The sequence below is a fragment of the Allobosea sp. TAF32 genome (assembly GCF_052113585.1).
Lineage (GTDB): Bacteria > Pseudomonadota > Alphaproteobacteria > Rhizobiales > Beijerinckiaceae > Allobosea.
The window spans coordinates 679,950-734,674 of the sequence record NZ_JBFRDM010000001.1; the positions used below are offsets into that span (position 1 = coordinate 679,950).

Annotated in this window: 56 protein-coding genes and 1 riboswitch (1 of these 57 only partly in view); of the genes, 24 read left to right on the forward strand and 32 right to left on the reverse strand. The window is 66.5% G+C overall.

What is annotated here, in order from left to right:
- Positions 1–17: 17 nt before the first annotated feature.
- The 9 genes from AB4Z16_RS03060 to AB4Z16_RS03100 form a co-directional block, all read right to left on the reverse strand.
- On the reverse strand, positions 18–776 hold the full coding sequence (locus tag AB4Z16_RS03060; protein WP_441509837.1) for a hydroxyethylthiazole kinase: 759 nt from the start codon (positions 774–776) through the stop codon (positions 18–20).
- Positions 777–781: 5 nt separating this feature from the next.
- The gene (gene thiC, locus AB4Z16_RS03065) at positions 782–2,659 is read right to left on the reverse strand and encodes a phosphomethylpyrimidine synthase ThiC (protein ID WP_441509838.1); all 1,878 of its coding nucleotides are present in this window, start codon (positions 2,657–2,659) and stop codon (positions 782–784) included.
- A 78-nt stretch (positions 2,660–2,737) separates the two neighbouring features.
- A riboswitch (TPP riboswitch) is annotated at positions 2,738–2,842 on the reverse strand.
- A gap of 71 nt (positions 2,843–2,913) precedes the next feature.
- Complete coding sequence (locus tag AB4Z16_RS03070) at positions 2,914–3,111, reverse strand: hypothetical protein (protein ID WP_441509839.1); 198 nt, start codon at positions 3,109–3,111, stop codon at positions 2,914–2,916.
- 441 nt (positions 3,112–3,552) lie between these two features.
- Positions 3,553–4,506 carry an OmpA family protein gene (locus tag AB4Z16_RS03075; protein WP_441509840.1) on the reverse strand — a complete coding sequence of 318 codons (954 nt, stop codon included), beginning with the start codon at positions 4,504–4,506 and terminating at the stop codon, positions 3,553–3,555.
- Positions 4,507–5,838: 1,332 nt separating this feature from the next.
- On the reverse strand, positions 5,839–6,747 hold the full coding sequence (locus AB4Z16_RS03080) for a polysaccharide deacetylase family protein (RefSeq protein ID WP_441509841.1): 909 nt from the start codon (positions 6,745–6,747) through the stop codon (positions 5,839–5,841).
- An 11-nt stretch (positions 6,748–6,758) separates the two neighbouring features.
- Complete coding sequence (locus AB4Z16_RS03085) at positions 6,759–8,471, reverse strand: dipeptide ABC transporter ATP-binding protein (protein WP_441509842.1); 1,713 nt, start codon at positions 8,469–8,471, stop codon at positions 6,759–6,761.
- 130 nt (positions 8,472–8,601) lie between these two features.
- The gene (locus tag AB4Z16_RS03090) at positions 8,602–9,480 is read right to left on the reverse strand and encodes an ABC transporter permease (protein ID WP_441509843.1); all 879 of its coding nucleotides are present in this window, start codon (positions 9,478–9,480) and stop codon (positions 8,602–8,604) included.
- Positions 9,477–10,451: an ABC transporter permease gene (locus tag AB4Z16_RS03095; RefSeq protein ID WP_441509844.1), complete on the reverse strand. Its 975-nt coding sequence runs from the start codon at positions 10,449–10,451 to the stop codon at positions 9,477–9,479. The genes AB4Z16_RS03090 and AB4Z16_RS03095 overlap by 4 nt, the downstream gene beginning before the upstream one ends.
- Before the next feature lie 22 nt (positions 10,452–10,473).
- Positions 10,474–11,226 carry a creatininase family protein gene (locus AB4Z16_RS03100; protein WP_441509845.1) on the reverse strand — a complete coding sequence of 251 codons (753 nt, stop codon included), beginning with the start codon at positions 11,224–11,226 and terminating at the stop codon, positions 10,474–10,476.
- A 77-nt stretch (positions 11,227–11,303) separates the two neighbouring features.
- Here AB4Z16_RS03100 and AB4Z16_RS03105 point away from each other — a divergent pair, with 77 nt between their 5' ends.
- The 5 genes from AB4Z16_RS03105 (at position 11,304) to AB4Z16_RS03125 (ending at position 16,258) form a co-directional block, all read left to right on the forward strand.
- Positions 11,304–11,858, forward strand: a complete 555-nt coding sequence (locus AB4Z16_RS03105; protein ID WP_441509846.1) for a MarR family winged helix-turn-helix transcriptional regulator — start codon at positions 11,304–11,306, stop codon at positions 11,856–11,858.
- Positions 11,855–13,447 carry an ABC transporter substrate-binding protein gene (locus tag AB4Z16_RS03110; RefSeq protein ID WP_441509847.1) on the forward strand — a complete coding sequence of 531 codons (1,593 nt, stop codon included), beginning with the start codon at positions 11,855–11,857 and terminating at the stop codon, positions 13,445–13,447. Before AB4Z16_RS03105 ends, AB4Z16_RS03110 begins: the two co-directional genes overlap by 4 nt.
- A gap of 87 nt (positions 13,448–13,534) precedes the next feature.
- Positions 13,535–14,482 carry an isoaspartyl peptidase/L-asparaginase family protein gene (locus AB4Z16_RS03115; protein ID WP_441509848.1) on the forward strand — a complete coding sequence of 316 codons (948 nt, stop codon included), beginning with the start codon at positions 13,535–13,537 and terminating at the stop codon, positions 14,480–14,482.
- A gap of 10 nt (positions 14,483–14,492) precedes the next feature.
- A complete protein-coding gene (locus AB4Z16_RS03120; protein WP_441509849.1) occupies positions 14,493–15,530 on the forward strand; it encodes a ketopantoate reductase family protein in 1,038 nt (345 codons plus the stop codon).
- Positions 15,503–16,258, forward strand: coding sequence for an SDR family NAD(P)-dependent oxidoreductase (locus tag AB4Z16_RS03125; RefSeq protein ID WP_441509850.1), 756 nt, complete (start codon positions 15,503–15,505; stop codon positions 16,256–16,258). Before AB4Z16_RS03120 ends, AB4Z16_RS03125 begins: the two co-directional genes overlap by 28 nt.
- Before the next feature lie 115 nt (positions 16,259–16,373).
- On the opposite strand, the gene AB4Z16_RS03130 is transcribed toward AB4Z16_RS03125, so the two are convergent.
- Genes AB4Z16_RS03130 through AB4Z16_RS03145 form a run of 4 tightly spaced genes read right to left on the reverse strand, consistent with a single transcriptional unit; the run spans position 16,374 to position 18,310 of the window.
- Entirely contained in the window at positions 16,374–16,808 is a 435-nt protein-coding gene (locus AB4Z16_RS03130) for a VOC family protein (RefSeq protein WP_441509851.1), read from the reverse strand.
- A 29-nt stretch (positions 16,809–16,837) separates the two neighbouring features.
- A complete protein-coding gene (locus tag AB4Z16_RS03135; protein WP_441509852.1) occupies positions 16,838–17,320 on the reverse strand; it encodes a DUF1579 domain-containing protein in 483 nt (160 codons plus the stop codon).
- A 56-nt stretch (positions 17,321–17,376) separates the two neighbouring features.
- Positions 17,377–17,922 carry an SRPBCC family protein gene (locus AB4Z16_RS03140; protein WP_441509853.1) on the reverse strand — a complete coding sequence of 182 codons (546 nt, stop codon included), beginning with the start codon at positions 17,920–17,922 and terminating at the stop codon, positions 17,377–17,379.
- 40 nt (positions 17,923–17,962) lie between these two features.
- Complete coding sequence (locus AB4Z16_RS03145; RefSeq protein WP_441510114.1) at positions 17,963–18,310, reverse strand: ArsR/SmtB family transcription factor; 348 nt, start codon at positions 18,308–18,310, stop codon at positions 17,963–17,965.
- 225 nt (positions 18,311–18,535) lie between these two features.
- Here AB4Z16_RS03145 and AB4Z16_RS03150 point away from each other — a divergent pair, with 225 nt between their 5' ends.
- A complete protein-coding gene (locus tag AB4Z16_RS03150) occupies positions 18,536–19,990 on the forward strand; it encodes an AMP nucleosidase (RefSeq protein WP_441509854.1) in 1,455 nt (484 codons plus the stop codon).
- Positions 19,991–20,118: 128 nt separating this feature from the next.
- Here the strand turns inward: AB4Z16_RS03150 and ubiB are convergent, their stop codons facing one another.
- The gene (gene ubiB, locus AB4Z16_RS03155) at positions 20,119–21,675 is read right to left on the reverse strand and encodes a 2-polyprenylphenol 6-hydroxylase (protein WP_441509855.1); all 1,557 of its coding nucleotides are present in this window, start codon (positions 21,673–21,675) and stop codon (positions 20,119–20,121) included.
- A gap of 184 nt (positions 21,676–21,859) precedes the next feature.
- Positions 21,860–22,621, reverse strand: a complete 762-nt coding sequence (ubiE, locus tag AB4Z16_RS03160) for a bifunctional demethylmenaquinone methyltransferase/2-methoxy-6-polyprenyl-1,4-benzoquinol methylase UbiE (RefSeq protein ID WP_441509856.1) — start codon at positions 22,619–22,621, stop codon at positions 21,860–21,862.
- A 114-nt stretch (positions 22,622–22,735) separates the two neighbouring features.
- Here ubiE and mutM point away from each other — a divergent pair, with 114 nt between their 5' ends.
- The 11 genes from mutM to gyrB all read left to right on the forward strand — a co-directional run bounded on the left by mutM (position 22,736) and on the right by gyrB (position 36,683).
- A complete protein-coding gene (gene mutM / locus AB4Z16_RS03165; RefSeq protein WP_441509857.1) occupies positions 22,736–23,626 on the forward strand; it encodes a bifunctional DNA-formamidopyrimidine glycosylase/DNA-(apurinic or apyrimidinic site) lyase in 891 nt (296 codons plus the stop codon).
- A 206-nt stretch (positions 23,627–23,832) separates the two neighbouring features.
- On the forward strand, positions 23,833–24,606 hold the full coding sequence (locus AB4Z16_RS03170) for an enoyl-CoA hydratase (RefSeq protein ID WP_441509858.1): 774 nt from the start codon (positions 23,833–23,835) through the stop codon (positions 24,604–24,606).
- A gap of 135 nt (positions 24,607–24,741) precedes the next feature.
- Positions 24,742–25,743, forward strand: coding sequence for a threo-3-hydroxy-L-aspartate ammonia-lyase (locus tag AB4Z16_RS03175; protein ID WP_441509859.1), 1,002 nt, complete (start codon positions 24,742–24,744; stop codon positions 25,741–25,743).
- Positions 25,744–25,922: 179 nt separating this feature from the next.
- Positions 25,923–26,189: a 30S ribosomal protein S20 gene (gene rpsT / locus AB4Z16_RS03180; protein WP_149131629.1), complete on the forward strand. Its 267-nt coding sequence runs from the start codon at positions 25,923–25,925 to the stop codon at positions 26,187–26,189.
- Positions 26,190–26,970: 781 nt separating this feature from the next.
- Complete coding sequence (dnaA, locus tag AB4Z16_RS03185) at positions 26,971–28,494, forward strand: chromosomal replication initiator protein DnaA (protein ID WP_441509860.1); 1,524 nt, start codon at positions 26,971–26,973, stop codon at positions 28,492–28,494.
- A gap of 255 nt (positions 28,495–28,749) precedes the next feature.
- Positions 28,750–29,865, forward strand: coding sequence for a DNA polymerase III subunit beta (gene dnaN / locus AB4Z16_RS03190; RefSeq protein WP_441509861.1), 1,116 nt, complete (start codon positions 28,750–28,752; stop codon positions 29,863–29,865).
- Positions 29,866–29,876: 11 nt separating this feature from the next.
- Positions 29,877–31,004 carry a DNA replication/repair protein RecF gene (gene recF / locus AB4Z16_RS03195; protein ID WP_441509862.1) on the forward strand — a complete coding sequence of 376 codons (1,128 nt, stop codon included), beginning with the start codon at positions 29,877–29,879 and terminating at the stop codon, positions 31,002–31,004.
- A 74-nt stretch (positions 31,005–31,078) separates the two neighbouring features.
- Entirely contained in the window at positions 31,079–31,693 is a 615-nt protein-coding gene (locus AB4Z16_RS03200; RefSeq protein WP_441509863.1) for a LysE family translocator, read from the forward strand.
- Positions 31,694–31,699: 6 nt separating this feature from the next.
- The gene (locus AB4Z16_RS03205; RefSeq protein ID WP_441509864.1) at positions 31,700–32,053 is read left to right on the forward strand and encodes a hypothetical protein; all 354 of its coding nucleotides are present in this window, start codon (positions 31,700–31,702) and stop codon (positions 32,051–32,053) included.
- A gap of 50 nt (positions 32,054–32,103) precedes the next feature.
- Positions 32,104–33,942, forward strand: a complete 1,839-nt coding sequence (recQ, locus tag AB4Z16_RS03210) for a DNA helicase RecQ (protein ID WP_441509865.1) — start codon at positions 32,104–32,106, stop codon at positions 33,940–33,942.
- 302 nt (positions 33,943–34,244) lie between these two features.
- Positions 34,245–36,683, forward strand: coding sequence for a DNA topoisomerase (ATP-hydrolyzing) subunit B (gene gyrB / locus AB4Z16_RS03215; RefSeq protein ID WP_441509866.1), 2,439 nt, complete (start codon positions 34,245–34,247; stop codon positions 36,681–36,683).
- Between the two features lie 107 nt (positions 36,684–36,790).
- On the opposite strand, the gene AB4Z16_RS03220 is transcribed toward gyrB, so the two are convergent.
- From AB4Z16_RS03220 to soxY, 9 genes are all read right to left on the reverse strand, one after another.
- On the reverse strand, positions 36,791–37,177 hold the full coding sequence (locus AB4Z16_RS03220) for a c-type cytochrome (RefSeq protein WP_441509867.1): 387 nt from the start codon (positions 37,175–37,177) through the stop codon (positions 36,791–36,793).
- A 39-nt stretch (positions 37,178–37,216) separates the two neighbouring features.
- Positions 37,217–38,488 (reverse strand): FCSD flavin-binding domain-containing protein, encoded by a 1,272-nt coding sequence (locus tag AB4Z16_RS03225; RefSeq protein ID WP_441509868.1) that lies wholly within the window; start codon positions 38,486–38,488, stop codon positions 37,217–37,219.
- Positions 38,489–38,492: 4 nt separating this feature from the next.
- Positions 38,493–39,017, reverse strand: coding sequence for a DsrE family protein (locus tag AB4Z16_RS03230; RefSeq protein WP_441509869.1), 525 nt, complete (start codon positions 39,015–39,017; stop codon positions 38,493–38,495).
- Positions 39,018–39,052: 35 nt separating this feature from the next.
- Complete coding sequence (locus AB4Z16_RS03235) at positions 39,053–39,373, reverse strand: c-type cytochrome (protein ID WP_441509870.1); 321 nt, start codon at positions 39,371–39,373, stop codon at positions 39,053–39,055.
- Between the two features lie 5 nt (positions 39,374–39,378).
- On the reverse strand, positions 39,379–40,128 hold the full coding sequence (locus AB4Z16_RS03240; protein WP_441509871.1) for a c-type cytochrome: 750 nt from the start codon (positions 40,126–40,128) through the stop codon (positions 39,379–39,381).
- Entirely contained in the window at positions 40,112–41,386 is a 1,275-nt protein-coding gene (gene soxC / locus AB4Z16_RS03245) for a sulfite dehydrogenase (protein WP_441509872.1), read from the reverse strand. Before soxC ends, AB4Z16_RS03240 begins: the two co-directional genes overlap by 17 nt.
- 46 nt (positions 41,387–41,432) lie before the next feature.
- A complete protein-coding gene (gene soxB / locus AB4Z16_RS03250) occupies positions 41,433–43,130 on the reverse strand; it encodes a thiosulfohydrolase SoxB (protein ID WP_441509873.1) in 1,698 nt (565 codons plus the stop codon).
- Positions 43,131–43,229: 99 nt separating this feature from the next.
- Entirely contained in the window at positions 43,230–43,559 is a 330-nt protein-coding gene (gene soxZ / locus AB4Z16_RS03255) for a thiosulfate oxidation carrier complex protein SoxZ (protein ID WP_441509874.1), read from the reverse strand.
- A gap of 41 nt (positions 43,560–43,600) precedes the next feature.
- Positions 43,601–44,065, reverse strand: coding sequence for a thiosulfate oxidation carrier protein SoxY (soxY, locus tag AB4Z16_RS03260; RefSeq protein ID WP_441509875.1), 465 nt, complete (start codon positions 44,063–44,065; stop codon positions 43,601–43,603).
- A gap of 167 nt (positions 44,066–44,232) precedes the next feature.
- Here soxY and soxA point away from each other — a divergent pair, with 167 nt between their 5' ends.
- Genes soxA through AB4Z16_RS03275 form a run of 3 tightly spaced genes read left to right on the forward strand, consistent with a single transcriptional unit; the run spans position 44,233 to position 46,578 of the window.
- Positions 44,233–45,063: a sulfur oxidation c-type cytochrome SoxA gene (gene soxA / locus AB4Z16_RS03265; RefSeq protein ID WP_441509876.1), complete on the forward strand. Its 831-nt coding sequence runs from the start codon at positions 44,233–44,235 to the stop codon at positions 45,061–45,063.
- Between the two features lie 10 nt (positions 45,064–45,073).
- On the forward strand, positions 45,074–45,682 hold the full coding sequence (gene soxX, locus AB4Z16_RS03270) for a sulfur oxidation c-type cytochrome SoxX (RefSeq protein ID WP_441509877.1): 609 nt from the start codon (positions 45,074–45,076) through the stop codon (positions 45,680–45,682).
- An 8-nt stretch (positions 45,683–45,690) separates the two neighbouring features.
- Positions 45,691–46,578: an MBL fold metallo-hydrolase gene (locus AB4Z16_RS03275; RefSeq protein WP_441509878.1), complete on the forward strand. Its 888-nt coding sequence runs from the start codon at positions 45,691–45,693 to the stop codon at positions 46,576–46,578.
- A gap of 7 nt (positions 46,579–46,585) precedes the next feature.
- Here AB4Z16_RS03275 and AB4Z16_RS03280 read toward each other — a convergent pair whose 3' ends face one another.
- From AB4Z16_RS03280 to AB4Z16_RS03300, 5 genes are all read right to left on the reverse strand, one after another.
- Positions 46,586–47,392, reverse strand: coding sequence for a sulfite exporter TauE/SafE family protein (locus tag AB4Z16_RS03280; RefSeq protein ID WP_441509879.1), 807 nt, complete (start codon positions 47,390–47,392; stop codon positions 46,586–46,588).
- Between the two features lie 170 nt (positions 47,393–47,562).
- Positions 47,563–48,456 carry an MBL fold metallo-hydrolase gene (locus AB4Z16_RS03285; protein WP_441509880.1) on the reverse strand — a complete coding sequence of 298 codons (894 nt, stop codon included), beginning with the start codon at positions 48,454–48,456 and terminating at the stop codon, positions 47,563–47,565.
- Positions 48,457–48,467: 11 nt separating this feature from the next.
- Positions 48,468–48,926 carry a DUF6691 family protein gene (locus AB4Z16_RS03290; protein WP_441509881.1) on the reverse strand — a complete coding sequence of 153 codons (459 nt, stop codon included), beginning with the start codon at positions 48,924–48,926 and terminating at the stop codon, positions 48,468–48,470.
- Between the two features lie 7 nt (positions 48,927–48,933).
- A complete protein-coding gene (locus AB4Z16_RS03295; protein ID WP_441509882.1) occupies positions 48,934–49,362 on the reverse strand; it encodes a YeeE/YedE family protein in 429 nt (142 codons plus the stop codon).
- On the reverse strand, positions 49,359–49,586 hold the full coding sequence (locus tag AB4Z16_RS03300) for a YgaP family membrane protein (protein ID WP_441509883.1): 228 nt from the start codon (positions 49,584–49,586) through the stop codon (positions 49,359–49,361). The genes AB4Z16_RS03295 and AB4Z16_RS03300 overlap by 4 nt, the downstream gene beginning before the upstream one ends.
- Positions 49,587–49,641: 55 nt before the next feature.
- Between AB4Z16_RS03300 and AB4Z16_RS03305 the strand changes: the two genes are divergently transcribed.
- Positions 49,642–49,989, forward strand: a complete 348-nt coding sequence (locus AB4Z16_RS03305; protein ID WP_441509884.1) for an ArsR/SmtB family transcription factor — start codon at positions 49,642–49,644, stop codon at positions 49,987–49,989.
- Here AB4Z16_RS03305 and AB4Z16_RS03310 read toward each other — a convergent pair.
- From AB4Z16_RS03310 to AB4Z16_RS03320, 3 genes are read right to left on the reverse strand one after another with little or no spacing between them, the layout of a single operon-like run.
- Entirely contained in the window at positions 49,964–51,037 is a 1,074-nt protein-coding gene (locus AB4Z16_RS03310; protein WP_441509885.1) for a YeeE/YedE family protein, read from the reverse strand. The genes AB4Z16_RS03305 and AB4Z16_RS03310 overlap by 26 nt on opposite strands.
- A gap of 31 nt (positions 51,038–51,068) precedes the next feature.
- Positions 51,069–51,449, reverse strand: a complete 381-nt coding sequence (locus tag AB4Z16_RS03315) for an ArsR/SmtB family transcription factor (protein WP_441509886.1) — start codon at positions 51,447–51,449, stop codon at positions 51,069–51,071.
- Positions 51,450–51,461: 12 nt separating this feature from the next.
- Entirely contained in the window at positions 51,462–51,854 is a 393-nt protein-coding gene (locus AB4Z16_RS03320; protein WP_441509887.1) for a thioredoxin fold domain-containing protein, read from the reverse strand.
- Between the two features lie 161 nt (positions 51,855–52,015).
- Here AB4Z16_RS03320 and AB4Z16_RS03325 point away from each other — a divergent pair, with 161 nt between their 5' ends.
- From AB4Z16_RS03325 to AB4Z16_RS03335, 3 genes are all read left to right on the forward strand, one after another.
- On the forward strand, positions 52,016–52,405 hold the full coding sequence (locus tag AB4Z16_RS03325; RefSeq protein WP_441510115.1) for a thioredoxin family protein: 390 nt from the start codon (positions 52,016–52,018) through the stop codon (positions 52,403–52,405).
- Positions 52,406–52,713: 308 nt separating this feature from the next.
- Positions 52,714–53,898: a trans-sulfuration enzyme family protein gene (locus AB4Z16_RS03330; RefSeq protein ID WP_441509888.1), complete on the forward strand. Its 1,185-nt coding sequence runs from the start codon at positions 52,714–52,716 to the stop codon at positions 53,896–53,898.
- Positions 53,899–54,011: 113 nt separating this feature from the next.
- Positions 54,012–54,725, forward strand: the 5' portion of a protein-coding gene (locus AB4Z16_RS03335; RefSeq protein ID WP_441509889.1) for an amino acid ABC transporter substrate-binding protein. Its footprint extends 309 nt past the window's final position; only the first 714 of its 1,023 coding nucleotides appear in the window; its start codon is at positions 54,012–54,014; its stop codon lies beyond the right edge, outside the window.

A 54,725-nucleotide genomic window follows, 5' to 3' on the forward strand; every position in this document is an offset into this window, starting at 1 on the left:
GCGGCGGTGAATCCCGGCTACATCATGTCTTTCATGTGTGACATTCGCGCCATACGTGCTTGCAGCATTCCGGCATCGAGGCCAGCGACCGCATCGATCAGTTCGACTGCGAAGCTGCCGGGGCCATGGCAACGCTCGGCTGCGATTTCGCCCGCGATGCCGTAGGCCGTCAGCGCCGCAGCCGCTGCAATCACGGGATCGGGCTCGACCGCGAGGCAGGCAGCCACCAGCGCGCTCGAAGCGCAGCCCAGTCCGGTCACCCGGCTCATCAGCGGATGCCCGAAGGCCACGGAGAGCTTGCCGGAAGGACCGTCGATCGCGTCGACAGCCCCTGTCGTCGCGCGCGTGACGCCGGGGGAGCGCTCCAGCAGCCAGGCCAAGGCCGCCATCTCGGCGGCGTTGCCACGCACGACGACGCCCGGCAGCCGCAAAACGTCCTCGGCCAGCCCCAGCCGCAGGGGCGACAGCTCGACGAAGACCGGGTCGAGCACCAGCGGAATGCCGCGTTCGCGCGCCACAGCGACGAGCTTCGGGATCGCGCGCTCGCCCTCAGGGCTGATCGTGCCGAGATTGATCAGGATCGCGCTTGCCCCGACCGCGACCGCCGCAACCTCCTCGGGATGACCAGCCATCGAGGGCACGGCCCCGAAGGCGAGCAGCATGTTGGCGGTGACGTTCTGCGCTACGGTATTGGTCAGGCAATGGATGCGCGGGCGGCGCTCGGACACCCGCGCGAGGATCGACGCGACCTTGGCCGCGTCGAGGCTGTCGTTCATGCCGCTCATTCGGCCGCAGGTAGATAGATGCTGCCACCCTTGTCGAGGAATTCCTTCGATTTGGCAGCCATCCCCTCAGCAGCCATGGCCTCGAGACTTGCCCTCTCATTGTCGCTCATCGCGAGAACCTCGGCGCGCAGGTCCTGCGTGATCTTCATCGAGCAGAATTTCGGCCCGCACATCGAGCAGAAATGCGCGACCTTGTGGGCATCCTTCGGCAGCGTCTCGTCGTGGAACTCGCGCGCCGTGTCGGGGTCGAGCGCCAGGTTGAACTGGTCCTCCCAGCGGAAGTCGAAGCGGGCGCGGGAGACCGCGTCGTCCCTGATCTTCGCCGCCGGGTGGCCCTTGGCGAGATCGGCGGCATGGGCGGCGATGCGGTAGGTGATGACGCCGGTCTTGACGTCGTCCCGGTTCGGGAGACCCAGATGCTCCTTCGGCGTGACGTAGCAGAGCATGGCGCAGCCATACCAGCCGATCATCGCCGCGCCGATGCCAGAGGTGATGTGGTCATAACCCGGCGCGATGTCGGTGGTCAGCGGTCCGAGCGTGTAGAAGGGCGCCTCGCCGCATTCGCGCAGCTGCTTGTCCATGTTCTCCTTGATCTTGTGCATCGGCACATGGCCGGGGCCCTCGATCATGACCTGGCAGCCCTTCTTCCAGGCGACCTGGGTCAGCTCGCCCAGCGTCTCCAGCTCAGCGAACTGGGCGCGGTCGTTGGCGTCGGCGATCGAGCCCGGACGCAGGCCGTCACCGAGCGAGAACGAGACGTCGTATTTGCGCATGATGTCGCAGATCTCGTCGAAGCGCTCGTAGAGGAAGCTCTCCCTGTGATGCGCCAGGCACCAGCGCGCCATGATCGAGCCGCCGCGCGAGACGATGCCGGTCACACGACTGGCCGTCAGCGGGACGTAAGGCAGGCGAACGCCGGCATGGATGGTGAAGTAGTCGACGCCCTGCTCCGCCTGCTCGATGAGGGTGTCCTTGAACACCTCCCAGTCGAGCTTGATAGGATCGCCGCCGACCTTCTCCAACGCCTGATAGATCGGCACCGTGCCGATCGGCACCGGCGAATTTCTGAGTATCCAGGAGCGGATGTTGTGGATGTTGCGGCCGGTGGAGAGGTCCATCACCGTGTCGGCGCCCCAGCGGATCGCCCAGACGAGCTTCTCGACCTCCTCGGCTGCGCCTGAGGTCACGGCAGAATTGCCGATATTGGCGTTGATCTTGACCAGGAAGTTGCGGCCGATCGCCATCGGCTCCAGCTCGGGGTGGTTGATGTTGGCCGGGATAATGGCCCGGCCGCGCGCAATCTCCTCGCGGACGAATTCGGGCGTGACGAATTCCGGAACGACGGCGCCTAAGCTCTCGCCGTCGGCATGGCGCTCCCTGGCGCCTTCCATCATGGCGGCGCGGCCAAGATTCTCGCGATGTGCGACATAGATCATCTCGGGCGTGATGATGCCGGCCTTGGCGAATTCGTATTGCGTCGCCATCTGGCCGGGCTTCGCCTCGAGGATCGGGCGCTCGGCCGGGCAGGCCGGCACGAGCTGCGCTTCGCTGATATGGCCGTTGTCGGCGGCGGTGACGGCGCGGCCGGGCACGGTCTGGAAGCCGCGGGCATCGAGCCAGGCGCGGCGCGGCTGCGTCAGGCCGGCATTCAGGTCGATCCTGGCGTCGGTCTCGGTATAGGGGCCGGAGGGATCGTAGATGCGCACCGGCGGCTCGGCATCCGTCGTCAGCACGACCTCGCGGAAGGGCACGCGCATTTCGGGATGCTCGGGCGCGGCGACATAGATTTTGCGCGAGCCGATGATCGGGCCGGTCGTCACGCTTTGCGGCGCGGTCTTGACGCTGTTCTTCTGGGGTTTTGCGTGGGCATTCATGAGGATCTCCTCCTTGCGACAGGTCAGGAGATCCGGGTTTGAAAGCGGTACAGTCGCTGTCTGCGGACAAGGCTCGGCCCTGTGCACGCGTTCCAGTCCCTCCGCCGGTATGACCCGGATCAGGTTCGACGGGTTCGGCTTCGGAAGCCATCTCAGCCCTTGCGGGCACCCCTCGGAACAGAGGCGAGGTTAGGCGCAGAGAAGTCGCTTGGCAACGGCCTCAGCGACAAACGATCGAAGCTGGGGAAAGGAGATCAGGCGGTGCGGTCGACGAGACCGCCCTGACCGGCCGGGAGCGTCGCCTTGGCTGCATCAGCGCTCTGCTGGAGCATGGTGACGAGGCTTTGGTCAGCCTGCGCGTTCTGCTTGAGCATCTCGACCGACAGCGCCTGCTGCGTCGAGGCGGCCTGCATCGTGACGATGCTGCGGGAAACGGAGGCTGCGTCGCTCATGCCGGCGACGCTAATGCGCCCGCCTTGCCAAATCCTGAACGACCTTCAGGGCCTGATGATCGACGGCACCGAGCGCGGCATCGGCGGGTCGCGACTCGGCTGCGGCGGACCAGCCTGCGCCCTGTCATAGCGCTGCTCACGCCTGTCGGCGCGAGGCCGCATACCGCGTTCCCCTGCCGGCGGCCGCACGGCCTCATCCGCACGCGGCGCCACCGGCACACCTGGAGCAGGCTGTTTCTCGGCAGGGGGAACATTCTGAGCCCATGTCGGAAACGGCGCGAACGAACCGGCAAGCACCAGACCTGCCATCGCCAGAGCGGACATCTTCATGGCTGCATCTCCCATCAGCGACTCCTCCGGAAGAGAAACCGCTGTGGACGTGCGGGGTTCCCCGCACGCCGCGGCGCACGGGGCCGCCCGTTGAGCAGCCCCGCCCGAGGATCAGCGGTTCTGGCCGGTCAGCAGTGGCGTGATGCGCCGCAACGTCACGCGCCGGTTTTCGCGGGATGCCCCTTGCGTCTGCACCTTCAGATACTGCTCGCCATAGCCCTGGGTGGTCAGGTTTTCCGGCGGGATCTGGAAGTCGCGCGTCAGGATCTCCCCGACCGACTGGGCCCTGCGATCCGAGAGCGAGAGATTGTCGACATCGGCACCAACCGCGTCGGTGTGGCCCTCGACGAGGAAGACCTCGTTCGGCGAGCCTTGCAGCACGCGCCGGATCGAATCCGCAATCACTGCGAGGCGCTGCGCCTGGTCGGGCGTGACCTGCCAGGAGCCGGTCTCGAAGTTGATCGTGTCGATATCGACGCTGCGCATGCGGGCGCGCAGATCCGGCGAATAGCGGACCTCGTCCAGCGTGTAACGGCGCGGGATCGCGGCGATCGGCGGCGCCATGATCGTCTCGTAGATCAACGCCTCGTCGGCCTGGTCGGCATCGACGATATAGCGCTCGCGCGGGATCGGCAGCGGCGGCGGCGGCAGCACGACGATATCGTCGGCGAAGCGCCCCGGGCGATCGCGCAAGGTATTGTCGATGATCACCACCTCGCGGTCGTCGCGATCGATGCGGGTGCGGCGGATCAGCCGGCCCTCCTCGTCGGTGACGGTGACGATGCGCGTGCCGTCAGGCCGCTCGAAGACGGTCCGCATCTCGCCGTCGCGGCGCTCGGAACGGCCTTGCCAGCCGAGATCGCGAAAGCGCTGGTCCTCATCGCGGCGGATGATGGCCCGGCCGTCATCGTCGCGAATGATGGTGCGGCCGGGCTCGCGGATGACGGTAACGTCACCCTCGCGACGCTCTTCGCGCCGCGCCCGAATGTCGTCGAAGCGCTGCGCTCCCTGAACGGCCATGATGCCGCCGATCGCGCCCACGCCGAGACCAATCGCACCCGCCACGCCCGGCGAGATGCCGCCGCGACGGCCTTCGCGCTGCGGCGGCTGGCTGGGGAAGGCCCCGCCGGACGGCGGCTGCGCCGGAGCCGCGCCGGGCTGGGCCGGTGCGACACCGGGTTGCGCCGGGGGCGGGGCGCCAGGAGCGGCTGCCGGAGGCCCGCCCGGAGCGGGGCGTGCAGGCTGAGCGGGCGCCAGTCCCGCGGGCGGCGTGCCCGGGGGCGAGGTCGGAGACGCGGCGCCGGGTTGGGTCGGAGCCGGAGCGATCGGAGCCGTGGCCGGAGGTATTGCCGGGCGCAACGGCTGTGCCGGAACTGCGCCGGCCGGTGGAGTCGGAGCTGTAACGCTCGGCTGCGCGGGAGCGGCGCCCGGCTGCGGCGCTGCGCCCAGCGGGCGCTGGGACGGAGCCGCAGACGGCGGAACAGCCGGCCCCCCGCGCGGAACCGCGGAGGGCGGCGCGCCGGCGCCGGGCTGAGCGGGTGTGCCGGGAGCAGCGGAAGGCGGAGCTCCGGGCGGACGCGGCTGCCCTGCCGGAGCCGAGGGAACCGCACCTGACTGCGGAGCAGCCGCCGGAGGACGCGCTTGAGGCGGAGCAGCCGAAGGCGGAATGGCCGGGCCGCCGCGCGGCACGGCCGAAGGCGGCGCACCGGGCTGGGCCGGAGCGGATGGCGGAGCTGCTTGCGGGCGCAGGCCGGGTTGCACGCCGGGCGCGGCAGCCGGCGGTGCAGGCGGCTGAGGCGCTGCGCGCGGCGGTGTCGGCAAAGTGGGTTCCGCGGGCGGACGTGGCGGCGTCGGCCGGGCCGCGGGCGGCTGCTGAGGTATAGGCGCCATGTTCGGGGCGGGGCGCGGAGCGGGAGGCGCCTCACGCTGCGGCATTGGCGGGCGCTCGGGCTGCGGACGCGCAGCAGGCGGCTCGGCACGCGGTTGCGGCGCGGGCATCGCGGGAGGCTGCGGCCGCGGAACAGCCGGGCCGGGCTGCATCTGCGGCGGGCGCGGAGCCTGGGGGGAGCCCGGCGCGACGGGCCGCTCGGGACCGCGCTGGCCCGGCTGCCCACCCGGCGGACGGTGCTGCTCCTGTGGCCGCTGGCGTGGTCCCCGTCCCGGCTCCTCGTCGCCGGCTGCGGGGGCCTGGGCCAGCCGGTATCCGGCTTCGGCAAAGGCTTGCCCGGCCTGCGAAATGACGAGGGCCGGCAGGACGGTCCCGACCAGCAACCAGCGTTTCGTGCGCATTGCAATTCCCGTTGTTCGTTTCAACGCGCGGGTATCAGGCCGGTCAGGGCCTGAACCCGCGATGAAGCGAAAACGGCAGGAATCGGGCAGCGGTTCCCATCGGACGGGTCAGAGCCCGGCTTCGGCCTTCACATAGGCTGCGATCTCGGCATGGGTCGCGAACCAGCAATCGCCCTTGGCCTTGGCAAGCCGGACCAGCTCTTCGAGGATCCAGAAGCGCGAGCGGTAGGTGATGACATGGGGATGCATGGTCAGCAGGAAGAGGCCGCCTTCGGCATAAGCTCCCTCGAACTCGCGGCGGAAGATGTCGAAGACCGCCTCCGGCGGTGTGTAGGGCCGCAGTGCCTGGAAGCGGTTCATGCTGAGATAGGCCGCGTCGTCGCGAATCCATTCGACCGGCAGCTCGACCATGCCGGTCGCCTCGCCCTTCTCGACGATCTCGTAAGGATCGTCATCGGCGAAGAGCGAGGAATCGTAGAGCAGCCCGAGTTCGCGCTCGACGGCGAGCGTCACCTCGGAGAAATCCCAGGACGGGGTGCGCATGCCGACCGGGCGGATGCCGGTGATCTTCTCCAGCGTATCGGCCGAGCGCAGATGCAGTTCACGCTCATCGGCCGGCGGGACGGCCGTGTTGACCTCATGGATCCAGCCGTGAAGGCCGACCTCGTGCCCCTCGCCGACGATCCGGCGCTGCTCGTCGGGATAGAGCAGTGCTGTCACAGCCGGTACGAAGAAGCTCGCCTTGATGTCTTCCTTCTCGAGGAGATTCAGGATGCGCGGGATGCCGACGCGATTGCCGTACTGGCCCCAGGACAAGCGCCCGACCGATTTGCCGCCGTCTCTCAGCTCATTGGTCTCATGGTCGACGTCGAAGGAGAGCGCGATCGCGCAGCGGGCACCGTTCTTCCACTTGGCCGGCTTCAGGTTGCGGCCGGCGCGCACCTGCTCGACCTTGCCGCGCCAGATCTCTTCCGGCCATTGCCAGGGCAAGAGTTCCACGAGTTCGGCGTCGCTCATCGGCTGTCTCCTCAGATCGTCGCAGCGCCCGGCAACACCGGCACGGCGGCGAGCAGTCGCTTGGTGTAGTCGTGCTGCGGATGGTCGTAGACCTCGCCGGCCGGGCCGCTCTCGACGATACGGCCGCGATACATGATCGCGACGCGGTCGCAGAGATGGCGGACGACCGAGAGGTCGTGCGAGATGAAGATCAGCGTCAGGTCGAGTTCCTGCCGCAGCCGGATCAGCAGGTTGATGATCTGCGCCTGGATGGAGACGTCGAGCGAAGCGACCGGCTCGTCGCAGACCACGACATCGGGCTGCATCGCGAGCGCCCGCGCTATGGCGACGCGCTGGCGCTGGCCGCCCGAGAACTGATGCGGATAGCGGGCAGCAAAGGCGGGATCGAGCCCGACCGCCGCCAGCCATTGCCGGACATAGTCCTTCGCCTCGCCGCTCTTGATGAGCGCATGCGCCAGCGGCCCTTCGGCGATGCTGTCGCCCACGGTCATGCGCGGATTGAGCGAAGCGAAGGGATCCTGGAAGATCGTCTGGACGCGGGTCGTGAGCTTGCGGGGCCGTTCGCCGGCGCTCATCGCCGGCGCGCCGTCGATGCGGACGAGGCCATGGTCCGGCGCGTAGATGCCGGCCGCCACGCGTCCCAGCGTCGACTTGCCGGAGCCGGATTCGCCGACAAGGCCGAGCGCCTCACCACGCTTCAGCACCAGCGTGACGTCGTCGACAGCCTGCACGGCGGCCGGCGCCTTCGACAGACCGGCCTTCTGGGCGAGTTTGCGGAACAGACCGGGCGTCCCTGCGAAGCGCTTGGCGACGTGTTCGATGCGGACGTAATGCGCCGCATCGGCAGCTACCGGTTCGGCCTGCCTGACCACGCGCGGCGGCGGAGCAACGTCTGAGCCTACGCCACCGGCGAGCAGTGTGCCGGGTTCGGCGCGCGAAGGCAGCGCGTCGAGCAGGGACTGCGTGTACGGGTGCTTCGGATGGGTCAGCACCGAGAGCGTCGGCCCGGCCTCGACGATCTTGCCATGGCGCATGACGCAGACATGGTCGGCGAGCTCGGCGACGACGGCGAGATCATGGCTGATCCAGATCAGCGCCGTGCCGAGTTCGGCGACCAGTTCCTTCATCTCGGCGAGGATCTCGGCCTGCACGGACACGTCGAGCGCGGTGGTCGGCTCGTCACAGATGATCAGCTTGGGACGATGCAGCAGAGCGATTGCGATGGCGACGCGCTGGCGCATGCCGCCGGAGAACTGGTGCGGGTAGAAATCGACCTTGCCCTCGGGGTCGGGAATGCGGACCTGCGCCAATGCCGCGACGGCGCGCCGGCGCGCCTCGGCGCCCGAGACCGTCTCATGCGCTTCCAGAGCCAAGCGGATTTGCGTCCCGATGGTCAGCATCGGGTTCAGCGTCATCATCGGGTCCTGGAAGACCATCGAGATCTGCTTGCCGCGGATCTTGCGCAAGTCGGAGGCAGGCAAACCGACGAGTTCGCGGCCCTCGAGCTTCACCGATGAGCCGGGCTCGACGCGGCCGGGCGGGTCGATCAGCCCGATGATCGAGAAGCCGGTGATGCTCTTACCCGAGCCGGACTCGCCGACGAGGCCCATCACTTCGCCGCGCTTCAGCGCGAAGGAAACGCCGTCGACCGCCTTCACCAAGCCGGCACGCGTGTGGAAATGGGTGGCGAGATTCGTGACTTCGAGGAGAGGGGTCTCGGTCATCGGCGTTGACCCCCGCCGTCATGCTCGCCCTCGTGGCGAGCATCCACGTCTTGAACACAGTCCTCAAAGAACAAAGACGTGGATGGTCGGGACAAGCCCGACCATGACGGGTATGGCGTGCCCCGCGCGCTCATCGCTTGAGCCTCGGATTGACCTGATCGCGGACGCGGTCCCCAACAAGATTGATGGCGACGATCAGGATGATCAGGGCGAGGCCGGGATAGATCGAGATCCAGTAGCGGCCCGAGAGCATGTACTGGAAGCCGTTCGCGATCAGCATGCCCAGCGAAGGCTCGGTGACGGGCAGGCCGACACCGAGAAAGGACAGCGTCGCCTCCAGCGCGATGGCGTTCGCCACCTGCACGGTCGCAACGACGATCAGAGGCGGCAGGCAGTTCGGGAAGATGTGGCGCAGCACCACGCGCCAGCCGGGCAGCGGCGTCGACAGCACCGCCTCGACATAGTCCTTGCCGCGCTCGGCCGAGGCCGCGCCATGGGCGGTACGGGCGAAATAGGCGTATTGCGCGGCGGCGAGCGCGGCGATGAGCTGGAGCTTGCCCTGCCCCAGCAAGGCGGAAAGCACGAGCGCGAGCAGAATCGCCGGGAAGGCGAGTTGCAGGTCGATGACGCGCATGATGAAGGCTTCCCAGCGCCCCCCGGCATAGGCGGCGCCGATGCCGAGCGAGACGCCGAGCGCGAAGGCCAGCGCGCCCGCCACCAGCCCCATCTGCAAGGAGATGCGCAGGCCATAGAGGATAGCCGAGAACAGGTCGCGCCCCTGCGCATCTGTGCCGAGCCAATGCGTATAGCCGCCCTCGCCGACATATCCCGGCGGGCGGCGCGCATCGGAGAGCGAGAGATTGGCGAGGTCGTAGGGGTCCTGCGGCGCGACGAGCGGCGCCAGCAGCGCGATGCCGATCATCAGCACGACCACGGCGAGCGCCACGACCGCGGTCCTGCTTTCGCGGAACTCGGCCCAGAAACGGGCGGCGGGAGAAGCGTCCTTCATCGGGCGCCTCCCTTCCTGAGGCGCGGATCAAGCCCGACATAGGCGAGGTCGACGAGGAAGTTGATGGTGATGAAGACGAAGGCGACGAGCATGAGATAGGCGACCATCACCGGCCGGTCGAGCGACTGGATGGAGTCGATGATCAGCTTGCCGATGCCGGGCCAGGAGAAGATCGTCTCTGTGACCACGGCGAAGGCGAGCGTCGAGCCGAATTCCAGGCCGAAGACGGTGACCAGAGGGATCGAGATCAGCCGCAGCACATGCCGGCGCAGCACGGTCCATTCCGAGAGGCCGGCAGCGCGGGCGAACTTCACCGTATCCGACAGCATGGCCTCGCGCGTCCCGGCCCGGGCCAGACGCGTCATCAGGGCGAGCTTGAAAAAGGCGAGGTTCAGCGCGGGCAACAGGAGATGCGTGAGCCCGTCCAGAGTCAGGAAGCTCCATCCGACACCGAAGACGGAAACGGTCTCGCCGCGCCCGCCAGCCGGCAGCCATTGCAGTTCGACGGCGAAGGCCATGATCAGCACGAGGCCGATCCAGAAGGTCGGGACGGAGAAGCCGAGGATCGAGACCGTCATGATGAGCTTGGAGGCGATGCCATCCGGCCTGTAGCCTGCATAGATGCCGGCGGGGATGCCGACCAGAGCAGCGCCGCAGACGGCAGCCAGCGTCAGCTCAAGCGTCGCGGGCAGCCGCGACAGAATGAGCTGCATCACCGGCATGCCGAAGACGAAGGAGCGGCCGAAATCGCCGTGCAGAACGCGGCCGAGGAAGGTGAGGTACTGCTCCCAGAGCGGCCGGTCGAGCCCGTAATGCGCAATGGTCTGGAGCCGGAGTTCCTGGCTGACATCGGGGCCGATCAGCACGTCGATCGGGTTGCCGATCGCATAGACGCCGACGAAGACCAGCACCGACATGACGAGCATGACGACGAGCGCCTGCAGCAGACGGAGGGCGACATGCCCTAGCATGCGGCCGGCCTCCGAGATGGCGTCACGGCCAGTTCTCCACCATCGCCGCGCGGGTCTCCTCGACACCCACTTGCCAGACCTTCAGCATCTCGTCGTCAGGCCGCTGATAGAGGCCGTGGAAATTGCCATCTCCAATGATCTCGCGCCGCCTCACGGGGCTCGCCGCCTGGTACTGCGCCGTATTGAAGGGCGGCTTCGGCGTATCGGGCATCGTCACGCCCGCAAGCCGCGTCCAGGGGAAGTTCTCCATCCAGGAGGCGTGCGAGGCGGCGGGGTCGATGGCCTTTACCGCGGCCTGGAATAACGGCGCCGCCCACCAATTGTGCAGCCGGATGCTCGCATCCGGATGGCGGCCCAGCCATTCGGTCGCGAAATTCAGCGCCGGCGAATTGCCGCCATGACCGTTGACCAGCACGATCCGGCGGAAGCCCGAGCGATAGAAGCCATCGAAGATGTCGCCCAGCAGCGCCGTGTAGGTGTCGAGCTTGAGCGAAATGCTGCCCGGAAAATCGAGGAAGCCCGGCGTCATGCCATAGGCCAGCACCGGGAAGACGGGGATGCCGAGCGGCGCGGCCGCCTCCTTCGCCACCCGCTCGGAAAGGATCACGTCGGTGGCAAGGCTCAGATAGGCGTGCTGCTCGACGCTGCCGAGCGGCAGGACGCAGCGGTCGTCCCGCTTCGCCTGGGCTTCGATCTGCATCCAGTTCATCTCTGCGACCAGCACGGCGCGTTCCTTGCTTTGCTTCCGCAGGCAGTAGACAGTTCGCCCAGCCACCCGCCAAAACCATCCTTGACTCTGGCATTCCGGAGCGTCAAGTTCCATTTGGAACTAAATTGGCAGGGAACCCTCGCATGCGGCGCTCGCCAACCTCTCTTTCGCCCGTCGATCCGGAACGGGAGGCCGCGCTGGCGACGCTCGATCCGCTCACCGTCACGAAGCTCTGGGACAATCCCTGCTGGCTGTCATTTCGGCTGAACTTCCTCGCCTTCCGCTTCAACGATCCGGTCTATCGCTGGATCGAGACCCGCTACGGCCTGGTGCGGCCCGAATTCGTCGCGCTCTATGCCGTGGGGTTGCGGGAGGGAGTCGCCGCCAAGAACATCGTCGCCTCGTCAGGCCTGCCGAAGAACACGCTGTCACGCGCCGTGCAGAAGCTGCTGCAGAGGCGGCTGCTCAAGCGCGAGACCGATCCCGGCGACCTGCGCAGCTATGTGCTGCATCTGACGACGGCAGGCCGCAAGATCTATGACGAAACCATGCCGCTGATGCTGCGGCACCAAAACACCATGCTCTCCCGCCTCAACGAGGACGAGCAGCATCAGCTCTGCGTGCTGCTCGACAAGCTCGTCATCGCTTCGCCCGTCTGGCCCAACGAACTCGAAAACGAGGGGAACTTATCATCATGAAACCGGCCCGCACCTTCCGCATAGCGGCCTTTGCCAGCCTGCTCGCCGCTGCCGTCTCGACCGGCGCGCTGGCCCAGACCCTGACGATCGGCGTGCGCGCCGGGCCTGAATCGATCGACCCCCATTTCACCGCCACCGGCACCCATGCCGAGGCGCTGAAGCACGTCTTCGACACGCTGACCTGGTCCGGCGACAAACTGCAGATCGAGCCGCGGCTGGCGCTGAGCTGGAAGACGCTCGAGCCGACCGTCTGGGAGTTCAAGCTGCGCCCTGGCGTGAAATTCCATGACGGCTCGGACTTCACCGCCGAAGATGTGAAGTTCTCGATCGAACGCATCCCGGTCGTCGCCGGCCCCAACCCGACGACGATCTATGTCCGGCGCGTCAAGGAGGTGAAGATCATCGACCCGCTGACGGTGCATATCGTTACGGACGGGCCGGCCCCGAACCTGCCGAACGACTTCATTCGCCTGTTCATCGTCTCGCACAAGGCAGCTGCCGGCCTGAACAAGGACAACGCCAACGAGGCCTTCAACTCCGGCAAGGCAGCTGTTGGCACCGGCCCCTACAAGTTCGTTTCCTGGACGCCGAAAGACCAGATGGTGCTGGATCGCTTCGATGGCTATTGGGGCCCGAAGGAGCCCTGGGCCAAGGTCGTGCGCAAGGAATTGCCGAACGATGCCGCCCGCGTCGCGCAGCTTAAAGCCGGCCAGGCCGACATCATCGTACGCGCGCCGGCCTCCGACGTGCCGACGCTGAAGCGCGACGCCAAACTCAACGTCGCCACGGTCGAGAGCGTCTATCTGTTCAACATGGAGCTCGACATGCGGGACAAGACCCCGCAGGTCACCGCCAAGGACGGCTCGGCCCTGCCGAAGAACCCGCTGCAGGACGTCCGCGTGCGCGAGGCGATCGATCTCGCGATCGATCGGCCGGCGCTGGCGGAGATCGCGATGGAGGGCCTCGGCGCCCCGGCCAACCAGCTGGTGACGCCGACCATCGCCGGCTTCAACAAGAGCCTGCCGGCGCTCAAGCCCGACACCGCCAAGGCCAAGAAGCTGATGGAGGAGGCCGGCTATCCCAACGGCTTCAAGATCAGCTTCTCCTTCACCAATGACCGCCTGCCCGGCGATCGGCAGGTCGGCACCTCGATCGCGCAGATGCTGGCGCGCATCGGCATCGACGTGAACGCCAACGCCCAGCCGGGCGCCGTGTTCTTCCCCGCCCGCCTGCGCGGCGACTTCTCGATGTCGATGTCGGGCTGGGGCACGCTGACGGGCGAGGCCAACTACACCCTGTCCTCACTGGTGCATTCGAACGACCCGGCCAAGAAGCTCGGCGCCTTCAACGTCCAGAACTACGCGAATCCCCAGGTCGACAAGCTGATCGAAGATGCTGCGGTGGAGATGGACGAGGCCAAGCGCAACCAGATGCTGGCCGATGTCGCGGCGATCGTCGCCAAGGACCGGCCGCGCCTGCCGATCACCGCCGTGGGCTCGGCCTGGGCGATGCAGAAGGACAAGGTGACGATCAGCCCGCGCGTCGACGAGGACACGCTGGCCATGGACATCAAGCCCGCCAAGAAGTAACGCCGCGGCCCTCAGGCGTCATGATCGGCCCGCCCGGCCATGACGCCGTTCGACCAGACCGCTTCAGTTACCTGACAGGAAATCGACATGACCCTCGCGCTTGCCATCCATGGCGGCTGCGGCACGTTGCCCAAGGCCGAGATGACCGAGGCCGAATGGGCGCAGGCCCGCGCCGACCTCGCCGCCGCGCTGAGGGCCGGCTGGACGATCCTGACCAAGGGTGGCAAGGCGGTGGATGCCGTCGAGGCCGCCGTGCGGGTGATGGAGGATTCGCCGCATTTCAACGCCGGCCATGGCGCGGCCTTCAACACCGATGGCGAGCACGAGCTCGATGCCTCGATCATGGATGGATCGACACTGGCGGCCGGCGCGATCTGCGCAGCCCAGCGCATCCGCAACCCGATTACCGCCGCTAAGGCGCTGATGCTGCGCGGCGACCCGCTGCTGCTCGCGGGCCCGGCCGCCGACGCTTTCGCCGAGAATGAGGGGGTCGACACCGTCGACAACGAGCATTTCTCGACCGAGCGTCGGCGCAAAAGCCTGGCCTCGATGAAGATCCGGGAGATCGTCGGCACCGCCGCCGAGGCGAGCGAGGCCGAGAAGCACGGCACGGTCGGCGCCGTCGCCTGCGACGTGCAGGGCCATCTCGCCGCCGCGACCTCGACCGGCGGCTACACCAACAAACCGGCCGGCCGCGTCGGCGACACCCCGATCATCGGCGCCGGCACCTATGCCCGCGACGGGCGCTGCGCCGTCTCCGGCACCGGCAAGGGCGAGTATTTCATCCGCTACTGCGTCGGCCATGAGATCGCATCGCTGATCGCCTATAAGGGCCTTTCGCTGGAGGCCGCGACGCAGGCCGTCATGGCGGAGCTCTCCGAGCACAAGATTGGGGCCGGGCTCGTGGCAGTCGGCGCGGATGGCACGGTCGTCGCTCCCTTCAACACCGACGGCATGTATCGCGGCTGGGTGACGGCCGACGGCCTGCTTCATGTCGCCACCCACAGCAGCGTCGAGATGGCCGGCCAGGCGTGAGGCAGCACCGATGAGCGAGCCGATCCTGATCTGGGGTGCGGGAGCCATCGGCGGCACGCTCGGCGCCTATTGGGCGCGGGCGGGCGTGCCGGTTCTGCTGGTCGACATCGTCGCCGAGCATGTCGAGGCCTGCCGGACCCGCGGCCTCGCCATCTCGGGGCCGGTCGAGGAGTTCACACAGGTGATACCCGCCGCGACACCTGCTGAGCTCAGCGGCCGCTATAGCCGCATCGTGCTCGCCGTGAAGGCGGGCGCGACCGAAGCGGCGCTCGCGGCGCTCAAGCCACATCTGGCCGAGGACGGCTTCGTGCTCTCCGCCCAGAACGGGCTCAACGAACTCGCCATCGCCAGGGCCGTCGGCGAACGGCGCACCATGGGCTCCTTCGTCAATTTCGGAGCCGACTGGCTCGGGCCGGGCGAGATTCTCTACGGCAACCACGGCGCGGTCGTGGTCGGTGAGCTCGACGGGTCGATCAGCGAACGTGCCGCCGAGATGCGTCGCCTGCTCGGGCTGTTCGAGCCCGATGCGATCCTGACCGACAATGTCTTCGGCTATCTCTGGGGTAAGCTCGCCTATGGCGCGATGCTGTTCGCGACGGCGCTCACCGACGATTCTATGTCGGCGAATTTCGCCGATCCCACCCGCTTGCCGGTCTGGCTCGCGCTCGGCCGCGAGGTCGGTGCGGTCGCAGCCAAGCGCGGCGTGATCTCGCTAGGCTTCGGGGAGTTCGACCCGATGGTCTTCGCCCCGGGCCGGCCGGAGGGCCCGCAGATCGAGGCCATCCGCTGGCTCGCCCACTACACCGCGCAGACGGCCAAGACCCATTCCGGCATCTGGCGTGACCTTGCCGTGCGCAAGCGCAGGACCGAGGTCGATCCGCAGATCGGCATCATCGCGACTGTTGGCCGCGAGGTCGGCGTGGCGACGCCCGCGCTGGAAACGCTGGTCGCGCTGATCCACGACATCGAGGAAGGCCGCCGCCCGATGGCCTTCGAAACGCTGAAAGTGCTGATCGACCGATGCAGATCCGCTTCGACGGCCGCGTAGCCCTCGTCACCGGCGCGGCCCAGGGCATCGGGCGTGCTATCGCTGCCGTGCTCGCCCAAGCCGGAGCCTGCGTCCACATCGCCGACATCGACGCAGGCGGCGTGCTGGCGGCTGCTCGGGAGATCGGCGCGACCGGGCATGGGGTCGATCTCGGCTCGCCCGAGGCCGCGCAGGCGCTGGTCCGCGACATCGTCGCGACGGAAGGCCGGCTCGAACTCCTTGTCCATGCCGCCGGCGGCGTGCGCGGACAGGTCGGCCGCGCGATCGAGGAGATTTCGGAGGAAGACTGGCGGGTGATCTTCGCCGCCAATGTCGATGCCGCCTTCTTCCTCGCGCAGGCGGCGGCGCCGGCGATGAAGCAGGGAGGCTACGGCCGGATCGTCACCATCTCATCGGGCGCTGGCCAGCGGCCGAGCCTCACCGGCATCCAGGCCTATGCCAGCGCCAAGCACGCGCTGGTGGGGCTGACGAAGCAACTCGCCTGGGAATTCGGCCCGCATGGCGTCACGGTAAACTCGGTCGCGCCGGGCTTCGTGCGCTCGAACCCCGCGACCGAGCGGCAATGGCAGAGCTATGGGCCGGAAGGGCAGAAGCGCCTCGTCGAGAGCATCCACACAAGGCGCCTCGGCACGCCGCAGGACATTGCCAACGCCACGCTGTTCTTCCTGAGCGAACAGGCCGGCTGGATCACCGGCCAAATCCTCTCGGTGGATGGCGGGCGGTCCTAGGCCTTCAGCCGTCATTCTCGGGCGACCGAAGGTCGACCCGAGAATCTCGTTCCGAAAAAGTGCATCGGGCAGGAGATGCTCGGGCCCAGCCCGAGCATGACGAGCGTTTGTGGCGTCAGCCGCAGTTCGCTTTGTCGGCGGGCTGCTCGGCGCCGACCATCCAGCTGGTGCCGAACCGATCGACCAGCATGCCGAAGCGCGGCGACCAGAAGGTCTCGGCCATCGGCATGGTGATCTTGGCGCCGCCTTCGGAGAGCCCCGCGAAGATGCGCTCGGCCTCCTCGGGGGTCTTCACGCCGACGCTGACGAAGACCGAACGCATCGGTCCGTCCGAGCGATCGGGCGGCGCATCGGACGCCATCAGCATCTGCCCGTCGACCTCGAGGCAAGCATGCATGATCTTGTCGTGCCACTCGGGTGCGATATGCGCTTCGGCCGGCGTGCCCTTGTGGTCCATCATGGCCAGCATCTTGCCGCCCAGTACCTTCTCGTAATGGGTGAAGGCCTCGCGGCAATTGCCCTCGAACATCAGATAGGTCGAGAGTTTCATCGTCTTTCCTCCTCGCTATGTTGAAACGTTCAGGCGATGCGGCGGTAGTGAGTCGCCATGAACTCGGTCCACTGGCCGTCGGCGCCGAGAGCGCGCGAGGTCAGCGTACGGTGATCGGGCGACAGGAAGGTGATGATATCCTGATACTTGGCCGTGGAGCCGTCGCCCGCCATGCTCGGCCCTTCGGTATCGAGGACCAGCGACTTGTCGTCGGCCGAAAGCGCGCCGTAATAGCGCCAGATCATCGTCATCATCGAGGCGACGAAGGTGCCGACGAAGCGGCCCCTGGCCGGGTCGAAGCCGAGCGTCATCAGGCTGGTGACCGGCGTGCCGTCCGGACAGGTGCCTTCGCCTTCGCCGAGCGTCCAGAGCCCGCCGAGGGAGCGGACGGTCTCCGCGCCCGTCGATGTCGTGGGCGGCTGGCCCGGCCCCATCGAGCACGTCATCTCCGCGGTCCACGCGCCGACGAGCTGATGAAGCCACTCATGTTCCTTCTGCGGTTCACCCATCATGCGCATGATCCTCAATGATTGCCGTCGGCCAGCTGATCGCGGTTGCCGAGGGCGGCTCAGGCGGGGCGCTCGGCCGCCGTCTTCATCGCCGTCAGGCCGGATTCGAAATCGCCGCCGACCATGCGATCCATGTCCATGAAGACGTGCATGATCTTGCCGACGAACGGGGTCGGACCGATCATGGTCCAGGTCACGAGCGTCGCCGGACCTTGCGGCGTCAGCGTGAAGGCCACGTCGTTATGGGCCTCGAACGGCCTGACGAAATCGAGCTTGAGCGCGACCCGGCTCGGCGTGTTGGCTTCCATGATGCGCATGCTGCCTTCGCCGACGTTCTTATCGCCTGCCCAGGCATAGGTCGCGCCGACGCCGGTCTCGGGGCCGCCATAGCTGCGCTTCATCGCCGGGTCCTTCTTCTCCCAGGGCGACCAGGCGCCCCAGGCCTTGAAATCGGCGATCAGCGGGTAGACCCGCTCGGGTGGCGCATTGATCGTGGCGGTGCGGGTCACCTGAAAGGTGTCGGGCTTGCGGGCGGCGAGGATCAGCACGACGGCGATCCCGACCACGACGATGCTGAGCAGGCTGAGAAGAACGGTCTTGAGCATGGTAGTCACCTGCAAAAAGGCTGAGGGGAATGGTCGAGCGTCACACGCTCGTTTCATCGGGTGGTTTCGCCCTGATCTCACGCAGAACCTCGTCCAACCGGCCCAGGCTTTGGTCCCAGAAACGGCTGTAGTGTTCCAGCCATTCCGAGACGTCCTGCAAGGGCCCGGGGTCGAGCCGGCAGGGTCGCCACTGGGCTTCCCGCCCCCGCGTGATCAGCCCCGCGCGCTCCAGCACCTTCAGGTGCTTCGAGACCGCGGGGAGGCTCATCGCGAAGGGCTCGGCCAGTTCCTTCACCGAACTCTCGCCTTGCGACAGCCTGGCCAGAATGGCGCGGCGCGTCGGATCGGCGAGGGCGGCAAAAGTCAGGCTGAGCGGGTCCGTCGACATCATATGAAACCGATCAGTTAATTAACTGATCGGTTTTGTAATGCTGCCCTTCCCACCTGTCAACCGCCTTCAGAAGCAGATTGTCGTAGGCCACCGCCGGTTGTTGTCAGGAGCAAGGACACGCAAACAAGGCTCTTCGTCCTGGCGCATTTTCTTCACGCGCACCGGTGTCCACTTCGCTCGAAAATGCTCTAGAACCGACATACGAGGAGGACGGACCCGCTCATGAGCTTCGAGACCGCAGCGACACCCGAAGCCGCCATCGACCGGCTCGAGCAGCTCTATGACGAAGCCCGCTCGGCGTTGCGCGGCGACCTGCAGCACTTCTTCGATACCGGAAAGGCCCCGACCACGGAGGATCGGGAGCGCTACCGCTACCCCATGCTGCGGGTGACCTACGAACCGTCGAAGCTCCCGGAGGCCACGCGGCGCGGTTATGCCAAGTTCGCTGCACCCGGCATCTATTCGACGACGGTAACGCAGCCCGCCGAATTCCGGGCCTATCTGCTGGATCAGCTCAAGCCGCTCGTCGCCGAATACGGCGCGACGATCGAGACCGGCATCAGCACGCAGGAAATCCCCTACCCCTATGCGCTCGAAGGCGGCGACGAGCTCGGACGCGGGAAGACCACGCCCGCCGAACTCGCACGGCATTTCCCGACTCCGCTGCTGGCGCTGGTCGGCGACGAGATCGCCGACGGGACCTACGAGCTGATCGAAGGCGAGCCGCGTCCGCTCTCCCTGTTCGACGCGGTGAGGGTCGATTATTCACTGCGGCGCCTCGTGCACTACACCGGCACGGACTGGCGGGCGGTGCAGCCCTGGGTTCTGCTGACGAACTATCACCGCTATGTCGACCAGTTCGTGCGGCTTGGGCTGGCCGAGATCGAAGCCGGAACGGCCGAGGCGCTGGTCGCGCCGGGCGGCATCCGCATCGGGCGCGACGGCCTCGACGTCTCGGCGGCGGAACGGGTGATGTCGGCGCCCTGGCACCGCTTCCAGATGCCCGCCTACCACCTGATCCGGAAGACCGGCGAGGGTGTGACGCTGGTCAATATCGGCGTCGGCCCGTCCAATGCGAAGAACATCACCGACCATCTGGCGGTGCTCAGGCCGAATTGCTGGCTGATGGTCGGCCATTGCGGGGGCCTGCGCCAGACCCAGATCATCGGCGACTACGTCCTCGCCCACGCCTATCTCAGGCAGGACCACATTCTCGACGAGCTGGTGCCCCCTGAAGTTCCGATCCCGGCGCTGGCGGAGGTGCAGGTCGCATTGCAGCAGGCCGCCGCCGAGATCACCGGCGAGAAGGGCGACCGGCTGAAGCAGCGGCTGCGCACCGGGACCGTGGTGACCCAGGACGACCGCAACTGGGAGTTGCAATGGACCAAGGAACGGCGGCGCATCAACCTGTCGCGCGCCATCGCGGTCGACATGGAATCCGGCACCATCGCCGCGCAAGGCTATCGGCTCCGCGTGCCCTACGGCACGCTGCTCTGCGTGTCCGACAAACCGCTCCATGGCGAGATCAAGCTGCCGGGCGCCGCCAACGCCTTCTATGAGCGCGCCGTCGGCGAGCATCTGCGGATCGGGCTCGCTGCGCTGGAGAAGCTGAAGGAGGCAGGCTCCGCCATCCATTCGCGCAAGCTGCGCAGCTTCGACGAGCCGCCGTTCCGGTAAGCGAGGGGAGAAGCGGCGTCATGCTCGGGCTTGACCAGAGCATCTCGTGACGGAAAAGCGCCCTCTCCTCCGAGAGATTCTCGGATCGACGCGAGGCTTCGCCCGAGAATGACGGTTCAGCGCCTGCCTCAGCCGAACACGCCGTAGGCGACCAGCGCTGCGATCACCCAGAGCGCGGCGGTGCCCCAGCGATTGCGCTGCGCCTCGGCACGCCCGATCGCCTCGACGCTGCGCTCGTCGAGCGCAAAGCCGTTGCGCGAGGCGTCCTCCAACTGGCCGAGCACGCGCTCTGCACGAACGATCGTGTCCGGGAGCGCGGCAAGCGAACCGAGCAGCGAGCGGGCGCCGCGGCCGGCCTCCTCCAGCTTGCCGATCGGCCCGAGATGATGGGTGATCCAGCTGCGGACGACCGGATCGGCCGTGCCCCACATGTCGAGATGCGGGTCGAGCGAGCGCGCCACGCCCTCGACCACCACCATGGTCTTCTGCAGCATGACGAGCTCGGTGCGGGTCGCCATGTCGAACATGCCGGTGATCTCGAAGAGCAGGGTCAGCACCTTGGCCATCGAAATCTGGTCGGCGCGCTTGTCGTGGATCGGCTCGCCGACGGCGCGGATCGCCTGAGCGAAGTCCTCGACATCGTGATGGGCCGGGACATAGCCTGCCTCGAAATGCACCTCCGCCACGCGGCGGTAATCGCGGGTGATGAAACCGAGCAGGATCTCGGCAAGGAAGCGCCGCTCCTTCAGGCCCAGCCGGCCCATGATGCCGCCATCGACTGCGACGAGCCGCCCTTCCGCATCGACGAAGAGGTTTCCGGGGTGCATGTCGGCGTGGAAGAAGCCGTCGCGGATCGCATGCTTCAGGAAGGACTGGATGATCGTGCGCGCGAGTTCCGGCAGATCGTGGCCGGCAGCGCGCAGGGCCTCGATGTCGGAGAGCCTGATCGCCTCGATCCATTCGTCGACCAGCATCTCGCGGGCGGTGAGCTGCCAGTCCGGCTCCGGCACGCGAAAATCGGCGTCTTCCTTGGTATTCTCCGCGAATTCGGAGAGGGCGGCCGCTTCCAGCCGCAAATCCATTTCCATCGCGACCGAGCGCGCCAGCGTCTCGACGACCCCGGTAAAGCGCAGGCGCCGCGCCTCGGCCGAGCGCCGCTCGGCCTGCTCGGCGCCGAAGCGCATCGCGGCGAGGTCGCGGTTGAATCGGTCGCGGATGCCGGGGCGCAGGATCTTGACCGCGACCTCTCGCCCGTCCTTCAGCCGGGCGCGATGGACCTGTGCGATTGAGGCGGCAGCGACCGGTTCGCTGAATTCCGGGAACAGCGTCTGCAACGGGACGCCATGCGCGGCCTCGACGATGGCGCGCGCCTCCGCCATCGGGAAGGCTGGCATCCGGTCCTGCAGGGCAGACAAGTCCTCTGCGATCTTCATGCCGACGACATCAGGCCGCGTCGCCAGGAACTGCCCGAACTTGACATAGGACGGGCCGAGCCGTGTCAGGGCCGCAGCGAGCCGCGTCGCCGAGGAACCGGCGCCCCGCCGCTCGATCAGTCGGCCGAGGCGGATGAGACCACGTGCCAGGGGCGGCAGCACGGAAGGATCGACCAGGGAGAGCGCGCCCTCGCGCGCCAAGACGAAGCCGACGCGCGCGCCGCGCAACATGTGGAAGAAGGAGGAGATCATGCGGGAAGAGCCTCAACCGTCATGGTTGCCGCAGTCCCACTCGCAGCCCTCATCCTGAGGAGCGCCGCAGGCGCGTCTCGAAGGATGCTCCAGGAGGTACCGGAGCCGGCTGGACCATCCTTCGAGACGCGCTCCTGCCGAGCGCTCCTCAGGATGAGGGCTGCGGCTATAATAGGGTTTCTAATCACAGCTTCCAGCCGGAATGCAGCGCGACGACCCCGCCGGTCATGGGCGTGAACTTGGCCCGACGGAAGCCGGCATCCTCGATCATCCCCGCGAAGGCCTGCGGCTTCGGGAATTTGCGGATCGATTCGACGAGATACTGATAGGGCTCAGCTTCGCCGGTGACCATGCGGCCCATGGGCGGAATGACCTTGAAGGAATAGGTCTCGTAGATCTTGTCGAGCAGGGGCACGTCGACATGGCTGAATTCGAGGCACAGGAAACGCCCGCCGCGCTTCAGCACGCGATAGGCCTCGGCCAGCGCCTTGTCGATGCGCGGCACGTTGCGGATGCCGAAGGCGATCGTATAGCAGTCGAAATGGTTATCCGGCAGGCCGAGCGCCTCGGCATTGCCCTGGACGAAGCGGACGCGATCATCCTCCGGAAAGCGCTTGTCGGCCCGCTCGCGCCCGACACGCAGCATATCGGCGTTGATGTCGAGCACGGTGACGTCGGTCTGCGGCCCGCCAGCCTCGAGCACCGCAAAGGCAACGTCGCCAGTGCCGCCGGCCACGTCGAGATGGTGGAAAGGCCGGTCCTTGGCCGGGTTGATCGCGGTCAGCAGCGCGCTCTTCCAGGCGCGGTGCAAGCCGCCCGACATCAAATCATTCATCAGGTCGTAACGATTGGCGACCTTGTGGAAGACGTCGTCGACCTTGGCCTGCTTCTCGGCGAGCTTCACCGTCTCGAAGCCGAAATGAGTGGTGTCGGAGGCTGCTGTCACGTTTGGGCGGACCTTTTGCGGGCGGACCTTGTATTCGGCTGAGGCGATGAATAGCCAAAGGCGGCGGGCTTGTCGCGGCCCGTCTCGACGCAGGCTTTACGAAGGTCTCAACCCATGCCTGAGCTACCCGAGGTCGAAACCGTCCGGCGCGGGCTGGAGCCGGCCATGCTGGGCGAGCGCTTCGCGCGCGTCGAGCAGCGCCGGCCCGATCTGCGCTTTCCGTTGCCCGACCGGTTCTCCGAGCGGCTGACCGGCCGACGCATCGAGGCGTTGTCGCGCCGGGCGAAATATCTGATCGCCGATCTCGACGATGGCGAGGCACTCGTCATGCATCTGGGCATGAGCGGGCGCTTCATCGTCGAGGCGCCCGGCACGCCCCCGACCGAGCCGGGCTCCTACTATAATGAGATCGGCCGGCACCTGATCCACGATCATATCGTGTTCGAGATGGGGACGGGCGCGCGCATCACTTATAACGACGTGCGTCGCTTCGGCTTCATGGACCTCGTACCACGTGCCGCGCTCGCAACGTCGAAGCATTTTTCGGGCATGGGCATCGAGCCGCTCGGCAACGAATTGTCCGGCGAAATGCTGGCCAAGCTCTTCGCCGGCAAGATCGCTCCGCTCAAGGCCGCGCTGCTCGACCAGCGGCTCGTCGCCGGTCTCGGCAATATCTATGTCTGCGAGGCGCTGTTCCGCGCCGGGCTTCATCCCGAGGCGGAAGCCGGGACGATCGCGACGCCGACCGGCCGCCCACGCGACAAGGCGCATGAACTCGCCCGCATCATCCGCGAAGTGCTGGAGGAGGCGGTCGCGGCCGGCGGCTCGACGCTCCGCGACTTCGCCCATGCCGACGGCTCGCTCGGCTATTTCCAGCACCGCTTCAAGGTCTATGACCGCGAGGGCGAGGTCTGCGTCACGCCCGGCTGCGGTCAGCCGGTCAAGCGGCTGGTGCAATCGGGCCGCTCGACCTTCTATTGCGAGTGCTGCCAGCCACGACGGTGAGGACCTCGCGTCATTCTCGGGCTTGACCCGAGAATCTCAGGCCGGAAAGGCACGGGTGCCTCATTCTGCAGGAGATGCTCGGGTCAAGCCCGAGCATGACGAGCCCCTGATCCCGGGTGCGAATGCGCGGATGCGCGCAACGCGCATGGACTTGGACCTTCCCGGCCCGCTAAAGCTGCGACGACAGCATCATCGGGGAGGCCGCCATGGCTTATGAGACCATTCTCGTCGAGACCAAGGGCAAGGTCGGGCAGATCACCCTGAACAGACCGCAGGCGCTGAACGCGCTGAACGGCCAGCTCATCGGCGAGATCAACGCGGCGCTCGACGGCTTCGAAAAGGATGCCGGCATCGGCTGCATCGTCATCACCGGCTCCGAGAAGGCCTTCGCCGCCGGGGCCGACATCAAGGAGATGCAGAGCCGGACCTTTCCCGGCACCTATCTCGACGACAAGTTCGCAGATTGGGACCGGATCGGCCAGCGCCGCAAGCCGATCGTCGCGGCGGTCGCCGGCTTCGCGCTCGGCGGCGGCTGCGAGCTCGCCATGATGTGCGACTTCATCATTGCGGCCGACAATGCGAAGTTCGGTCAGCCCGAAATCAATCTCGGCGTCATTCCCGGCGCCGGCGGAACCCAGCGCCTGACCAAGGCGGTCGGCAAGGCCAAGGCGATGGACCTCATCCTCACCGGCCGGATGATGAATGCCGAGGAAGCCGAGCGTTCCGGTCTCGTCGCCCGCATCGTGCCGCTCGCCGATCTGATGGCCGAGACGCTGAAGGCGGCCGAGGCGATCGCGGCGAAGTCCCTGCCCTCCGTACTGATGGCGAAGGAATCGGTCGAGCGTGCCTTCGAGGTGACGCTGCAGGAAGGCCTGCGCTTCGAGCGCCGCGTCTTCTCCTCGCTCTTCGCCACCGCCGACCAGAAGGAAGGCATGTCCGCCTTCGCCGAGAAGCGGAAGCCGGACTTCAAGAACGCCTGACGCCGCGCGTGCGGGCCGACGCCGCGCCGGCGCGCACGACCGATCACCTCCATGCATGGCCGGGGCGTCGATCTTTGACTTGAACCCGGCCCCGCCCTGCTGACACGATGCACCTTCATCAGCAGGACGAAACCCATGACCACCGCAGCCCGCATCGCCGCCCCCGAGGGCATCACGCTACCGACCTATGCCGATGTCGAGCTCGCCGCCGAGCGCCTGAAGGGCGTCGCGCATCACACCCCGGCGATGAGCTCGGCGACGGCCAATCGGCGCACCGGGGCGAGCCTCGTCTTCAAGCCCGAAAACCTGCAGCGCATGGGCGCCTTCAAGTTCCGCGGCGGCTACAACGCCATTTCCGCACTCTCCCCCGAGCAGAAGAAGGCGGGCGTGCTCACCTTCTCTTCAGGCAACCACGCCCAGGCCATCGCCTATGCCGGCAAGCTGCTCGGCGTACCCACCACCATCATCATGCCGGAAGACGCACCGAAGGCGAAGGTCGAGGCGACCCAGGGCTATGGCGGCGAGGTCGTTCGCTACGACCGCTACACCCAGGACCGGCTGGAGATCGGCAACCGCATCGCCACCGAGCGCGGGCTGACGCTGATCCCGCCCTATGACCATGCCGACGTCATCGCCGGCCAGGGCACCGCGACCAAGGAGCTGATCGAGGATGCCGGGCCGTTCGACATCCTGATCGTGCCGCTCGGCGGCGGCGGGCTTCTCGCCGGGGCTGCCCTGGCGGCCAAGGCGCTCAATCCCAATTGCCGCATCTTCGGGGTCGAGCCCGAGGCCGGCAATGACGGCCAGCAGTCGCTGCGGTCCGGCAAGATCGTCAGGATCGGCGTGCCGAAGACCATAGCCGACGGCGCGCAGACCGCATTCCTGGGCGATCGCACTTTCCCGATCATCCAGGCGCTGGTCGAGGACATCGTCACCGTCAGCGACGCCGAGCTCATTGAGGCCATGCGCTTCTTCGCCGAGCGGATGAAGCTCGTGGTCGAGCCGACCGGCTGTCTCGCTGCAGCCGCGGCGCTGACCGGCAAGGTTCCAGTCGAAGGCCAGCGCGTCGGCGTCATCATCAGCGGCGGCAACGTCGATCTGGCGAGCTTCGCCCGCTTCATCGCGCCCTCCGCGTGAGGATAGCGCGGCGAAAGCGATTCCGGCGTTGACGGCGGTGTCGCAAGCGACTATAGCCCCACCACTCGCGGCGGCCCGCGCAAGCTCGGCCGCCGCTCACGTTTTTCCAGCAAGGAAGCGGCCAGGCCCGCCGGCAATAATGCCAGGCGCCCAACCGCGATGAGAACGAGGACGTTTCGATGGCCAATACGACGTCGGCCAAGAAGGCTACGCGCAAGATCGCCCGCCGCACCGAGGTCAACAAGACCCGCCGTTCGCGGATGCGCACCTTCCTGCGCAAGGTCGAGGAGGCGATCGCCTCGGGCGACAAGTCTGCCGCAGCCGAGGCCCTGAAGGCTGCTCAGCCCGAGATCATGCGCGCTGCGCAGAAGGGCGTGGTTCACAAGAACACCGCCTCGCGCAAGGTTTCCCGCCTTGCTCACCGCATCGGCGCGCTGGCTTCCTAAGCGTAAAATTCCGCCTGTTTCGACGGCGAAAAGCCCGGCCTCGCGGCCGGGCTTTTTCGTTGGCTAAAGCCTCTCCTGTTGCGACTCCGCCACAGGCGCCGAAGGAACAGAAAAACCTCGCCCGCAAGCCATTTCCGCAGGCTTTCCACGGGTTTGCGGACTTGACTCTCAGGCGCGCTTCAGAGCGAAAAATCGGCCTCCGCAACAGACTCCGCCGCTCACAAAAAGACCTGTATTATCATCATCTTAGTGGGCAAAGGATTTTGGCGAGTAGAATCGCGGCGACTCTGCGGCGGGCTTTTCGAGACCAGCGAAAAAAAGATTCGCGGCGTGCAGGGGAGCCGGGCATCAAGAAAATCTTAAGTTCCCCAACCAATTGCAGGGCGCAGCCTCGCTTTGGCGGAGCCACCTCGCGAGGCGAGTCTTCGAAGCCGGCTGAAAGGGATGTTGCAGCCCGTCGAGAGCGCCTTGTAAGGTCCCTTCATCGCCCGGCGGACAGCAATGACCGCCAGGCGTTTTCCAGAGATGATAAGCGTTTTGGCTCGCGACCATGGAGGTTGGAGGATGTAGCTCCTTTGTCTTTTAGTGTTGAGATAAAGGGCGGCATCGTCCCTCGACGAGCCTTCCAAGCGTAATCGACAGAGCATGGATCGGAACCTGCGGGCGATAAAGCGCCCGACAGGACGGGATCCTTTTTTTAACCGGACAACAGTGCCAGGAACGCGGCCGCCCTGTGGCCGCCGCTCCGAAGGCGCGTGCATTTCAAAGAATGGGGCCATTGATGTTCGAGCGACAGGAACTCGGTGATACGGTCGATACAGCGTCTGTGGTGGTGATCGCGGCTGACGAGGCCGCCGGGGTTCAGCTGGACGAGGTTTCGGTTCAGGACGCCTGGGAACGCGTCCGGCGGCGTCTGCGCGCCGAGCTTGGCGAAGACGTCTTCTCCAGCTGGTTCGGCCGGCTCGAGCTCGCCGGCATTGTCGAGGGCGTGGCCTATCTCACGGTCCCGACCCGCTTCCTGAAGAGCTGGCTCGAGGCGCATTATGCTGAGCGCCTGCGGGTGAACTGCATGGCGGAGCTGCCGGCGCCGGGCGGCGTGCTGCTCTCGGTTCGCACGGTCTCGCGCGAAACCACGGTCGTCGCACCACGCGTCGACGCCGCCCTGCGCGCCCGGCCTGCCACCACGCCCTCCCCCGTCGCGGCCGAAGCCGCCCGGCCGGCTGCCGCTGGCGGCGCTCAACCCTGCGAATCCGATCTCGTCGACGCCTGCGGCACCGCGCTCGACAAGCGCATGAGCTTCCAGAGCTTCGTCGTCGGCAAGTCGAACCAGCTCGCCTTCGCGGCGGCCGAACGCATCGCCGGCGCACCGGCGGGCCAGAGCCCCTATAACCCGCTCTATCTCCATGCCGGCGTCGGCCTCGGCAAGACGCATCTGCTGCAGGCAGTCGCGCAGGAAGCGCGCCGCCAGGGCAAGCGCGTCGCCTACTTCACCGCAGACCGCTTCATGTATGGCTTCGTCGCGGCGCTGAAGTCGCAGACCGCGCTCGCCTTCAAGGAGAAGCTGCGCGGCATCGACCTGCTCATCGTCGACGACGTGCAGTTCATCCAGGGCAAGTCGATCCAGCAGGAGTTCGGCCACACGATCAACGCACTGCTCGATGCCGGCAAGCAGATCGTCGTCGCCGGCGATCGCCTCGCCGGTGAACTGGAAGCGCTCGACGAGCGCATTCGCTCGCGGCTGGGCGGCGGCCTCGTCGTCGAGGTCGGCGAGCTCGACGAAGCCCTGCGTGTCAAGATTCTGGCGACCCGCATGGACGCGCTGCAGGGCGCCCATCCGAACTTCCAAGTCAGCCCGGATGTGATCGCCTATGTCGCTCGCGTCGTCACGACCAACGGCCGCGATCTCGACGGCGCCGCCAACCGCCTGCTCGCCCATGCGACGCTGTCGGGCCAGCTCGTGACGCTGGAAACGGCAGAATCCGCAATCCGCGATCTCGTTCGGACGCGCGAGCCGCGCCGGGTCAAGATCGAGGACATCCAGAAGCTCGTCGCGACCCGCTACAACGTCAGCCGCGCCGACATCCTCTCGGAGCGCCGCACCGCGGCAGTGGTCAAGCCGCGCCAGATCGCGATGTATCTGTCGAAGGCGCTGACGCCGCGCTCGCTGCCCGAGATCGGCCGCCGCTTCGGCGGACGCGATCACACCACGGTGCTGCACGCCGTGCGCAAGATCGAGAAGGCGATCAGCGAGGACCGCTCGCTGCATGACGAGGTCGATCTCCTGAAGCGCATGCTGCAGGAGTGAGCCCGGCGCGGATAGATCGCCCTGCGTCCCTCCGGGCGTGAAGCGGTCTATCCCTTTGTCCAAGCGTCGACTTCGCCCGAAAGGTGGGTTCCGCTTTTCGGGCCGATACGCAGGCACGCGCCCGTTGCCGCCAAAGGTTGTGGCTGCTGGAGCGCACAGGTCTTGCGCGCCCGCCCCGCGTCCTGCAATGTCGCTGGCCATTCATCGGCCCGGGCAGCCATGCCCGGGCGGCTAGCGCCAGAAGACTAGACAATCATGAAGGTCACGGTCGAACGTTCCACGCTGCTCAAGTCGCTTGGCCACGTGCATCGCGTGGTGGAGCGCCGCAACACGATCCCGATCCTGTCGAACCTGTTGCTTAGCGCCTCCGAGAACGGCCTGCGGCTCAAGGCAACCGATCTCGACATCGAGGTGGTGGAGACGATTCCGGCCGACGCAGCGGAGCCCGGTGCCACGACGGTTCCCGCCCATACCCTCTACGACATCGTCCGCAAGCTGCCCGACGGCGCGCAGGTCTCGCTCGAGACGACCGGCGATAGCGGCCTCGTGCTGCGCTCGGGCCGCTCGCGCTTCCAGCTGCAGACACTGCCGGAGAGCGATTTCCCGGACATCACCGCAGGCGAGATGGCGCATCGCTTTGTGCTGCCGGCCGGCGAGCTGAAGCGGCTGATCGACAAGACACAGTTCGCGATCTCGACCGAGGAGACGCGGTACTACCTCAACGGCATCTATCTCCACACCATCGACGTCGATGGCCGCCCGGTGCTGCGCGCCGTAGCGACGGACGGACACCGGCTCGCCCGCGTCGACACCGCGGCGCCGCAGGGCTCGGTCGGCATGCCCGGCGTGATCGTGCCGCGCAAGGCCGTGGCCGAGATCCAGAAGCTGCTGGAAGACGGCGAGAGCGAAGTCGCGGTCGAGCTCTCCGGCTCGAAGATCCGCGTCGCGACCGCCAGCGTGGTGCTGACCTCGAAACTGATCGACGGCACCTTCCCCGATTATCAGCGCGTCATCCCGAGCGGGAACGACAAGCGGCTAACGGTAGACAGAGGCGATTTCGCCGCTTCCGTCGACCGCGTCTCGACCATCTCGTCGGAGCGTGGCCGTGCGGTGAAGCTCTCCATGGCTGACGGGCGCATGACGCTCTCCGTCACCAATCCGGATTCCGGCTCGGCGACCGAGGAGATCGAGGTCGATTACGAGGCGAGCCCGCTCGATATCGGCTTCAATGCCCGCTACCTCATGGACATCGCCGCCCAGCTCGACGGCGACACCGCCCTGCTCAAGCTCGCCGACCCGGGGTCGCCGACCGTGATCCAGGATCGCGAAGGCGCTTCCGCGCTCTATGTGCTGATGCCGATGCGCGTCTGAACGAGCGGCCCATGGCCGCCGTCGCGCGCCTGATCCTGCAGGACTTCCGTTCCTACGAGGCCCTCGATCTTCCGGTCGGGGGCCAAATCGTTGCGCTGATCGGCGAGAACGGAGCCGGCAAGACCAATATCCTCGAAGCGCTCTCGCTGTTCACACCGGGACGGGGCCTGCGCCGTACCGAGCTTTCAGTCATGGCGCGGCAAGGTGGCGACGGTTCCTTCGCCGCCTCGATCACGCTCGCCGAGGATGCTGGTCGGCTCGGCCTCGGCCTCGGCCCCCTCGACGCAGAGGGGCGCCGGCCGCGTCTTGCCCGCATCGACGGTGCCGCGGTCGGCTCAGCGCTCGCCTTCAGCGATTATCTGCGCGTGGTCTGGCTCACGCCCGATCTCGACGGCTTGTTCCGGGGCTCCGCCGGCGACCGCCGCCGCTTCCTCGACCGTTTGGTGCTGGCGATCGACCCGGGCCACGCCACCCGCTCGAATGCGCTGGAACGGGCGCTGCGCTCGCGCAACCGCATCCTCGAGGAAAGCCCTGGACAGGCCCAATGGCTCGACGCGATCGAACGCGAGGTCGCCGAACTCGGCGTCGCCGTCGCGGCTGCGCGCGCCGAGACAGTGGCGCGTTTGTCCGCGATCATAGCCGAGACCCGCGATGAAGCCTCGCCCTTCCCCTATGCCGATATCACGCTTTCGGGCGAGATCGACGAACTCGTGGCCCGCCTGCCGGCCATCGATGCGGAGGACGCCTATCGCGACCTGCTGCGCCAGGGCCGCCATCGCGACCGGGCAGCCGGGCGCACGCTCGCAGGCCCGCAGGCCTCCGATCTCGATGTCCGCCACGGACCGAAGGACATCCCGGCCGGACAGGGCTCGACCGGCGAGCAGAAGGCGCTGCTGATCGGGCTGGTGCTGGCCCATGCCCGGCTCGTCGCGGCGATGAGCGGCATCGCCCCGCTGGTCCTGCTCGACGAAATCGCCGCGCATCTCGACCCGCGCCGGCGCGCGGCGCTTTACGAGGGCCTCACCGGGCTGGGCTGCCAGGTCTGGATGACCGGCGCCGACGCCGCCCTGTTCGGCGACCTGCCGGCCGGCGCGCAGCGTTTCGCGATCACGCCGGGCCGGGCCGACCCGCTGGATTGATCGATCGGACCACGTCTTGCGATGGGACGGGGCGGAGCGTCGCTGTTAGCATCTCGATAAATCGGGAGACGCCCATGGAACTCGCCAGCCTCGCCCTGTTCGCGGGCGTCTATTTCCTCGCCGTCGCCTCGCCCGGGCCGGCGATTGCGGCTCTCGTCGCACGCTCCCTCTCCACCGGCTTTCGGCGATCCCTGCCCTTCCTCGCCGGCATCGTCGCAGGCGACCTCGTCTGGTTCACGCTCTCGGCGCTCGGCCTCAGCGTCCTCATGCAGAGCTTCCACGGCGTCTTCGTCGCGATCAAATATGCCGGCTGTGCCTATCTCATCTATCTCGCCTTCAAAGCCTGGACGGCTCCGGCCGAGCCGCCCAAACCTTCCCCCGCCGCGCGCGGCGAGGGCATCCGCCTGTTCCTGGGCGGCATCGCGCTGACGCTCGGCAATCCCAAGGTCATGATCTTCTTCCTGTCGATCCTGCCATTGGTCATCGATCTCAACGCGCTGACCCCGCTCGCCTATCTGGAAGTCATGGCGCTGATCGCGCCGATCCTCGGCGGGACGATGCTGGCCTATGCCTATGCGGCCGATCGGGCACGGCGCCTCGTCGCCAGCCCGCGCGCCATGCGCTGGATCAACCGGACGACCGGCGGCGTGATGGCTGGCGCCGCAGCGGCCATCGCGACGCGAAGCTGAGCCGTCGTGCTGCTGGCCGCCGGCCTGCTCGATCTCGGCTTCGCCCTGTTCCACGCCGCCTTCTGGCGATTGTTCGGCTGGCCGGAGAAGCTCGAGCGCTCCGGCAGCCTGAACACCGCGATCACCCAGACGCTCAACGTCATGCTGGGTTTCGTCTTCCTCGCCTATGGGGCGGCGCTGCTCTGGCAGTCGGAGCAAGCGAGCGCCCAGCCGCTGCTACCCTTGGCCGGTGCCGGCTTCTGGAGCCTGAGGCTCGTCCTGCAATTCATCTGGTTCGATCTACGGCCCTGGCCGTCGAGGCTGATCGCCGCGATCTTCGCATTGACCGCACTCGTTCATCTGTTGGCGGCGCGCGGCTAGGCGGGCGAAAGACTGGCCAAGCGCGTCCGGCTGCGGCACACCCCTTCCCCATGTCGCCATCCCGCGAATCAGAAGCCCGCGCGATCCTGAAATCCGTGTGGGGCTACGATGATTTCCGCCCCGGCCAGTGGGAGGTGATCGAAGCTGCCCTTACCGGCCGCGACGTCTTCGCGGTGATGCCGACCGGCTCCGGCAAATCGATGTGTTACCAGCTCCCGGCGCTGGTCGCGGGCGGCCTCACTCTCGTCGTCTCGCCCCTGATCGCGCTGATGCGCGATCAGGTCGGCCAGCTCGTCCGGGCCGGAGTGCCGGCTGCCTCGCTCAACTCGATGAACAGCGAGAGCGAGGCCACCGAGGCCTGGGACCGCCTCAACGCGGGCGATCTGCGGCTCCTCTTCGTCTCGCCGGAGCGGCTTGCCGGAGAGGGGCTGGTCTCGCGCCTCAAGCGCATCGGGGTGACGCGGCTCGCCATCGACGAGGCGCATTGCGTCTCGCAATGGGGCCACGACTTCCGCCCGGAATATCGGCTGCTCGCCAAGACGCGCGAAGCACTTGGCGGCGTGCCGGTGACGGCGCTGACCGCCACCGCCGACCGGCAGACCCAGGCCGACATCGCCGCCCAGCTCTTTCCGCAGCCGCCGCAGATGGTGGTGCATTCCTTCGACCGGCCGAATCTGAAGCTCGCCTTCGCGCCGAAGGATCAGCCGCGTCGGCAGATCGACGATTTTCTGCGGCGCCACCGCAACGGCTCCGGCATCGTCTACTGCTCGTCGCGCAACAAGACCGAACGGCTCGCCGAAGGCCTGCGCGAGAAGGGCTGGAACGCGCTCGCCTACCATGCCGGGCTGGAGCAGGCGGAGCGCAACCGCAACCAGGACACCTTCCTGCAGGAGGACGGCGTCGTCGTCTGCGCCACCATCGCGTTCGGCATGGGCATCAACAAGCCGGATGTGCGCTTCGTCGTTCATGCCGACATGCCCGGCTCGATCGAGAGCTACTATCAGGAGATCGGCCGCGCCGGCCGCGACGGCCTGCCGGCAGACACGCTCACCCTCTACGGCGTCGACGACATGGCGCTCCGCCGCCGCCAGATCGACGAGAAGCCGGTCGACGACGAGCGCAAGCGCATCGAACACAAGCGCCTCAACGCGATGATCGACCTCTGCGAGAATGCATTGTGCCGGCGCAGTGCGCTGCTCAGCTATTTCGGCGAGGAGACGCCACCCTGCAGGCATGGCCAGGCCCCGTTCCGCTGCGATCTCTGCGGCGCCGAGGCGCCGGCGCTTCAGGACGCGACGCTCGATGCGCGAAAACTGCTCTCGGCCGTGATCCGCTCGGGCGAGCGCTTTGGCGCCGGTCATCTCGCGGACATCCTGACGGGGACGGCAACCGAGACGATCCGCCGCCAGAACCATGACGGGCTCAAGACCTTCGGCGTCGGCTCGGACAAGCCCAAGGCGGCCTGGACCGGGCTGACGCGCAAGCTCTTCGCCGCCGGCGCGCTGGCCGAGGCCAGCACCGAGCATGGCGGCTTCCGCCTGACGCCGAAGGGCGAGGACATCCTGTTCGGCCGGGAGAGCATCGCGCTCAGGGCCGATCCCTTCGCCGAGCGTCGCTCCCGCCGCGGAGAGCGCGATGCCGCCCGCGCCGACGGTCTCGACGAGGGCACGGCCGCCCTCTTCGAGCATCTGCGCAAGCTTCGCCTCCAGCTTGCCCGCGAGGAAGGCGTCGCGGCCTACATCATCTTCACCGACCGGACCCTGATCGCGATGGCGCGCGAGCGGCCGCTCAGTCTCGACGAGATGCGCGCGATCGAAGGCGTCGGCGAGCGCAAGCTCGCGCAATATGGCGAGGCCTTCATCGAGGCGATAACGGAATTTCGGGGATAGAAGGGTGCCCTGAACCTCTCCGACATGCTCGCCCCTGTGGCGAGCGTCCACGTCTTGAACACCGCATTGCACGAAGGAAGGCGTGGATGGTCGGCACAAGGCCGACCATGACGGGTAGCGCCGCGCTCATGGGCTCCGGCCTCGTGGCTTCGCGACGCTCCCATGCGTGTGTGGGGCGGCCGAAACCGCCTCCTTGCGCACGCACGTACGCGAGCGCGTGAAAAAGCCATCGTCTACCCCTATATTGTCCTTTCGAATCAGGATCATCGCGGGCACTCGCTCGCCCGCTCAGGGACCACTTCATGACCGATGCCGCGCTCAGCGCCCAGCCCGACGATTACGGCGCCGATTCCATCAAGGTTCTCAAGGGTCTGGATGCCGTCCGCAAGCGGCCTGGCATGTATATCGGCGACACCGATGACGGCTCCGGCCTGCACCACATGGTCTACGAAGTCGTCGACAACGCGATCGACGAGGCGCTCGCCGGACATGCGGACCTCGTCACGGTGACGCTGAATGCCGACGGGTCGGTCACCGTGACCGACAACGGCCGCGGCATCCCGACCGATATCCACAGCGAGGAAGGCATCTCGGCGGCCGAGGTCATCATGACCCAGCTCCATGCCGGCGGTAAGTTCGACCAAAACTCCTACAAGGTCTCGGGCGGTCTGCACGGGGTCGGCGTCTCCGTCGTCAACGCGCTCTCGGTCTCGCTCAAGCTGCGCATCTGGCGCGGCGGCCATGAGCATTTCATGGAATTCCGCCATGGCGACGCGGTGGCGCCGCTCGCCGTGGTCGGCCCGCAGGGCGACAAGCGCGGCACCGAGGTCACCTTCCTGCCGTCGCAAGAGACCTTCACCATGGTGGAGTTCGACTACAAGACGCTGGAACACCGGCTGCGCGAGCTCGCCTTCCTGAACTCGGGCGTGCGCATCGTGCTGACCGATGCGCGCCATGCCGAGGTGGTGCGCGAAGAGCTGATGTATGATGGCGGCGTCGAAGCCTTCGTGCGCTATCTCGACCGGGCCAAGACGGCGGTGATCGAAAAGCCGATCATGCTGACCTCGGAGAAGGACGGCATCACCGTCGATGTCGCCCTGTGGTGGAACGACAGCTACCACGAGAACGTGCTCTGCTTCACCAACAACATCCCGCAGCGCGACGGCGGCACCCATCTCGCCGGCTTCCGAGCCGCGCTGACGCGCCAGGTCACCGGCTATGCCGAGAGCTCGGGCATCTCGAAGAAGGAAAAGGTCTCGCTGACCGGCGACGACTGCCGCGAAGGCCTGACCGCGATCGTCTCGGTCAAGGTCCCCGATCCGAAGTTCTCGTCGCAGACCAAGGACAAGCTGGTTTCCTCTGAAGTCCGCCCGGTCGTCGAGAACGTCGTCAACCAGGCGCTCTCCGAGTGGCTGGAAGAGCATCCGAGCGAGGCCAAGACCATCGTCGGCAAGGTGGCGGAAGCCGCTGCCGCCCGCGAGGCCGCCCGCAAGGCACGCGACCTCACCCGCCGCAAGGGCGCGCTCGATATCGCCTCGCTTCCGGGCAAATTGGCTGATTGCCAGGAACGCGACCCGGCCAAGTCCGAACTCTTCATCGTCGAGGGTGACTCGGCCGGCGGCTCCGCCAAGCAGGGCCGCGCCCGCGAATACCAGGCTGTGCTGCCGCTGCGCGGCAAGATCCTGAACGTCGAGCGGGCCCGCTTCGACAAGATGCTCTCCTCCGACCAGGTCGGCACGCTGATCACGGCGCTCGGCGCCGGCATCGGCCGGGCCGATGCCGAACAGGGCGGCTTCAACCTGGCGAAGCTGCGCTACCACAAGATCATCATCATGACCGACGCCGACGTCGACGGCGCCCATATTCGTACCCTGCTGCTGACCTTCTTCTACCGGCAGATGCCGGAATTGATCGATGCCGGCCATCTCTTCATCGCCCAGCCTCCGCTCTACAAGGCGGCACGCGGCAAGAGCCATGTCTACCTGAAGGACGAGCGGGCGCTGGAGCAATATCTGGTCGACTCGACGGTCGACGGCGCCACCTTCCGCACCGGCGACGGCATCGAGCGCGGCGGCGCGGATCTGCGCGTCCTGATCGAGGAAGCTCGCAACGTGCGCAATGCGCTGTCGCAGCTGCATTCGCGCTATGACCGGCGCGTCGTCGAGCAGATGGCGATCGCCGGCGTGCTGCATCCGGTGAGCGAGGAGAACGAGGCGCAGGCGAACGAGGCCGCAGCCTATGTCGCGCGCCGGCTCGATGCGATCTCTGACGAGTTGGAGCGCGGCTGGGAAGGCAAGGTCAGCGAGGGCGGCTTCGTCTTCTCGCGCATGGTCCGCGGGGTGAAGCAGGCGGCGACGATCGATGCCGGCCTGCTCGCCAGCGCCGAGGCCCGCAAGCTCGATGCCGCGGCGCTCTCGCTGCAGGAGGCCTATGCCAAGCCCGGCACGCTCGCCCGCAAGGGCGATTCCTTCACGATCAATGGGCCGAGCGATCTGTTCGACGCGGTCTCGACCATCGGCCGCAAGGGCGTCGCGCTGCAGCGTTACAAAGGACTGGGCGAGATGAACCCCGACCAGCTCTGGGAAACGACGCTCGACCGCGACGTGCGCTCGCTGCTGCGGGTCAAGAACGACCAGAACGACGAGGCCGACGATCTCTTCGTCAAGCTGATGGGCGATGTCGTCGAGCCGCGACGCGAGTTCATCCAGACGAACGCGCTGAACGCGACCGTCGACATCTGAATTCGGCTTTGTTTATTCGAACGCCTTGAATCGAGACCGAGGCTGCGACGCGCAGGTGGAAGGCCGCGAACGGGAGACCAGCCGCCGGATGGCGGCCGGTCTGGAAATCACATCTTCTTGCCGTCCTTGCCGAATTGTTTGAGGAAGGCCGTCAGATCCATGATTTCCTTCTCGTTCTTGATGCCCGCGAAGACCATCTTCGTTCCCGGGATCTTGGCCTTCGGGTCCTTGATGTATTCGGCGAAATTGGTTTCGTCCCAGGTCAGATTCGCCGCTTTGTTCGCCGTCGAATAGCTGTAGCCCTCGACCGAGCCCGTATGGCGCCCGAAGAGGCCGTTCAGCTCCGGACCGACGCCATTCTTAGCCGTCTCACCAAGCTGGTGACAGGCCCTGCACTTATTGAAGGAGCGCTCGCCGGCGGAGACATCCTGCGCAGGGGCCGGCTGCGCCGCGACAAGTGCGAGCAGGAAGGGAACGGGGATCAACGTCTTCATCGGATTCCTCTGTGGCGGTGTGAACAGGAAAAAGCTGCGCTAACCGAGCATGTCGGCCGTCATCGCGGCATACCAGGACAGGTTCTCGACCTCGTTCTGCTTACGAAGCTCGGCCGCTTCGCCGTTCTGGGACACGAAAGTCTCGATCGCCGCGATGCGTCCGTCGCGCGGCTCGTAGCGCCCGCCGACCTTGATCGCGTCGTCGGTCTCGACCAACGACCAGCAGGTGTTGAGATAGCGCGGCGGAAAGCTGCGCGCGCCCGTGAGCTCCGCGCGGATCGTCATTGCCGCGACCTTGGCCTGGCTGTTGGCCGCGAAGGCGGATTTCGGCATATCACCGGCGATGCAGGCATCGCCGAGAACGTAAATATTCGGATCGGCCGCTGATTTCATCGTCGCGGGGTCGATCGCACAATAGCCGCCCATGGGCGCAAGGCCGGCGCTGCGCGCGATCTCGCCGGCCATCTGCGCCGGGATCACGTTGACGAAGGCGCAGTCGCGGTAGGTTTCGAAGCCGGTCACCACGGTGTTCGTCGCCGGATCGACCGACTTGATGCCGTCATGCACCTTCGGCCCGAGCCATTCGATCATGGTGCCGTAATGCGCCTCCCAGCCTTCCTGGAAGACTCCCTGCTTCGAGAAGCTTTCCTTGGGATCGAGGATGACGATTCGCGCATCGCCCCGGCCGCTGCTCTTGAGCACATGGGCGAACATCGAGGCGCGCTCATAAGGTCCGGGCGGGCAGCGATAGGGATTGGGCGGCGCGATCATCACGATGGTGCCGCCATTCGGCACGGCATCGAGCTTGCGCTTGATGAGCTGCGTCTGCGTTCCCGGCTTCCAGCCATGGGGCATCGCCTCCTCCCCGGCTTCCGACCAACCGGGAACGGAATCATATTTGAGGTCGATGCCGGGCGAGACGACGAGGCGATCGTAGGGCAGCCTGCGGCCGTCGGCGAGCACGACCTCGCGCTTGTCTCGGTCGATCTGCGTGGCGCGGGCCCTGGCCAGCGTGATGCCGTGCCGGCTCACCAGCGCATCATAGCGATGGGTGATCTCGTCGTAGCTCTTGAACCCGCCGAGATAGAGGTTCGAGTGGAAGCAGGTGTGGTAGAGCTCGTTCTCCTCGACCAGCGTTACGGCAAGGGCCCCGCCGGTGTCCTTGGCCAGGTAGCGGGCGGCTGTGGCCCCGCCGGCACCGCCGCCGATCACCACCACTCGGGGCCTGGCCTGGCCGAGCACGGCAGGCGCCGCCAGCGTCGCCGCGGCGATGAGGCCGGATCGCATCAATCCCCTGCGATCGATCCGCATGGCGCTAACCGATCTTCATATAGGCGAAGCCCTTGGACTGCAGCGCCGCGACGGCGGCCACTCCTGAGGGCACGAAGCTGATGAAGGACGCGTCACGCGCCTTGGCCTTGTCGATCCTGTTACGCTGAAAGGTGATCTCGCAGAGGTGGATCCGCAGGCCGCTCTTGGCGACATCCTCGACCCGTTCGAAGATTTTCGGCACCATGGCCTCGTCCGCCCAACTGGTTCCCTCCAGGGAGTTGAGGAAGAACTTGACGCCTGCACCATGGGCGACGACGACGATCTGCAAGGCGAAGGGATCGGCCCCATAAGCCGAATAATGGTTCGAAATATTCGTCAGCATCTGCACGAAGCGCTGCGGGTCGCCAAAATCACAATGGTAGACGCAGGCGACATCGGCCTCCTTCTTGAGATCCGCCAGGCTGACCTGTGGCGGAGCGGCCGCGGCTGCCGTCGCAGCGGCGGCCAAGCCAGAAGCCGCAGCCGCGAGCAGCCCGCGGCGCGACGGTATCCCAGCGCAATCCGTCATCGTCTTCCTCCCTGTTTGCCGTCGCATATCGACGGTCAGGGGGCCGTTTTCAGCCCCTCGTAATAGGCGGCCAGAGCCGCAACTTCCTCCGCGGAAAGCTGCCGGGCGACGTTGCGCATCGCGGCGTTGTCCCGGTCTCCCAAGCGATAGGCATCCATCAATGCGGTGAACTGATCCACCGGCATTCCCGCGAGCCCAGGGATGCCGCCTGCCTTCGGCGCATTGCCGTGACAGGTCGCGCATTCCGCCGAGAGATATTCACCGAGCGCGCGATCGCCCGCGGCATGGGCCTGCCCGACTGCCAGCCCTGCCGCCACGGCGGCAAAGCCGATCCAGCCGGGCGTGCCCTGTGCCATCCCCATCAATCGACTTTCGGCGCGGTCTTGGAGTCCGGCGTCACGTCGAGCACAGTGGCGCGCCCGGTGATCCGCACCTCGCTCTTGCAGTCCTTCATGCAGGGCTGCCTGCCCCAGAACGACTTCTCGGCCGTCTCGCGGTCGTCGTCATAGAAGGCGGAGGCATTCGGCAGCTTCACCGAGGTGAAGTTCTTGTCCGAGAGCTCGAAATCCTCGTCCTTCACGATGTCGTTCAGATAGAGCAGATAGGCCGTCAGCGCGTAGACCTGATCCGGCTCCAGCGACTGCGCATTGCCGAAGGGCATCGCGCGATGGATGTAGTCGTAAACCGTCGAGAGATCGGGCCAGAACGAGCCGATCGTCTTCTCCGGCCGGTCGTCCTTGAGCGAACCCTGCCCGCCCGCGAGCACAGGCCAGCGACCATTGCCCTGCCCGAACTCGCCATGGCAGCTGGCGCATTGCGCCTGAAAGATCTCGTCACCCTGGCGGACCGTGCCCTTGCCGGGCGGCAGGCCCTTGCCATCGGGCCGGACGTCGATCGACCAGGCCTTCACTTCCTCCGGCAGCGCCTCACGGCCGAGACCCGTCTTGGCGGGAGCGGCCAGTGCCTCGCCGGGCGGCGGCGACTGGACGGCATGGGGATGCTTCGGCTGGGAATGCTGCTTGTGCGCGGGCTGTGCCAGCAGGGGCCCGGCAATGGCGACTACGAGACCGGCCGCGCCGGCGAGCAGCGCGATCCTAGGAGATTTCGACATTCTCGGTCTCCCCGTTCGGCTTCACATGCCAGGTCTGGATGCCGTTGTTGTGGTAGATGGAGTTCGCGCCGCGGATCTTGCGAAGTTCCTCCTTCGTCGGCTGGACGTAGCCGGTCGAGTCCATCGCGCGCGACTGCACGAGCAACTCGCCGCCATTCCAATCGAAATCGACATAGAAGCGCGTCAGCGATTTATCGAGAACAGGGCCGTCGATGCGTGCCTGCTGCCAGTTCTTGCCGCCGTCCAAGGTGACGTCGACACGCTTGACGGTGCCGCGGCCCGACCAGGCGAGACCCGAGAGCACATTGCGGCCCCTGGCCTTGAGCGGCGCCTGCGGCGAAGGGTTGGTGACGACCGACTTCGCATCCATGATGAAGGTGAAGCGGCGCGAGCGCCCATCCGCCAGCAAGTCGGTGTATTTCGAGGTCTCCTCGCGCGCCATCCACGGCATGTCTCCGACCTCGATGCGGCGAAGCCACTTCACCCAGAGATTGCCTTCCCAGCCCGGGATGACCGCCCGCAGCGGATAGCCCTGCTCCGGGCGCAGCGCCTCGCCGTTCATGGCGAAGGCGACGAGCACATCGTCGAGCGCCTTCTCCAGCGGCAGGGACCGGTTCATGCCGGCAGCGTCGGCCCCTTCCAGCATCAGCCATTTCGCGCTGGGCTTCAGCCCCGCCTCGGCGAGGATCACCTTCAACGGCACGCCCGTATACATGACGTTGTGGACCATGCCATGGGTGAACTGGCAGCCATTGAGCTGCGACCCGCGCCATTCCATACCCGAATTCGCCGCGCATTCGAGGAAGTGCACGCGATTCTCGCGCGGCATCCGCTTGATGTCCTCCATGGTGAAGACGAGCGGCTTGTCGACGAGACCGTGGATCATCAGCCTGTGGTTAGCGGGGTCGATATCGGCGATGCCGGCATGGTGACGCTCGAAGCACAGCCCCGAGGGCGTGATGATGCCGTCGAGATCGTGCAGCGGCGTAAAGTTCACCGAGGATTCCGGCGAGGCCGTGAGCCAGGGCACGTCGCGACGGATCACATTCTTCTCGAAGCGCGAGGGCGAACCGTAAGGGTGCTTGTCGACCCCCTCGCCGAGATAGCGGTTCCAATCCTGCACCTCGGTAATCAGCGGATCGGGCTTGGCCGTTTCCGCGCGGGCGACGCCTGCCGTCGCGAGGCCGGCACCGGCCAATGCGGCGCCACCGAGGAAACCACGCCGGCTCGGCGCCGGATTGTCAGCGTGCGAGGTCATTCTCTCATGTCCTCCGATCAGTTTCGCGGCCAGGCGGTCGCGGCGCTCATGCGCCGCTGACCTTCACGGCATTGTTGGGTTTCGGCGCGATCGTCTTGGTTGCGGCCACATGATCGCGCACCACGTCCCAGATCGGCGGGCCTTGCGTACCTTCGTTGACGCTCGCCCAGCCCGAGACGACATAGTGCTTGCCGGCCTCGATCTGCTGGCCGGATTTCAGGTGGGTGAGCTCGGAGATGCGGCTGCCCATCGGCTTGGCGACGTCGATCGCGTAGCCCATGCCGCCGACTCGGACCATGTCGCCACCGCCCTGGAAATAAGGGTCGCGGTGGAAGATGTTGTCGGCGACGTCCTCCAGCACATCCTTGAGCTGCTGGCCGGTCATCTCCATCCGGTAGCAGTTCGGATAGGTGATGGCGGTGGCATTGGTGATCGCCTCCCAGGTGATCGCCTCGCCCGGCAGCAGCGAGCCGCCCCAGCGGAAGCCCGGCGAGAGCGTGATCTCGGCGTCGCGCTGCTGCATCATCGCATCGCAGATCAGGTCGTCGAAGGTGCCGTTGAAATTGCCGCGACGATACAGCAGCGCGTCCGTCCGGCCGATCTCCCTGGCGAGATCGGCGGCAAAGGGCTCGCGCAGCTTCGTCACCAAGGCAGCCATTTCAGGGTCGGGCGCGATCGCGTCGGCGAAAACCGGCAACAGCTTGAAACGGAGATCGGCGAGCTTGCCGTCCTTCACCGAAAGATCGAGACGCGACAGGAACTTGCCATGCGAGCCGGTCGCGACAAGCACGGTGTCGCCGACGCGGATCAATCCCGGCATCGCGTCATGGGTGTGAGCCGTCAGGATGACGTCAATACCTTTGACCCGCGAAGCGAGCTTGCGGTCGACGTCGAAGCCGTCATGCGAGAGCAGCACCACGACTTGGGCGCCCTCGGCGCGGGCTTCGTCCACCTGCTTCTGCAGTTCCTCCTCGCGGATACCGAACTCCCAGTCCGGGAACATCCAGCGCGGATTGGCGATGGCGGTGCGCGGCAGAGCCTGGCCGATGACGGCGATCCTGGCGCCGCCCTTCTCGAAGATCTTGCGCGGCGGGAAGACCGGCTCGTTCCATTCCTTGTCGCGGATATTCTGCGCGAGGAAGGCGAAAGGCGCGGTTTCGACGATCTCCTTGACCCGGTCTGCACCAAGCGTGAACTCCCAATGCGAGGTCATCGCATCGACCTTCAGCGCCGTCATGGCGTCGACCATGTCCTGGCCCCTGGTTTGCAGCGCGCTCCAGCTGCCCTGCCAGGTATCGCCGCCATCCAGCAGCAGCACGTTGCCGTCGCCACGCTCGGCCCGTACCGCCTTGACCAGCGTCGCGATACGATCGAGGCCGCCCATGCGGCCGTAGTTGCGCGCAAGCTGGACGAAATCGTCAGAGGTGAGAGCGAAGGCGTCGGGCGTTCCCGCGGCGATCTTGAAGTAATCGCGGAAGGCGGCGTCGGTCAGATGCGGCGGCAGGCCCTTGACCTCGCCGACGCCGAGATTGACCGAGGGCTCGCGGAAGTGCAGCGGCACGAGCTGGGCATGGATATCGGCCAGGTAGAGGATGGTGACCGTGCCCAGCGGATCGAAGCGCAGGATGTCGGCCTGCGAGAGCTTCTGCTGCGCGGCGGCACGTCCGAGGGGACCGAGCCCCGAGGCGGCGGTGATCGCCGCCGCCGCAGCCGTCGCCTGAAGAAATTCGCGTCTTGAGATCATGGGTCGTCCTTCGGAGACGCGCATGTCGCGCCCCGGGAGATGATCGATGGTCGAAGCGGATCCGGAGGCGCCCTCGGCGCGCGCCGGCGGGGACCGGCGTCAGCCGACCGTCAGCTTGCTCTTGGCCGTGTAATCGGAGCCGTCGTCATCCTTCCAGACGAAGGTGAACTCGCCGGACTCGGCGGCCTTGAAGAAGAAGGACTGGTAGGGGTTGGCGGAGATCGCCGGGTTCCAGTCCGCGACGAAGACCGGCTTGCCGTTGAAGCTCGCCGTGAACTTGTTGATGATCTTGCGCGGGATCGTCTCGCCCTTGGCGTCCTTGCGCTGCCCGGATTCCATTTCATGCGAGATCAGCGTCTTGATCTCGATCATCTCGCCGGGCGCGGCCTTGGCCGGGACGCGGACGCGGGGCGTCGGTTTCGTGCTCATGGTTTCCTCGCCTTTTTTCGTCGTTTCGCCGGGTCGGCTTGTCAGCCGCCGCAGCCGCCGATCGTGACCTTCACATTCGCCTTGGCGGAATAGAGGTCGCCGTTCGACATTTCGGCGATGCAGATCACATCCTGCGTCTGGGCGAGGCGCATGCGGGTCGCGGCGGAAGCCTTTCCGCAGGCGGGCGTGAACTGGTAGCTGACCACGCCGGGCTGCGGATTGCCGTCGGCGAAGACGTGGACCGCCTTGACGTAATCGGCATCCGTCATCGGGCTTTCGACCTCGACATTGACCGGTACGACGAGGCCGTTCTCAGCGATTTCCGGGACGTCGAGCTTGATCTTGCCCGGCGCCATCTTCTTGTCGCCGTAGAGCTTCTTGATCTCGGCAGCGACCGCTTTCTCGTCGGCGAAAGCCAGGCGCGGCGCGATCGCCGCAGCGGCGAAAGCCATGGCCGCAGCCTTGATCGAGTCGCGGCGCGACAGCCCTGAAAGGCCCTTCTTCATTCGCGTTCCTCCCTGGAACTGGTCTCATTTTAATGCTTGACGGGGCGGCGAAACGCCGCACATCATTTGCACGTATCGTTATATCGATTTTTTTGAATGTAAAGCCCCTCGAAGGGCTGAAGGCACCCGCAGCATAAGCGGGCGATGAGGAAACGAAAGGGCTAGGGATGAAGATTCCGGTGATCGCGGCAGCCGCATTCGCGGCTGCCCTGACATTTGCTGCCGGCCTCGTGTCGGCGCAGTCGCCACAGGACGACAGCGAGAAAGAGATCGAACGCTATCGCCAGATGCTGTCGGACCCGTTCTCGAATCCCGGCTTCCTGGCGGTCGATCGCGGAGAGGCGCTGTGGAGCGAGGCGAGAGGAACGAAGAACGTTTCGCTCGAAGGCTGCGACCTCGGCGAAGGCGCCGGCAAGCTCGAAGGCGCCTATGCGAAGCTGCCACGCCATTTCGCCGATGCGGACAAGGTCATGGATCTGGAACAGCGCCTGGTCTGGTGCATGGAGAAGGTCCAGGGGCTCGACACCAAGGACGTCGTCGCCCGCCGCTTCTCCGGTCCAGGCAAGGCCTCCGACCTGGAAGATCTCGTCGCCTTCATCGCCAACAAGTCGAATGGCATGAAGATCGAGCCACCGCTCTCGCACCCGAAGGAGAAGGAGGCGGCCGCCGTCGGCGAGGCCCTGTTCTACACCCGCGGCGGCGTCAACGACTTCTCCTGCGCCACCTGCCATGCGGAGGAAGGCAAGCGCATCCGCCTTCAGGGCTTGCCGAATCTCTCGGTCAAGGGAAAGACCGCGCAGGAAACCATGGCCTCCTGGCCGACCTATCGCGTCTCGCAGAGCGCGCTGCGCACCATGCAGCATCGGCTCTGGGACTGCTACCGCCAGCAGCGCTGGCCCGAGCCGGCCTACGGCTCGGAGGCACTGACCGCCCTGACCGTCTTCCTGGAGACCCGGGCGGAAGGCGGCGAGCTCAACGTTCCCTCGATCAAGCGCTGAGGACAAGACGATGCTGAAACTCGCCATCGCGCTCGCCGCCGGCGTTCTCCTCGCCGGGCAGGCGGCCGCGCAGGAGCGCCCCAGCCAGGCGGTCATCGACGCCTATCTGCACTCGACCTTCGGCAAGGCCTCGCCGGAATGGCAGGCCCGGATCAAGCCCGACGAAACCCTCGCGATCTGCAACACGATGCGGAACAATCCGTCGTCGGCGCAGTCCGACGAGATCCTGAAGCGTGAGGCCACGCGCGTGACCTACCCGGCCGACGGCAAGTTCCTCGGCGATTGGAAGAAGGGCTACGCCGTCGCCAATAACGGCCGCGGCGGCCAGTTTTCCGATCCGCCCGGCACGGTCGCCGGCGGCAACTGCTTCGCCTGCCACCAGCTCGATCCCAAGGAAGTGAGCTACGGCACATTGGGCCCGAGCCTCACCGCCTATGGCAAGGACCGCAAATACGATGCCGAGAGCGTCAAGGACGCCTACATCAAAATCTACAACTCGATGGCGGTGGTGCCCTGCTCCAACATGCCGCGCTTCGGCGTGAACAAGGTCCTCAGCGAGGCCCAGATCAAGGATGTGATGGCCTATCTGTTCGATCCCGAATCGCCGGTCAACAAATAGGCCGGGCCATGCTGACACGCCGCCTGCTGCTCGCCGCCGGAGCCGCGAGCCTCGCCGCTCCGGCCGCCGCGCAAGTCGTGACCAGGCTCGGCCCCGAGGCGGAGCAGCTCACCATCCTGAGCGATGGGGGCTTCGAAATGCCGCTCGCGATGCTGGCGCGCGAGGTGCCGACCGACGCGATCGCGGCCGAGACCGGACCGGCCGATCCCTATCGGACGGTGCTGAACGTCACCTGCCTGCGGCGCGGCGCCGAGCTCATCCTGTTCGATTGCGGAGCCGGCGCACATTTTCTGCCCGGCTCGGGGCAATTGCAGGAGAGCCTGCGCGCCGCCGGCATCGAGCCCGAAGCCGTGACGCATGTGCTCTTCACCCATCTGCATCCGGATCACTTCTGGGGCGCGCTCGACGAGTTCGATAGCCCCCTCTTCCCGAATGCGCGCTGGCTCGCCGCCGCCCGGGAGATCGATTTCTGGACGGCGCCGAAGGTCTACGAACAATTGCCGGCCGACCGGCACGCCTTCGCCGCAGGGGCGCAGCGCATCGCCAGAGGGCTTGGCGACAAGCTGGAGCGTCTGCAGGCCGGGGGCGAATGGCTGCCCGGAATCGCGGCAGTCGAGACGGCCGGTCACACGCCCGGACACGTCTCCTTCGCCTTCGAGGCGGGAGGCCAGCCCGTCATGGTTCTGGGCGATGCGCTCACCCATCCGCGAATTTCCTTCGCCTATCCCGAATGGCGGCCCGCATCCGACCAAGATGCCGATGTGGCGGTCGCCACGCGTCGATCCCTGCTCGACAGGCTGAGCGCGGACCGGACGATCGCGATCGGCTATCATCTTCCCGGAGCGGCAGGCCGTGTCGAAAAGCACGGCCCGGCCTATCGGTTCACCGCAAGCTGAGCGGCGATCAGGTGGCAACCCCGCCGAACACCGCGCCATAGCCGCGCCACACGACGTAGAGCCCCACCAGCGCGACAATGCCAGCGAAGACATGCGTGAGCAGCGTTTTGCCGGCTGCGAGCCGATGCGCGAGCAGCGTCCCTCCGATGCCGCCGGCAATCCCGCCGGCGACGAAGAGGGCGGCAATGCGCCAATCGACCAGGCCTGACAGCGCATAGGACACTGCCGTTGTGATCCCGAAGGCGGTGACCGCGACGAGCGAAGAGCCGATTGCCATGATCATCGGCATCCGCGCCGCACCCATCAGACCCGGCACGATCAGGAAGCCGCCTCCGATTCCGAAGAACCCCGACAGGCCGCCGACCAGCCCGCCCATGCCGAGCAACCTCGGCAGCAGCGTCCTGGCCGTCGCCCGGCCGAGCGATTGGAACGCGACGCCATCGCCCTTCTTGCGAACGAGCATCATGACCGCGATCACGATCATCAGCAGCCCGAACAGCAAAAGCAGCTTCTGCCCATCGAAGCGCTTGCCGATGGCCGAGCCGACAGCGGCTCCGGCGATGCCGGCGGCGGAAAAGACAAGCGCGCAGGGCCAGCGCACATTGCCCACCCGCGCATGCCCGACGAGGTTGGAAAATGCACTGAGCGCCACCGCGACCGAACTGGTGCCGATCGCGATATGCGGGGAGCCGACGCCGACGACATAGACCAGCAGGGGCACGGCCAGGATGGAACCGCCGCCACCGATGAGGCCGAGAACGAAGCCGACCAGCGAGCCGGATCCGACCGAGGCGATATCGAGCGCCGCGATCATGCCGCGAGCTCCGGCTTCGCGGCGTCCGCCCGCCCGATCCGTCCCGATTCCAACAGGGTGTCGTCGATGCATTCGATCTGCATGGTCGTCCTCACGAGGCCGGCGCCGTCCGCGCTCTCTGGGCAAGTCGGGAGCCCGTGGACCGGCCCCCGGAGTGGATCGCGGGCGGCTCAGAGCACGTTGAGCGGCACCTTGAGAAAGCGCGTGCCGCTGTCGTCGGCCTTCGGCAACTCGCCGGCCTTCATGTTCACCTGCAGCGACGGGATGATCAGCTTGGGCATGTCGAGCGTGCGGTCGCGCGCCTCGCGCTTCTCCACGAATTCATCCTCGCCGATGCCGTCGCGCACATGGACGTTGTGCTCGCGCTGCTCGGCGACCGTGGTTTCCCAGCGGATTTCACGGCCATTGGGACCGTAATCATGGCACATGAACAGCCGCGTCTGCTGCGGCAGCGCCAGGACCCGCCTGATCGAGCGGTAGAGCGTGCGCGCATCCCCGCCCGGAAAATCGGCGCGCGCGGACCCGCCATCCGGCATGAACAAGGTGTCGCCGACAAAGGCGGCGTCGCCGATGACATGTGTCATGCAAGCCGGCGTATGTCCTGGCGTATGCATGGCGAAGGCGGTCAATCCCCCGATGCCATAGGTGCCGCCATCGGCGAAGAGCCGGTCGAACTGGCTGCCGTCGCGCTGGAATTCGGTGCCTTCGTTGAAGATCTTTCCGAAGGTTTCCTGAACGACGGTGATCCGGTCGCCGATCCCGATCCTGCCGCCGAGCTTGCCCTGGATATAGGGCGCGGCCGAGAGATGATCGGCATGCACATGGGTCTCGATCAGCCATTCGAGGAGAAGCCCGCGCTCGCGGATGAAGGCGATGATCGCGTCGGCGGACTCATAGGAGATGCGGCCGGCGGCATAGTCGATATCCATGACGGAATCGATCACTGCGCAGGCGGTCGAGGCCGGGTCTTTCACGACATAGCTGACTGTGTTGGTCGCCCTGTCGAAGAAGGCGGTGACCTCGGGCCTGGTCGCGAGGTCGACGGGATGGGGAATGCCTTGCATGGGATCGATCCTCAGCTGCGGTGAGCCGGCGCGGTCGGCGGTGTTGCCGGGCTTGCGGCTAGCCGCCGCGCGAGAGCCATCCCGGCGAGCATCGCCACGATGAAGACGAGAGCGGGCAGGCCGCCGGTCAGGGTGGCGACGAGAGCCGGGCCCGGGCAGAAGCCGGCGAGCCCCCAGCCGATACCGAACAGCGCCGCCCCGGTGACGAGCCGCCTGTCCGGCCGGTTCGCTGCTGGCAATGCGAAGCGCTCCGCGAGCAGCGGGCGGCCCCGGCCCAGCACGAGACGATAACCGACCAGGGTCACGCCGATGCCGCCGGCCATCACGAAGATCAGGCTCGGATCCCACGTTCCGCGCGGTATGGCGCCGAGATCGAGGAAGGCCAGGACCTTGGCCGGATCCGCCATGCCGGCCAGGATCAGGCCGAGACCGAAGACGAGCCCTACGAGGAATTGGATCAGAATCGACATGGTCGGCTCACAACAGATGCCGGACGACGAAGACGGTCGCGATCGCCGTCGTCATGAAGGTCGCTACCGCGATGAGCGAGCGCAGCGAGAGCCGCGAGAGCCCGCAGATGCCGTGTCCGGAGGTGCAGCCATTGCCCCAGACCGAACCGAAGCCGACCAACAGCCCCGCGGCCGCGAGCACCGGCATCGCCACGCTCACCTGAGGCACCGGCCAGACCCCGACAAGCGCCGCATAGGCGAGAGGCGCCAGCACCAGCCCCAGGACCATCGCGACGCGACCGGAGGTCTGCCCGTCGCGCTCCGGCGGCAACAGACGCGAGACGACACCGCTGATACCGGCAATGCGTCCCTGGAACAGCATCAGCGCGACGGCCGCCAGGCCGATCAGCGCGCCGCCGGCAAGCGAGGCGAACGGCGTAAAGCTGGTCGCGATCATGACGAACGCCCCACGCCGCAAGTGCTGATGCCAAGCAGACCATACACAGGGCAATGCCGGATGGTCGCAGTCAGGAGCATCACCGCACCCCACGCGGTGAGCGCGTATTTCCAGGCTCCGAGCGGCGCGGCCCAACCGGCCAGCGGCGGTACGAAGGCGGCTGCGACGAGCAAGGCGCCGAAAATGAAGTGCAGCATGCGATCGCGAGAACCGATATTGACCATGTCAGGCTCCGGGTCTATTTGATATGCAATAGTCGATATATATAGAAATTCGAATATGTCAATCGGAAGCGCCACCGGAGCCGCCCTGACGGCGCCGCCAATCGAGGAAGCTGCCGCTCTGCTCGGGGCCATGGCGAATCCGCGGCGGTTGGCCATCCTGTGCCGACTCGTCGAGGGCGAGGCTGCAGCCGCGGAATTGGCGGGCGTCACGGGCCTGAGTTCGGCCGGCGTCGCGTCTCACCTCGCTCAGTTGCGGCGGCTCGGCCTGATCGCCGCGCGCCGCCGCGGGATTTCTGTGATGTTTTCCCTGGCGAGCGCGGAGGCGGCGGCCGTTCTCGAAACGCTTCACCGCCTCTATTGCGGAAGCGAAGCCGGTGTCAGCGTCTCTGCAGAAGCCCTCTGAGCGAGCCTTCCATCAGAAAGGCGATGCCGATCCTTGCCCCGATCATCATGCCCGCGATCGCGAGCGGCCAGGAAAGCGCCATCATCGAACCGGCCGAAATCCCCTGCCCGATCGTGCATCCCCCTGCCAGCACCCCGCCGCCGCCCATCAGCACGGCACCCAGGAGATGGCGGCGCATTTCGCGATCGTCATCGAACGCTTCCCAACGAAACTCCCTGTCATAGAGTGCAGAGAGGAAGGAACCGAGCACGACGCCGGCCAGCGTCCCGATGCCGAATTCGAGCAGCGCCGCCGGCGCCGTCAGAACCGCGTAAAGGGCGCGGCCGACGGGCGAAACGAAGGTCAGGCTCTGGGCGCGCGGAACATGCTCGAAAGCGTCGACCGCAACGCCCGTCACCCACCAGCCCGCCACAACCGCCAACCCCAGCGTCGCCCCGGCGATGAGCAGGCGAGGCGACCGCCGCAGCCGCGGATCGATCCAGACCAGCGTTCCGAGCAGGGCGGCTCCGAGCAGCGTCAAAAGCAGCCGGGAGTGCGGAAACCCGAAATAGTCCAGCACGCTGTCGAGATTGCCTTTGATCTGGCCCGGCAGCGGCCACGCGACCTTTTCGAGGACATCGATACGAACTGGCGCCAGCATTCCGCGCAACGTGGCATAGGCCACCGAGCCGAACACCATCATGACGATCAGGCTGCGAAGATCGCCGGCGCCGAGCCGTACCAAAGAGCCGAAGCTGCAGGTTCCGACCAAAGCCATGCCGAGCCCGAACAACGTGCTGCCGACGATGATCGACAGCCATGGCAAGGCGGGCTGGACATAGGTCGAGCTGGAAGGGTCGAGCAGGCCGAGAGCGACCAGAGACTGCGTTCCCGCGAGCGCGACCGCGAGGGCCAGCCCGAAGATGCGCAGCCGGCGCGTATCCCCGCCGATCCAGGCATCCTCGACCGCGCCGAAGGAACACAGCCGCGCGCGCCGGACCGTGAAGCCGCAGACCGCTCCAGTTGCGACGCCCGCCAGCGCTGCGCCCCAGGCGGAGAACTCCGTCATGGTCCGAGCAGCCGGTCCGCCGGAAACGGGCTCACGACTTGGTCGTCTCGCTTGCGCCGGTGCCGCAGAAGATGTCGTAGATAACCGAGATCACGCGGCGGACATCGTCGTTGGCGAGGCTGTAATACATCGCCTTGCCGTCGCGCCGCGTCGTGACGAGCTGATCCAGCCGGAGCCGCGCCAATTGCTGCGAAACCATCGGCTGACGAAGCGAGAGCAGGTTCTCAAGCTCCGTCACCGTTCTTTCGCGCTCGGCCAGCAGGCACAGCAACAGCAGCCGATTCTCATGCGAGAGCGCTTTCAGGAAATCGCTCGCCTTGCGCGCCTTGCGCATGAGCTGATCGAGCTCCGGCGAGAATTCGGCGCCGTCGCGCAGCTCGGTTTCGAGCGCTTTCGAGACGATCGCGGTCATTCTGCCCCCATCTCAAGGCTTCGGTTTGCCATCGCGCTTGTCCATGCCAGCTAAGAGCTGCCCGAGCAAACCCCAAAACATATCGTCGTTCAGATAGCCGGTGATGCGGCCGACTTCACGGCCATCGTCGACCAGCACAAAGGTCGGCGTCGCGATGACCGGCTCCCGCAGGCCGGCATCTCGCACCCCTCCTGCCGAAAGATCGATGCGCCTCAACGGGGCGAGCGCGCCTTCGCGCGTCTTGGCGTAGACCGGCGCGACCTCGCGCTCGAAGCGGACGCAAAACGGGCAGCCGTTGCGCCGGTACATGACAAGTTCCGCAGCACCTGCCGATGCGAGGGATTGGGCCGACAGCACAAAGGCTGCCGCAGCGATCTTCCCCCCATGCCACCAGCTTGCAATCATATCGACAACATAGTCATATTCATATGTTTATACCAGCGACTTCCAAGCCTGCCGCGGGAGGCTGCCCATGATCACCAGAAGAGACCTGCTCGCCCCGGCCTTGGGCGCGGCCCTCCGGCGAGGACGGCCTCTACGCGTTCGACTGGTATCTGGAGAGCTTTCTGGATCTCGCGGATGATCTCGGAGCGGCAACGCGAGACGGCAAGCGCTTTGCGATCCTGTGGGGGTTGCGCAATTGCCCCGCCTGCCGGCGAATGCATGAGGTCTACATGGCCGACCCCGCGATCGAGACCTATATCCGCGACCATTTCGCCATCCTGCACCTCAACATCCTGGGTTCGCGCGAGGTGACGGATTTCGATGGGACCAGGCTGACCGAAAAGCGGCTTGCCGCCCGTTACGGGATCATCGGCACCCCGGCGGTCCAGTTCTTTCCGCAGAATGTGGAAGGCCTCGCAGGCCAGCAACCGCGTGATCGCGAGTTGGCGAGAATGGACATGCTGCCTGCACAGGATCGATTTCTTGCCCTGTTTCAGGATATGCGGCGCTAGCACCCCGCGCACTGCCGAAAGGTTCAATCCGGCGGCAAGCTGATGCTACCCGCCGCGTCGATGGGCCTGCGGCCGGCATCAGGACGGCCTTCCAGCGCCGGATGTCGAGATTGTGTCGGCCGGACGGTCCGCCACGGCGTCAATGACGCCATCCCGCCGTCGCGAGCAGCTGAATGTACGACGTCGCCACGCGTGCGCTGCGGGCCGACCCTGCGAATCCATAACATCCCGGCATCGCTCGATACCCTCCGGTCGATTGCCGCCAATTTCCAAAGCTTTGAGTATCAGCCCGACAAGGGAAAACGACCATGCACGACCTGACACTTTGCGTTCATCACCCGGCCGTCGACGAGGAGGGCTATGCCTCGCTCGCCGTGCCGACGCATCGCGCCTCGACCATCGTCTATCCGGACGGAGCGAGCTTCATGGCCCGCAAGTATCGCGGCTTCGACGGCTATACCTATGGCCTGCACGGCACGCCGACGACCCGCACGCTCGAAGCGCAATTGACGGTCCTGCACGATGGTGTCCGCACTGTGCTGGTGCCCTCAGGGCAGGCGGCCGTCACTCTCGTGATGCTGTCCGTGCTGATGCCCGGCGACAAGGTTCTGATCCCCGACCATGTCTATCCGCCGGTCCGCAGTTTCTGCGCCGAATATCTGGCGCCGCGCGGCATCGCCTATGGCGTCTATGATCCGCTGATCGGCGCCGGCATCGCCGATCTCATCGACGAGACCGTCAAGCTGGTCTGGGTCGAGTCGCCCGGCTCCAATACGATGGAGGTGCAGGACGTGCCCGCCATCGTGGCTGCCGCCAAGGCGAAGGGCGCGCTCGTCGGCTGCGACAACACCTGGGCGACGCCGCTGATCTTCAAGCCGCTGGAGTATGGCGCCGATTTCGCCTGCGAGGCGCTCACCAAATATGTCGGCGGCCATTCCGACCTGCTGCTCGGCTCCATCACGGTCAAGGACGTGGCGCTGCGCCAGAAGATGAAGGAGATCCTGCGCGGTTTCGGCATCGGCGTCTCGCCGGACGAATGCCAGCTCGCCTTGCGCGGGATCGAGACCATGGGCCTGCGCGTTGCTCACATGGGCAAGGTCTCGGAGGATTTCGCGCGCCGGCTCGTCGATCATCCCATGGTCGAGCGCGTGCTGCATCCGGCCCTGCCGTCATGCCCGGGCCACGCGATCTGGAAGCGCGATATGGGGCGGTCCTCGGGACTCTTCAGCCTGGTGCTGAAGCCTGTCGACGACGACGCCATGAGCGCGGCGTTGAGCGCATTGCGCATCTTCGCGATCGGAGCCTCCTGGGGCGGCACGCGCAGCCTCGTCGCGCCGCAGGCGGTCGTGCAGGATCGGACCGCGACGAACTGGACAGCCAAAGGTCCGCTGCTGCGCATCAGCATCGGCCTCGAAGATCCGGAGGAGCTGTGGGCCGACCTGAGCCGACTGCTTTCGGTCCTCGGACAGGCCCCCGCGAACAAGGCTGCCTGACAAGAAGCAAAGCCAAGCCGGGGACGACGAAGACACGGCGCGAGGCTCGCGCCGTGATCGGGAGAACTTTGTCCGAAGACGGCGTCTGGAACACAAAAAGAAGGGGAAGTACGATGAAGATGGTTTTCACCGCGCTCGGCGCAGCCCTCGTGGCGGCGTGTCTTACCGCGCAGCCGGCTGCCGCGGATACGCTCAAGACGATTCGAGATCGCGGCAAAATCATATGCGGCACCAGCACAGGCGTCGCCGGCTTCTCGACCCAGGACGCCAATGGCCGCTGGCAGGGCTTCGACATCGACATCTGTCGCGCACTCGCCGTCGCAATCTTCAACGATACGGAGAAAGCCTCCTTCGTCCCGCTGACTTCCAAGGACCGATTGATCGCCTTGCAGGCGGGAGAGGTCGACGTTCTGCCGCGCACGACCACCTGGACGCTGGCGCGCAACACGGGCCAGGGCGTCACCTTCACCGGCGTGAACTACTATGACGGGCAAGGCTTCATGGTGCCGAAGAAGCTCGGGGTCGCCAGCGCGAGCAAGCTCGACGGAGCATCGATCTGCGTCGCCCAGGGCACGACAAGCGAGCTGAACCTCGCCGACTATTTCCGCCGCACCAAGATGAAATACGAGGTCGCAGCCTTCGGCACGGCGGAGGATGCTCTCAAGGCTTACGAGTCCGGACGGTGCGATGCCTACACCACGGACGTCTCTGCGCTCTCTGCGAATCTGCTCAAGTTCCGCGACCCAAGCGAACATGTCGTGCTGCCCGAGATCATCTCGAAGGAACCGCTGGGTCCTTGGGTCCGCAGCGGCGACGATACCTGGTTC

What these genes read in the sequence shown, in the direction of transcription:
- AB4Z16_RS03280 (WP_441509879.1), bottom strand. Translation starts at nt 47,392, where the DNA reads ATGATCGCGGCGCTCGATATCGCCTCGGTCGGATCCGGCTCGCTGGTC.
- AB4Z16_RS03320 (WP_441509887.1), bottom strand. Translation starts at nt 51,854, where the DNA reads ATGATTGCAAGCTGGTGGCATGGGGGGAAGATCGCTGCGGCAGCCTTT.
- gyrB (WP_441509866.1), top strand. Translation starts at nt 34,245, where the DNA reads ATGACCGATGCCGCGCTCAGCGCCCAGCCCGACGATTACGGCGCCGAT.
- AB4Z16_RS03110 (WP_441509847.1), top strand. Translation starts at nt 11,855, where the DNA reads ATGAAACCGGCCCGCACCTTCCGCATAGCGGCCTTTGCCAGCCTGCTC.
- AB4Z16_RS03315 (WP_441509886.1), bottom strand. Translation starts at nt 51,449, where the DNA reads ATGACCGCGATCGTCTCGAAAGCGCTCGAAACCGAGCTGCGCGACGGC.
- AB4Z16_RS03285 (WP_441509880.1), bottom strand. Translation starts at nt 48,456, where the DNA reads ATGCAAGGCATTCCCCATCCCGTCGACCTCGCGACCAGGCCCGAGGTC.
- AB4Z16_RS03145 (WP_441510114.1), bottom strand. Translation starts at nt 18,310, where the DNA reads ATGTCGACGGACCCGCTCAGCCTGACTTTTGCCGCCCTCGCCGATCCG.
- AB4Z16_RS03230 (WP_441509869.1), bottom strand. Translation starts at nt 39,017, where the DNA reads ATGACGGATTGCGCTGGGATACCGTCGCGCCGCGGGCTGCTCGCGGCT.
- AB4Z16_RS03275 (WP_441509878.1), top strand. Translation starts at nt 45,691, where the DNA reads ATGCTGACACGCCGCCTGCTGCTCGCCGCCGGAGCCGCGAGCCTCGCC.
- dnaA (WP_441509860.1), top strand. Translation starts at nt 26,971, where the DNA reads ATGTTCGAGCGACAGGAACTCGGTGATACGGTCGATACAGCGTCTGTG.
- soxB (WP_441509873.1), bottom strand. Translation starts at nt 43,130, where the DNA reads ATGATCTCAAGACGCGAATTTCTTCAGGCGACGGCTGCGGCGGCGGCG.
- AB4Z16_RS03070 (WP_441509839.1), bottom strand. Translation starts at nt 3,111, where the DNA reads ATGAGCGACGCAGCCTCCGTTTCCCGCAGCATCGTCACGATGCAGGCC.
- AB4Z16_RS03295 (WP_441509882.1), bottom strand. Translation starts at nt 49,362, where the DNA reads ATGATCGCGACCAGCTTTACGCCGTTCGCCTCGCTTGCCGGCGGCGCG.
- AB4Z16_RS03290 (WP_441509881.1), bottom strand. Translation starts at nt 48,926, where the DNA reads ATGTCGATTCTGATCCAATTCCTCGTAGGGCTCGTCTTCGGTCTCGGC.
- rpsT (WP_149131629.1), top strand. Translation starts at nt 25,923, where the DNA reads ATGGCCAATACGACGTCGGCCAAGAAGGCTACGCGCAAGATCGCCCGC.
- recF (WP_441509862.1), top strand. Translation starts at nt 29,877, where the DNA reads ATGGCCGCCGTCGCGCGCCTGATCCTGCAGGACTTCCGTTCCTACGAG.
- AB4Z16_RS03125 (WP_441509850.1), top strand. Translation starts at nt 15,503, where the DNA reads ATGCAGATCCGCTTCGACGGCCGCGTAGCCCTCGTCACCGGCGCGGCC.
- AB4Z16_RS03305 (WP_441509884.1), top strand. Translation starts at nt 49,642, where the DNA reads ATGTCAATCGGAAGCGCCACCGGAGCCGCCCTGACGGCGCCGCCAATC.
- AB4Z16_RS03090 (WP_441509843.1), bottom strand. Translation starts at nt 9,480, where the DNA reads ATGAAGGACGCTTCTCCCGCCGCCCGTTTCTGGGCCGAGTTCCGCGAA.
- thiC (WP_441509838.1), bottom strand. Translation starts at nt 2,659, where the DNA reads ATGAATGCCCACGCAAAACCCCAGAAGAACAGCGTCAAGACCGCGCCG.
- AB4Z16_RS03240 (WP_441509871.1), bottom strand. Translation starts at nt 40,128, where the DNA reads ATGTCGAAATCTCCTAGGATCGCGCTGCTCGCCGGCGCGGCCGGTCTC.
- soxX (WP_441509877.1), top strand. Translation starts at nt 45,074, where the DNA reads ATGCTGAAACTCGCCATCGCGCTCGCCGCCGGCGTTCTCCTCGCCGGG.
- AB4Z16_RS03060 (WP_441509837.1), bottom strand. Translation starts at nt 776, where the DNA reads ATGAACGACAGCCTCGACGCGGCCAAGGTCGCGTCGATCCTCGCGCGG.
- AB4Z16_RS03085 (WP_441509842.1), bottom strand. Translation starts at nt 8,471, where the DNA reads ATGACCGAGACCCCTCTCCTCGAAGTCACGAATCTCGCCACCCATTTC.
- soxC (WP_441509872.1), bottom strand. Translation starts at nt 41,386, where the DNA reads ATGACCTCGCACGCTGACAATCCGGCGCCGAGCCGGCGTGGTTTCCTC.
- mutM (WP_441509857.1), top strand. Translation starts at nt 22,736, where the DNA reads ATGCCTGAGCTACCCGAGGTCGAAACCGTCCGGCGCGGGCTGGAGCCG.
- AB4Z16_RS03115 (WP_441509848.1), top strand. Translation starts at nt 13,535, where the DNA reads ATGACCCTCGCGCTTGCCATCCATGGCGGCTGCGGCACGTTGCCCAAG.
- AB4Z16_RS03300 (WP_441509883.1), bottom strand. Translation starts at nt 49,586, where the DNA reads ATGGTCAATATCGGTTCTCGCGATCGCATGCTGCACTTCATTTTCGGC.
- AB4Z16_RS03235 (WP_441509870.1), bottom strand. Translation starts at nt 39,373, where the DNA reads ATGGCACAGGGCACGCCCGGCTGGATCGGCTTTGCCGCCGTGGCGGCA.
- soxZ (WP_441509874.1), bottom strand. Translation starts at nt 43,559, where the DNA reads ATGAGCACGAAACCGACGCCCCGCGTCCGCGTCCCGGCCAAGGCCGCG.
- AB4Z16_RS03130 (WP_441509851.1), bottom strand. Translation starts at nt 16,808, where the DNA reads ATGAAACTCTCGACCTATCTGATGTTCGAGGGCAATTGCCGCGAGGCC.
- soxA (WP_441509876.1), top strand. Translation starts at nt 44,233, where the DNA reads ATGAAGATTCCGGTGATCGCGGCAGCCGCATTCGCGGCTGCCCTGACA.
- AB4Z16_RS03220 (WP_441509867.1), bottom strand. Translation starts at nt 37,177, where the DNA reads ATGAAGACGTTGATCCCCGTTCCCTTCCTGCTCGCACTTGTCGCGGCG.
- AB4Z16_RS03095 (WP_441509844.1), bottom strand. Translation starts at nt 10,451, where the DNA reads ATGCTAGGGCATGTCGCCCTCCGTCTGCTGCAGGCGCTCGTCGTCATG.
- AB4Z16_RS03105 (WP_441509846.1), top strand. Translation starts at nt 11,304, where the DNA reads ATGCGGCGCTCGCCAACCTCTCTTTCGCCCGTCGATCCGGAACGGGAG.
- AB4Z16_RS03080 (WP_441509841.1), bottom strand. Translation starts at nt 6,747, where the DNA reads ATGAGCGACGCCGAACTCGTGGAACTCTTGCCCTGGCAATGGCCGGAA.
- AB4Z16_RS03170 (WP_441509858.1), top strand. Translation starts at nt 23,833, where the DNA reads ATGGCTTATGAGACCATTCTCGTCGAGACCAAGGGCAAGGTCGGGCAG.
- soxY (WP_441509875.1), bottom strand. Translation starts at nt 44,065, where the DNA reads ATGAAGAAGGGCCTTTCAGGGCTGTCGCGCCGCGACTCGATCAAGGCT.
- AB4Z16_RS03120 (WP_441509849.1), top strand. Translation starts at nt 14,493, where the DNA reads ATGAGCGAGCCGATCCTGATCTGGGGTGCGGGAGCCATCGGCGGCACG.
- AB4Z16_RS03175 (WP_441509859.1), top strand. Translation starts at nt 24,742, where the DNA reads ATGACCACCGCAGCCCGCATCGCCGCCCCCGAGGGCATCACGCTACCG.
- AB4Z16_RS03310 (WP_441509885.1), bottom strand. Translation starts at nt 51,037, where the DNA reads ATGACGGAGTTCTCCGCCTGGGGCGCAGCGCTGGCGGGCGTCGCAACT.
- AB4Z16_RS03135 (WP_441509852.1), bottom strand. Translation starts at nt 17,320, where the DNA reads ATGATGGGTGAACCGCAGAAGGAACATGAGTGGCTTCATCAGCTCGTC.
- AB4Z16_RS03150 (WP_441509854.1), top strand. Translation starts at nt 18,536, where the DNA reads ATGAGCTTCGAGACCGCAGCGACACCCGAAGCCGCCATCGACCGGCTC.
- AB4Z16_RS03200 (WP_441509863.1), top strand. Translation starts at nt 31,079, where the DNA reads ATGGAACTCGCCAGCCTCGCCCTGTTCGCGGGCGTCTATTTCCTCGCC.
- ubiB (WP_441509855.1), bottom strand. Translation starts at nt 21,675, where the DNA reads ATGATCTCCTCCTTCTTCCACATGTTGCGCGGCGCGCGCGTCGGCTTC.
- recQ (WP_441509865.1), top strand. Translation starts at nt 32,104, where the DNA reads ATGTCGCCATCCCGCGAATCAGAAGCCCGCGCGATCCTGAAATCCGTG.
- AB4Z16_RS03330 (WP_441509888.1), top strand. Translation starts at nt 52,714, where the DNA reads ATGCACGACCTGACACTTTGCGTTCATCACCCGGCCGTCGACGAGGAG.
- AB4Z16_RS03225 (WP_441509868.1), bottom strand. Translation starts at nt 38,488, where the DNA reads ATGCGGATCGATCGCAGGGGATTGATGCGATCCGGCCTCATCGCCGCG.
- AB4Z16_RS03140 (WP_441509853.1), bottom strand. Translation starts at nt 17,922, where the DNA reads ATGCTCAAGACCGTTCTTCTCAGCCTGCTCAGCATCGTCGTGGTCGGG.
- dnaN (WP_441509861.1), top strand. Translation starts at nt 28,750, where the DNA reads ATGAAGGTCACGGTCGAACGTTCCACGCTGCTCAAGTCGCTTGGCCAC.